The organism is Algoriphagus sp. NBT04N3, assembly GCF_019443765.1.
Classification (GTDB): Bacteria; Bacteroidota; Bacteroidia; order Cytophagales; family Cyclobacteriaceae; genus Algoriphagus; species Algoriphagus ornithinivorans.
This window is the reverse complement of the sequence record NZ_CP048415.1, coordinates 4,045,968-4,103,638: the sequence shown is the minus strand read 5'-3', so window position 1 is coordinate 4,103,638 and position 57,671 is coordinate 4,045,968. Positions and strand designations below refer to the sequence as shown.

At 39.5% G+C, this 57,671-nt stretch carries 48 protein-coding genes and 1 pseudogene (1 of these 49 only partly in view); 27 read left to right on the top strand and 22 right to left on the bottom strand.

Features of this window, described 5'->3' with window-relative positions:
• Positions 1–347 precede the first annotated feature (347 nt).
• The 8 genes from GYM62_RS17865 (at position 348) to GYM62_RS17830 (ending at position 7,622) form a co-directional block, all read left to right on the top strand.
• Positions 348–3,116 (top strand): carboxypeptidase-like regulatory domain-containing protein, encoded by a 2,769-nt coding sequence (locus GYM62_RS17865; protein ID WP_219957407.1) that lies wholly within the window; start codon positions 348–350, stop codon positions 3,114–3,116.
• Between the two features lie 148 nt (positions 3,117–3,264).
• Positions 3,265–3,399 (top strand): hypothetical protein, encoded by a 135-nt coding sequence (locus tag GYM62_RS21190; protein ID WP_370627675.1) that lies wholly within the window; start codon positions 3,265–3,267, stop codon positions 3,397–3,399.
• Positions 3,400–3,503: 104 nt separating this feature from the next.
• A complete protein-coding gene (locus tag GYM62_RS17855; protein ID WP_144607191.1) occupies positions 3,504–3,710 on the top strand; it encodes a hypothetical protein in 207 nt (68 codons plus the stop codon).
• Between the two features lie 63 nt (positions 3,711–3,773).
• The gene (locus GYM62_RS17850; RefSeq protein WP_219957405.1) at positions 3,774–4,919 is read left to right on the top strand and encodes a 6-bladed beta-propeller; all 1,146 of its coding nucleotides are present in this window, start codon (positions 3,774–3,776) and stop codon (positions 4,917–4,919) included.
• 9 nt (positions 4,920–4,928) lie between these two features.
• Positions 4,929–5,024, top strand: a complete 96-nt coding sequence (locus GYM62_RS21185) for a cysteine peptidase family C39 domain-containing protein (RefSeq protein WP_219959485.1) — start codon at positions 4,929–4,931, stop codon at positions 5,022–5,024.
• Between the two features lie 586 nt (positions 5,025–5,610).
• Positions 5,611–6,630: a beta family protein gene (locus tag GYM62_RS17840; protein ID WP_219957404.1), complete on the top strand. Its 1,020-nt coding sequence runs from the start codon at positions 5,611–5,613 to the stop codon at positions 6,628–6,630.
• Positions 6,631–6,697: 67 nt separating this feature from the next.
• Positions 6,698–7,261, top strand: coding sequence for a sce7726 family protein (locus GYM62_RS17835; RefSeq protein ID WP_219957403.1), 564 nt, complete (start codon positions 6,698–6,700; stop codon positions 7,259–7,261).
• Between the two features lie 151 nt (positions 7,262–7,412).
• Positions 7,413–7,622: a hypothetical protein gene (locus GYM62_RS17830; RefSeq protein WP_219957402.1), complete on the top strand. Its 210-nt coding sequence runs from the start codon at positions 7,413–7,415 to the stop codon at positions 7,620–7,622.
• On the opposite strand, the pseudogene GYM62_RS17825 reads toward GYM62_RS17830, so the two are convergent.
• Positions 7,613–8,547, bottom strand: a pseudogene (locus tag GYM62_RS17825) (transposase). The gene GYM62_RS17830 and the pseudogene GYM62_RS17825 sit on opposite strands and share 10 nt — an antisense overlap.
• Positions 8,548–8,604: 57 nt before the next feature.
• Positions 8,605–8,934 (bottom strand): transposase, encoded by a 330-nt coding sequence (locus GYM62_RS17820; protein ID WP_219957401.1) that lies wholly within the window; start codon positions 8,932–8,934, stop codon positions 8,605–8,607.
• Positions 8,935–9,174: 240 nt separating this feature from the next.
• Between GYM62_RS17820 and GYM62_RS17815 the strand changes: the two genes are divergently transcribed.
• Together GYM62_RS17815 and GYM62_RS17810 are read left to right on the top strand one after the other, a co-directional pair.
• The gene (locus GYM62_RS17815; protein WP_219957400.1) at positions 9,175–9,900 is read left to right on the top strand and encodes a hypothetical protein; all 726 of its coding nucleotides are present in this window, start codon (positions 9,175–9,177) and stop codon (positions 9,898–9,900) included.
• Between the two features lie 17 nt (positions 9,901–9,917).
• Positions 9,918–10,520 carry an NADAR family protein gene (locus tag GYM62_RS17810; RefSeq protein ID WP_219957399.1) on the top strand — a complete coding sequence of 201 codons (603 nt, stop codon included), beginning with the start codon at positions 9,918–9,920 and terminating at the stop codon, positions 10,518–10,520.
• Positions 10,521–10,665: 145 nt separating this feature from the next.
• Here GYM62_RS17810 and GYM62_RS17805 read toward each other — a convergent pair whose 3' ends face one another.
• The 4 genes from GYM62_RS17805 to GYM62_RS17790 are packed head-to-tail and all read right to left on the bottom strand — an operon-like array spanning position 10,666 to position 13,011.
• Positions 10,666–11,325 (bottom strand): YecA family protein, encoded by a 660-nt coding sequence (locus tag GYM62_RS17805; protein WP_219957398.1) that lies wholly within the window; start codon positions 11,323–11,325, stop codon positions 10,666–10,668.
• Entirely contained in the window at positions 11,325–12,338 is a 1,014-nt protein-coding gene (locus GYM62_RS17800; RefSeq protein WP_219957397.1) for an adenylate/guanylate cyclase domain-containing protein, read from the bottom strand. Before GYM62_RS17800 ends, GYM62_RS17805 begins: the two co-directional genes overlap by 1 nt.
• Positions 12,339–12,344: 6 nt before the next feature.
• Positions 12,345–12,833, bottom strand: a complete 489-nt coding sequence (locus GYM62_RS17795; protein ID WP_219957396.1) for a Pycsar system effector family protein — start codon at positions 12,831–12,833, stop codon at positions 12,345–12,347.
• Positions 12,834–12,837: 4 nt separating this feature from the next.
• The gene (locus GYM62_RS17790) at positions 12,838–13,011 is read right to left on the bottom strand and encodes a hypothetical protein (RefSeq protein ID WP_219957395.1); all 174 of its coding nucleotides are present in this window, start codon (positions 13,009–13,011) and stop codon (positions 12,838–12,840) included.
• 481 nt (positions 13,012–13,492) lie between these two features.
• Between GYM62_RS17790 and GYM62_RS17785 the strand changes: the two genes are divergently transcribed.
• Complete coding sequence (locus GYM62_RS17785; protein ID WP_219957394.1) at positions 13,493–14,761, top strand: ATP/GTP-binding protein; 1,269 nt, start codon at positions 13,493–13,495, stop codon at positions 14,759–14,761.
• A gap of 177 nt (positions 14,762–14,938) precedes the next feature.
• Here GYM62_RS17785 and GYM62_RS17780 read toward each other — a convergent pair whose 3' ends face one another.
• Positions 14,939–15,505 carry a hypothetical protein gene (locus tag GYM62_RS17780; RefSeq protein ID WP_219957393.1) on the bottom strand — a complete coding sequence of 189 codons (567 nt, stop codon included), beginning with the start codon at positions 15,503–15,505 and terminating at the stop codon, positions 14,939–14,941.
• 347 nt (positions 15,506–15,852) lie between these two features.
• Between GYM62_RS17780 and GYM62_RS17775 the strand changes: the two genes are divergently transcribed.
• From GYM62_RS17775 to GYM62_RS17760, 4 genes are all read left to right on the top strand, one after another.
• A complete protein-coding gene (locus GYM62_RS17775; RefSeq protein WP_219957392.1) occupies positions 15,853–16,065 on the top strand; it encodes a hypothetical protein in 213 nt (70 codons plus the stop codon).
• Between the two features lie 355 nt (positions 16,066–16,420).
• Complete coding sequence (locus tag GYM62_RS17770; protein WP_219957391.1) at positions 16,421–18,106, top strand: thioredoxin family protein; 1,686 nt, start codon at positions 16,421–16,423, stop codon at positions 18,104–18,106.
• Positions 18,103–21,309: a SusC/RagA family TonB-linked outer membrane protein gene (locus tag GYM62_RS17765; RefSeq protein ID WP_219957390.1), complete on the top strand. Its 3,207-nt coding sequence runs from the start codon at positions 18,103–18,105 to the stop codon at positions 21,307–21,309. The genes GYM62_RS17770 and GYM62_RS17765 overlap by 4 nt, the downstream gene beginning before the upstream one ends.
• 142 nt (positions 21,310–21,451) lie before the next feature.
• Positions 21,452–22,804: a RagB/SusD family nutrient uptake outer membrane protein gene (locus GYM62_RS17760; protein WP_219957389.1), complete on the top strand. Its 1,353-nt coding sequence runs from the start codon at positions 21,452–21,454 to the stop codon at positions 22,802–22,804.
• A gap of 35 nt (positions 22,805–22,839) precedes the next feature.
• Here GYM62_RS17760 and GYM62_RS17755 read toward each other — a convergent pair whose 3' ends face one another.
• Positions 22,840–23,091 carry a hypothetical protein gene (locus GYM62_RS17755; protein ID WP_219957388.1) on the bottom strand — a complete coding sequence of 84 codons (252 nt, stop codon included), beginning with the start codon at positions 23,089–23,091 and terminating at the stop codon, positions 22,840–22,842.
• A 3,297-nt stretch (positions 23,092–26,388) separates the two neighbouring features.
• On the bottom strand, positions 26,389–28,989 hold the full coding sequence (locus tag GYM62_RS17750) for a lantibiotic dehydratase (protein WP_219957387.1): 2,601 nt from the start codon (positions 28,987–28,989) through the stop codon (positions 26,389–26,391).
• Positions 28,990–29,546: 557 nt separating this feature from the next.
• Here GYM62_RS17750 and GYM62_RS17745 point away from each other — a divergent pair.
• The 6 genes from GYM62_RS17745 (at position 29,547) to GYM62_RS17720 (ending at position 32,814) form a co-directional block, all read left to right on the top strand.
• The gene (locus GYM62_RS17745) at positions 29,547–30,293 is read left to right on the top strand and encodes a hypothetical protein (protein WP_219957386.1); all 747 of its coding nucleotides are present in this window, start codon (positions 29,547–29,549) and stop codon (positions 30,291–30,293) included.
• A 37-nt stretch (positions 30,294–30,330) separates the two neighbouring features.
• Positions 30,331–30,771: a DUF5675 family protein gene (locus tag GYM62_RS17740; protein ID WP_219957385.1), complete on the top strand. Its 441-nt coding sequence runs from the start codon at positions 30,331–30,333 to the stop codon at positions 30,769–30,771.
• 554 nt (positions 30,772–31,325) lie between these two features.
• Positions 31,326–31,628 carry a hypothetical protein gene (locus tag GYM62_RS17735; protein ID WP_219957384.1) on the top strand — a complete coding sequence of 101 codons (303 nt, stop codon included), beginning with the start codon at positions 31,326–31,328 and terminating at the stop codon, positions 31,626–31,628.
• Positions 31,604–31,831 (top strand): hypothetical protein, encoded by a 228-nt coding sequence (locus GYM62_RS17730; protein ID WP_219957383.1) that lies wholly within the window; start codon positions 31,604–31,606, stop codon positions 31,829–31,831. Before GYM62_RS17735 ends, GYM62_RS17730 begins: the two co-directional genes overlap by 25 nt.
• A 34-nt stretch (positions 31,832–31,865) precedes the next feature.
• On the top strand, positions 31,866–32,117 hold the full coding sequence (locus GYM62_RS17725; RefSeq protein ID WP_219957382.1) for a hypothetical protein: 252 nt from the start codon (positions 31,866–31,868) through the stop codon (positions 32,115–32,117).
• Between the two features lie 199 nt (positions 32,118–32,316).
• Positions 32,317–32,814, top strand: coding sequence for an N-acetylmuramoyl-L-alanine amidase (locus GYM62_RS17720; protein ID WP_219957381.1), 498 nt, complete (start codon positions 32,317–32,319; stop codon positions 32,812–32,814).
• Positions 32,815–32,984: 170 nt separating this feature from the next.
• Here GYM62_RS17720 and GYM62_RS17715 read toward each other — a convergent pair whose 3' ends face one another.
• Positions 32,985–33,617: a M57 family metalloprotease gene (locus GYM62_RS17715; protein ID WP_219957380.1), complete on the bottom strand. Its 633-nt coding sequence runs from the start codon at positions 33,615–33,617 to the stop codon at positions 32,985–32,987.
• Between the two features lie 139 nt (positions 33,618–33,756).
• On the opposite strand from GYM62_RS17715, the gene GYM62_RS17710 reads away from it, so the two are divergent.
• Entirely contained in the window at positions 33,757–34,683 is a 927-nt protein-coding gene (locus tag GYM62_RS17710) for an IS1595 family transposase (RefSeq protein WP_219957379.1), read from the top strand.
• Here GYM62_RS17710 and GYM62_RS17705 read toward each other — a convergent pair whose 3' ends face one another.
• The 8 genes from GYM62_RS17705 to GYM62_RS17670 form a co-directional block, all read right to left on the bottom strand.
• A complete protein-coding gene (locus tag GYM62_RS17705; RefSeq protein WP_219957378.1) occupies positions 34,684–35,307 on the bottom strand; it encodes a hypothetical protein in 624 nt (207 codons plus the stop codon).
• Positions 35,308–36,409: 1,102 nt separating this feature from the next.
• Positions 36,410–37,288, bottom strand: a complete 879-nt coding sequence (locus GYM62_RS17700) for a bifunctional 2-polyprenyl-6-hydroxyphenol methylase/3-demethylubiquinol 3-O-methyltransferase UbiG (protein WP_219957377.1) — start codon at positions 37,286–37,288, stop codon at positions 36,410–36,412.
• Positions 37,285–38,670 carry an O-antigen ligase family protein gene (locus GYM62_RS17695; protein ID WP_219957376.1) on the bottom strand — a complete coding sequence of 462 codons (1,386 nt, stop codon included), beginning with the start codon at positions 38,668–38,670 and terminating at the stop codon, positions 37,285–37,287. The genes GYM62_RS17700 and GYM62_RS17695 overlap by 4 nt, the downstream gene beginning before the upstream one ends.
• A complete protein-coding gene (locus tag GYM62_RS17690; RefSeq protein WP_219957375.1) occupies positions 38,661–39,632 on the bottom strand; it encodes a glycosyltransferase family 2 protein in 972 nt (323 codons plus the stop codon). Before GYM62_RS17690 ends, GYM62_RS17695 begins: the two co-directional genes overlap by 10 nt.
• Complete coding sequence (locus GYM62_RS17685) at positions 39,616–40,905, bottom strand: oligosaccharide flippase family protein (protein WP_219957374.1); 1,290 nt, start codon at positions 40,903–40,905, stop codon at positions 39,616–39,618. Before GYM62_RS17685 ends, GYM62_RS17690 begins: the two co-directional genes overlap by 17 nt.
• Positions 40,906–40,917: 12 nt before the next feature.
• Positions 40,918–41,985: an exopolysaccharide biosynthesis protein gene (locus tag GYM62_RS17680; protein ID WP_219957373.1), complete on the bottom strand. Its 1,068-nt coding sequence runs from the start codon at positions 41,983–41,985 to the stop codon at positions 40,918–40,920.
• A 2-nt stretch (positions 41,986–41,987) separates the two neighbouring features.
• Positions 41,988–44,570 (bottom strand): SLBB domain-containing protein, encoded by a 2,583-nt coding sequence (locus GYM62_RS17675; protein WP_219957372.1) that lies wholly within the window; start codon positions 44,568–44,570, stop codon positions 41,988–41,990.
• A gap of 117 nt (positions 44,571–44,687) precedes the next feature.
• Positions 44,688–45,692, bottom strand: coding sequence for an SPASM domain-containing protein (locus GYM62_RS17670; RefSeq protein ID WP_144605931.1), 1,005 nt, complete (start codon positions 45,690–45,692; stop codon positions 44,688–44,690).
• A 114-nt stretch (positions 45,693–45,806) separates the two neighbouring features.
• Here GYM62_RS17670 and gldB point away from each other — a divergent pair, with 114 nt between their 5' ends.
• Positions 45,807–46,811, top strand: coding sequence for a gliding motility lipoprotein GldB (gene gldB / locus GYM62_RS17665; RefSeq protein ID WP_144605932.1), 1,005 nt, complete (start codon positions 45,807–45,809; stop codon positions 46,809–46,811).
• Here the strand turns inward: gldB and GYM62_RS17660 are convergent.
• From GYM62_RS17660 to nth, 3 genes are read right to left on the bottom strand one after another with little or no spacing between them, the layout of a single operon-like run.
• Positions 46,774–47,997, bottom strand: a complete 1,224-nt coding sequence (locus tag GYM62_RS17660; protein WP_144605933.1) for a glycosyltransferase family 4 protein — start codon at positions 47,995–47,997, stop codon at positions 46,774–46,776. The two genes, gldB and GYM62_RS17660, sit on opposite strands and share 38 nt — an antisense overlap.
• Complete coding sequence (asnB, locus tag GYM62_RS17655; RefSeq protein ID WP_144605934.1) at positions 47,994–49,769, bottom strand: asparagine synthase (glutamine-hydrolyzing); 1,776 nt, start codon at positions 49,767–49,769, stop codon at positions 47,994–47,996. Before asnB ends, GYM62_RS17660 begins: the two co-directional genes overlap by 4 nt.
• The gene (nth, locus tag GYM62_RS17650; RefSeq protein ID WP_219957371.1) at positions 49,770–50,441 is read right to left on the bottom strand and encodes an endonuclease III; all 672 of its coding nucleotides are present in this window, start codon (positions 50,439–50,441) and stop codon (positions 49,770–49,772) included.
• Positions 50,442–50,553: 112 nt separating this feature from the next.
• Between nth and GYM62_RS17645 the strand changes: the two genes are divergently transcribed.
• From GYM62_RS17645 to GYM62_RS17630, 4 genes are all read left to right on the top strand, one after another.
• Positions 50,554–51,666 (top strand): P1 family peptidase, encoded by a 1,113-nt coding sequence (locus tag GYM62_RS17645; protein WP_219957370.1) that lies wholly within the window; start codon positions 50,554–50,556, stop codon positions 51,664–51,666.
• 263 nt (positions 51,667–51,929) lie between these two features.
• Positions 51,930–53,723, top strand: coding sequence for a patatin-like phospholipase family protein (locus tag GYM62_RS17640; RefSeq protein WP_144605937.1), 1,794 nt, complete (start codon positions 51,930–51,932; stop codon positions 53,721–53,723).
• A gap of 56 nt (positions 53,724–53,779) precedes the next feature.
• On the top strand, positions 53,780–55,294 hold the full coding sequence (locus GYM62_RS17635) for an amidase (protein WP_144605938.1): 1,515 nt from the start codon (positions 53,780–53,782) through the stop codon (positions 55,292–55,294).
• Between the two features lie 22 nt (positions 55,295–55,316).
• The gene (locus GYM62_RS17630) at positions 55,317–55,982 is read left to right on the top strand and encodes a heme exporter protein CcmB (protein ID WP_091653335.1); all 666 of its coding nucleotides are present in this window, start codon (positions 55,317–55,319) and stop codon (positions 55,980–55,982) included.
• Positions 55,983–56,306: 324 nt separating this feature from the next.
• On the opposite strand, the gene fumC is transcribed toward GYM62_RS17630, so the two are convergent.
• Positions 56,307–57,671, bottom strand: the 3' portion of a protein-coding gene (fumC, locus tag GYM62_RS17625) for a class II fumarate hydratase (protein WP_219957369.1). 36 nt of this gene lie beyond the right edge of the window; 1,365 of the gene's 1,401 nt are visible here — the last part of the coding sequence; its start codon lies beyond the right edge, outside the window — the gene reads right to left on this strand; it ends in the stop codon at positions 56,307–56,309.

The window sequence follows — 57,671 nt, the reverse complement described above, 5'->3', positions numbered from 1 at the left end:
TTTCCTGTAATTCTGCTATTTATAAAATGGATAATAAAGACAGGGCTTTTAGAAAATATTCATGATTAAATTCAATTCAGAGGTTTCTGGTATCTGGTGAAAACATAAAGTTATTGAGTGTTCTAAAAAATCCAATTACATATTATGTAAAAAAAAGAATTCAAATTGAACAGAAAGCAATAAATCAGTTCTCATGATTATTAGCTATTTCTTTTAGGAAAAAATTGGACAAACAGCTTTAGGCTGTAGAGTGAATTGTGATTAATCAATTGAGGAAACTTTCCTCAACTCTTTCATTCCAAAAAAATAATGAAGCATTTAGACCATTTATCTTACCTGGCCCACCCATGAGAGCTCTCTATTTTATCTTTTTATTTTTTGCCTTTGGAGATATTACTGCTCAAACAGTCAGTGGATTAGTTCTTGAAAAGGATACTGGACTCCCGCTTCCCTTTGCCAATGTTTTTGTAAACAACACCACTCAGGGAATTGCTACCGACGCGGAAGGCAAGTTTAGTATATCCGGTGATTTTCCTTCGCAGATTGAATTGGTCGCCTCATTTGTAGGCTATGTGACCGAAGTCAAAATGATTTCTTTTGAAGGAAAAAGCGAGGTGAAAGTGACTTTTGAGCTATCATTCAACGAATCCAATCTCACTGAGATTGAACTTAAAGCCAAACAGGATAAGTCTTGGGAGAGGAACTTAAAAACCTTTGAAGAAGTGTTTCTGGCCCTTCCCGACGATCCATACAAATCACAGATTGAGATTTTGAATCCATGGGTAATTGACTTTGAAAAAGTCAAGGTTAAAAATGGAAAAAATTACCTGAAGGCCTCAGCCCAAGAACCTATACATATATTAAATGATGCGCTTGGTTACGATATAACCTATTATCTAGAGGATTTTCGAGTTTTGCGAGATGGTTCCAGATTTTATGGTCAGGTGTTTTTTGAAGCTATGGAATCTAATAGTCTGGCGAGAAGTTCCCGCTGGAAAGAGGCTCGACAAGCCAATTACTATGGTTCTTTAAAGCATCTGAATCAATCTATTTTGCTTAATACACCGGACTCAAGTGATTTTGCTTTGTTCAAAACGAAACCAGCCCCGATTGATAGCTATCGAAGCAATGACTTTCTTCAAGAGTTGAATAAAACCATCATTCCAATCCGAAAAGACTCTATTTTACGAAGACCACTTGGTGACGGAACTTTTCGAATTTTCCTTCAAGGAACATTGGAAGTGCATCATTTAAAGAAGGAATGGACCAATGATTATTACACGACAATATATCATCCGATTAGTTGGCTCCAAGCTCCGGAGGGATTTTATGATGTCGATCGAAATGGAGTACTACTAAACCCCACCCAGCTAGTTCTTTCTGGCTACCTTGGGAGAAGGCGAGTTGCCAGAGCTTTACCACTTGATTTTGTCCCAACTACCGATTTTAAAATAGAAGAGCTAATAGCTGATGAGGTAATCATGAGCCGATCTAGCCAACTCAATCGGCTTCGGGAAAAAGTCTGGCTTACATTGAGCAAACCCTATTTCTACCCTGGAGAGACAGCATGGATCGGTGGACAAATGCTTTACCAAGATGCATTCCTGGCCGATTCGCTGAGTCGTGTAGTCCATGTGGATCTTATAACCGAAGACTCCGGAATCATCCAATCGGCCACCTTTCCAATCCAGCAGGGAAAAATCTCAGGAGCCCTAGTTTTGCCCAAGGAAATGAAACCGGGTGATTATGTGATTCGGGCTTATACCCATTGGAATCGAAATTTCCTGATGGATGATCAGTTTTTAGCTCCATTTGTGGTGATGGAGGAGGGTTATATACCTGAGATGGAGAAAGAAGCATTAGAAGTTTTTTCAGATGCGATAGTGGTAAAGGCAGATTACACCCTTAGTGATTCACTGAACTATCGGGTAATGGACTTACAGTTGGATTTTCTGGACGAATTCGAAAATCCTATTGACGGTAAGTTTGTGCTTTCTATTACTGATGCTGATCAAGTAGTAGAAATGAATCAGGGAATTCGACTGGAACAGACCATGGAATGGCTGTATGAAGGCTTGCCTGAAACTTTTCAGAGCAGTCTAAGCCATCCTGTGGAGTATGGAATATCCTTAAAAGGGAAATTTACGCCGGAGAATAAACGGCAGGGACTAATCCAGCCCATCACGATAGTTCGGGGAGATCTGGAAGATTATGGTCAGGTCATGACAGATTCTTTGGGATACTTTTGGGCGACTGGGTTAAGCTTTCAAGACACCGCCCAGATAGCAGTGGCTGCCATGAATGAGAAGCTCAGACCATTTGGATCAGTCGAACTAGAATCACTAGGTAAACCAGAACTTGGAGTTGCTTTGCCTAAAATTACCTACAGGAAAGTAGCTATTTCATCCAAGGATTATTTTTTGGATACCTCTGGAGATTACATCCTTTTGGAAGAGTTTGTCAAAGAGGAAACTCGTGAGAGAGAGACTATGGCTGAGCGAAATTATGGATATGGAGAACCGACCCAAGAAGTTGGTCCAAAAGAATTGGAAAAACTAACAATGGGAGAAATTGCAGGATTACTTCGATTAAATTTAAGCACATTAAAATTTGGAAACTATAATTTTGGTGAAAATGTAGGTGCTCCCCTTTTAATTTTGGACGGATCACCGAGGCCTTTTATGGAAAAAGGAGAATTATTGGATTTTCTAACTAATTCAATAGAGCCGTCTCAACTCCTATCCATCAAAGTATATTCTGACAATATCAGTAAAGCTGTTTTTGGAATGGCTGGATATGCAGGGGTAATTATGATTGAGACCAAGAAGGGTTTTAGAATCAAACCTGAAATCGAAACAAAATTCAATTCCGAAGGCTTCCAGTTTTTTACTGTTCCAGGTTTTACAGCTTTCCCCGAGTTTCCGAAAGCGCCATCTTCAGATCGATATCTTACCAAAAAACCAACTATTTATTGGGATCCGCTTGCGGAAATCACCGATGGAGTATTTAAGGTAAAAATCAAGGTTCCGTATGGCATCGATCGCTTTCGCATCAAAGTAGAGGGCTGGAGCTTGGACGGGGAGCTGATAGACCAAGTAATTCAAATTGAAAAATAGGAATAGAATTGATTCACCGATGACTTTCATTGAGCCTATTCAAAAAAAACCTTTCTTCACTTCAAGAACCCACTCACTTCAACTAACCCGATTCAAAAGACTTCATCGCATTAGCTTATGGTTAATCCCTAAGCACTAGGATAAGCTCATTTCCTTAAAAGAAATCCGGGAAATATTGGAGACGACTCAGGAAGCAAGCAGTCTATTGAAGCTTATTGAGGCAGCGGAGGCGATAGGGTTTAAGACGATTGGGGTCGAATTAAGCTTAGTAAATATTTACTAGAAATTAGTAAAAAAGGTATAGGTATTCAGTTTGTAGCCAAGTAATTTTAAAGAGTTATAGATCGGATGGTCCGTTCTGGAGTAAGTTCACATCAAAAAATTATAATGATGAAAAAATTAAGCTTAGAAATGCTGAGACTTAGCACCAATGAAATTTTGGGAAGAAGTCAGATGAAGATGATTCTAGGAGGCCAATTCTGGAGATGCCATTGCGGTGATGGAAATTGGTTTACATTAATGACAGATAATCCAGATCCAACTTCTGAAACAGGCTGTGCTGAAGGATCGCATTGTATTGCAGCAGAACAATAAAATTTCGGCCCTATTTAAATATTAATGGGGCCGAATATTTTTCAAAGAAAATTGAAATTTTAAATGGAAAACATAATGATTTCTAGGTGTAAAAAAAGCAGTTTAAATTTAGAAATGATTTCAAATTTTTTGCAAAGATATTGCAAAAATATACTTAGTATAATTGTAACTTTCGGCTTATTGATTTTAATTTTTGGGTGTTCAAAAGAAGATTCTAAAAATCAAGTAGAAGTAATAAATATTCCTCAAAGAAACGACAGAGTTAAAGTTCAAGAAATTTCTTCTAAGATAACGTCTATTCAACTTGAGACAAGTAGTGATTCTTATTTAGGTAGAATAGATGAAGTTAAAATTATAAATGATCACTTATTTATTTTGGACGATTTAAAGAAGATTTCGATTTTTGATCTAGATGGTAAGTTTAAATCCAGATTAGCACCAATTGGTGATGGACCTGGTGAATTAGGTGTAATTTATTCAATTTGTGAGGATAGAGATTCTGGTAAAATATATGTATCAACAGGTTATAGATTACTTGAGTTTTCTTCAGAATTCAAGTTTATCAAAGAGACCAAATTTTCTGGTGGTCTTTATTATTTGTTTTTTGATGAAAATCAATTGCATACCATAACGGATGATTTTTTGCGGGAAGTTGACAAGAAATTTCAAACAGAGACTTTCATTTTAAAAATTGATGAAAACCTTGAAATCGTAGATTCAATAAGTTTTAGAAAGGTTGTCTTAGATTCAAAAATTATATCAGGATATAGGTATAAGAATTGGATATCGAGAGATAAAACTGGTTTGTATTTCTATAAGCCAGTACTTACGCCTGACTTGTTAGTCAGAGACACACTTTACGAAAAAATCGGGAATAATTTTTTTCCGATTTTAAAATTTAATTTCAATCATAATGTCTCTATTGATAATAATGGAGTTAAATCATTAAATATCTATAATATTATTAAATCCAATGAGCATATTATTATAGAATTTCAGGATGAACTTAGAAGAGTAGCTTATATTAATTTGAATAATGGCTTGTCTAAAAATATGCCTGGTGGATTCTCTTTCTCAGGTAATGATGATATAGTAATTCGACCGCTGGATTTAGAAAATGAATTATTCTATTTTATCCATTATGATAAGTATAGTGACAGCCAAACTCAGGAAATGAACCCTGTTGTGAATATTGTCAAATTAAAATAGACTACTGTTATTCCCCACTACAAACAACCAGATTCTAAAGATTGTGGCCCCACTTGCTTACGGATAATTGCAAAGCACCATGGGAAGCTTATTTCCTTAAAATAAATCCGTGAAATATTGGAGACTACCCGGGAAGAAAGTGAGATCGTCCCTTCTGCCTATTCGGCGATTGTTCGGCTCAAATTCTTTTTTCCACACCAAGTCCGCGTCAAGTGGAATGGCCAGCAATCAACTACCTGGGTAATTCCCCTTTTGAAAAAGAGTTATTTAACGCCTTTATAGGTTTTCATTGGGAATTTGGGTGAAAAATACCCTGTATAGGGTATGTTTTCTTTTAATTTTTTCCCTTTCTTACAAAAGTATTTTAGTGCTTGAAAACGACTAACCTACTTTTTGCTTTTCATTAACCTGCATTTTGAGACGGATCGATCGTTCCCGATAGTGTATAGAATGAGGAGAAGGGTGAGGTTAAAAACCAACTTTTAGAAAATCCTTTCGGGCTTAAATCCGGAAACCAACAAACATCATTTGACACTGATCTGGATGATAGCATAAAATGATCACCTTTTCCTACCGACTACTGTACGGGAAGGAAACGGAGGAGCGACAAAGCCAACTTTTATAATATTCTTTGGGATTACCCAAAATCCTAAACTATTTACAATTTTGAAATTATGTAAACTTATACACGATGAAAAAATATTTTCCAATACTTCTTTCTAAGCCTGGAGAGCTCACTGCACTTTCAAAATTAACTCCAGCAGTAATAGACGATGTAAGCCCTATTTTACAGATAATAGATGGTACAATAGATAAAATTAAAACTTTTTCTGAAGATTGGGGAAGCGGCGGTGGAAACCAAATTTTTTTAGATGTATCTCTAATTAAATCCTTAAACCCAACTGCAATTTCCCAATTAACATCTCATATAAATACCCAAGGAGTTGAGATTATTCCAATAGTTCAAGAAAATAGTGATCAAAGATATATCCGACTTATAATTCGCTTATTGAATTCAGGAAAGGTGAATAAGATATGTATCAGATTTTCGAATTCTAGTGGAGGATTTATGAATATAGATTCAGCAATCTCATCACTGACCGCAAGTTTGGGTATGAATGCTAATAAGGTTTCTATTTTGTTGGATTTCGGCTTAATTACTCAATCAAATTATGGAATAATCACTTCACTTTCGTTAAATGTAATTAATTCAATTTCAGGTAGGTCGAACTATGAAAATGTGATTGTGGCTGCTGGGTCTTTTCCCGAGAATTTGGGTTCACTTAATCCTGCAGGAAGAGTTTATCGTTTAAATAGATATGAATGGGGTTTATGGACCTCGCTACAATCAAACAAGGGAGTGAAGGGTACTGTTAAATATAGCGACTATGGTACGAAGTATCCCTATTACAGCGAAGCTAATTTTCAGGGGAGCTGTAGTATTAAATATACTCAAGAAGATGATTTTGTGATTTATAGGGGGCAAATATCTAGTAATCATCCAGATGGAAATGGCCAATATTTAACTTTTTCGGGGCAACTTATTGCAAGTTCTGATTATAGTGGTGCCACTTTTTCATGGGGAGATGCCAGAATCGATTTTTATGCTCAGCAGAATATTTCAGATCCAAAAAGGAAGACAGGTAATGCAGGGTCTTGGGTTGAGATTTCGCAAAATCACCACATTACACTACTGACTTCCTTGCTTTGAGTACATATTAATTTTTATGGATAATCATTCTAAACTGTTTACTTTGCAAATATTCAATTAGCCGGAGATGAAAGACCCTTGTATTCGAGAACTTTTAAAAGAGACTGAACTCAAAAGGTATATTTCTGATAATCAGTCTAAAGTTGTTGAAGAACTTAACCTACCTGTTGCCAAAGCGAGAATTGATATAGCTGTAATAAATGGTTCTTTTCATGGCTTTGAAATAAAGAGTGCATCAGACACTCTGAAAAGATTGCCATCTCAGATTGAAGCTTATTCTAAAGTTTTTGACTATTTATCAATCGTTACGGAAGGAAAGTTTAGTACTAAAATATTGAATATTGTCCCAAAATGGATTGGAATCTACTTGTGCAAAGAAGTGGATGGAGTTAGATCAATTGAACAGATTAGGAAATCTGCAAAAAATAAGAATAGAGATGGGGTTTACATTGCAAAACTTTTGTGGAGAGATGAACTGATTGAATGCCTTCAAACGCATAATATCCCATTCCGCAAAAAGGATCGAAATTGGCTATTATGTGAAGCTATGGCAAAAAATTTAGATGTCAATACACTATCTTCAATTGTAAGGTGTAAGATCAAGGAAAGAATAAATTGGAAAGGGGAATGATTTTTTACCTCCGAATCTAATTGGATTTGGATCAAATCCCCTTTTCTAGGCTAGGGAGTAGATAAATGTCTAACACAAATTAGTGAGGCTAATTGGGGTATAAAAAGGAACAGTATCCTAAATACTAGCTTTAAAAATTACCTTCGAATACATGAGATCATTGGCCGAGAAAATTTTCGAAATTATTAAGGATTACCATTGCGATCATGAGGAATGTAAACATCCCATGTCAGTTGAGCATATTTTAAACTGGGCAAATCAGTTTGGAGATAGTGCTGAATTCGTACTGGAAGAATTTTTGCATATTATTCCAGAGACGGATCAGTCTGAATATCTGGGGAGGCTAAAATTTTATCCATAGATATTGGAAAGTCTGAAGAGGAAGAATTCGACATTTGACACACCTCTGAACTGTGCTCTGAACGCTTTGATTTTTGCATTGAATGATTCAGCCGATGCGTTTGTGCTTCTGTTTTCAAAGAAGTTGAGAATGGTTTCGTAGTGATTTTGGATGGTTCTGGATACGGTGTTGAAGGATTTGAATCCTGCCTGCTCCACTTCGTTGTACCATTGAGCTAGTTTGGTGAAGGCTACTCCCTTGATTTTGCTGGTCTGATAGATTCTGGCCAGAGACCTGGACAGTTTATAAGCTTTTTCTAAATCAGGATAGCGATGGAAAAGTATTTCTGCCCGGTGTGCCTGTGAGGGCGTCCAGGAATCCTCTGCCTTAAAAAGCAAATATCTACTCCTTGCCAAAAGCTGTTTTTCAGTATCTCCGTTTTCGAGCTTGTTAGGAATAAATGGCTTGCCACACTCTTTGCTCAGTTCCATTTCTTTGTTTTCCTGCTCGATGGCCTCCCATCTGTGGGCAATTCTCATTTCCTGTACGGCTTCATGAACAAGTTGCTGGACATGGAAGCGGTCGGTAACCAACAGTGCTTTAGGAAAACTCCTGCGGACAATTCGTTCCATGCTGGCAGCCATGTCCAGGGTAACTTCCTTGACTTTCTTTCGTTTGCCCTCAGGTAATTTTCTCAGCACATCAATTACCCGCTCACTGTCAGTCCCCTTAATCATAGCAACCAACGCTCCCTTTTTGCCTTTGGCGGCTTTATTGGTCAGTACGGTATAGAGCTCTCCTGAGAAAGGGATGTTTCATCAATGCTGAGGTGGGTGCCCAGATTTTCCGGAAAGAGAATCCAATCCTTGGCATGGAATTTCTGAGACCAAGTCTGAAAGTCACTGAGATGAAAAACATACTGATGTTCAAGGACCTTTCCATTCACATGGAAGTTTTCAGCAAGACTCTTACAACTTACAGGGGACGAGTCCAGTCGTTCCTTTTAAAAAAGCGCGAATTCCTGTGTCATTCGCGTGCCGTTAGCTACCAAATTCCAGTCCCTGCTTACATTCTTTCCCGTCTCTTCATTCAACCACTTTCTCCGCTTTATTTTCAGGAAACAAGCTTTACCCCTCAGGGGGAAATCCTGTACGGTAACTTCCTCAAAAAAACCTTTGGAAACCAGCTTTACTCCCTGAAGATGTTCAGGATGAATGTTGAGCTCTTCCAAATAAATATGATAAGCATTGTCCTTAAAGGCTGCCGAGGTAACCTTGAAAAATTCCAAAAGCCCCTGAGGCAAAAGTAAACTGAGGTAATCCTTTTCTTCCAATTGTTTTTTTTAACAAAGAAACTCGATTCACTCAAATCCCCCAAGTTTTAGGACTGATCCCCAGAGACCTACATATCCAAAATTAAGGCGGAGGCCTTAATTTTGGATAGTTTAGAGGCCTTTCAGAAGTTTTACAAATATTCCAGCTTACTTGAATTTTTAAAATCAACTTGTTTTTTAGATCTCCAGCCTCTGAATAAAAGCCAAAAGGATCTTTTAGAAATTTTTGACAGGGTTATTATGGAAAAAATCGGTTCGTCTATTGAAGAATTAAAATTGTTTCCAAAAAAACACTTTATCTATGTTGACGATATTTTGGCTACGGGAGGAACTTTGTATCGGGACTTTGTAAAATGGCTTGGAGAATCAGGTAAAAGTAGAAGTAATTTAGATTTACTTTTAGGAGGGTCGATTACCTTAGCATCGAGCTTTTTTTGTATTCACCAACTAGGCAAAGGAAATTTTGAGTGGAGATTGATGAAGAATGTTGATGAATTACTTTTTAAAAAAATCCCCATTTGGTATGATTATTTGATTGAAAACCAGGTGAAGTGGAATAATCAAAAGCTTAATTGTCTTTATCCTGTACAAAATCAACCAAAGTTTGTTTTAGAATACCTGAATTCTCTGCCTATCACAGATCCGGGCAATACTCCTGCATTTCGAAATACCAATCAGCCCTCAAAAGAGGTATTCTTCTCCAACTCCCAAAACAGGTTAAAACTTGAGCAGATTTTCTTAGAAAAAGGAATAGAATTATTGGGGAAAGTGAAATCTTTGTCCCCAGATCCAAGGAAAAGACCGTTAGGTGACACAGTAAAGTCTCACCGAACATTTGGAACGGGCACTTTGTTTTTTACGTGGAGGAATGTCTCCAACACATGTCCCCTGGTATTTTGGTGGGATGTACCCGGTCATGACTGGATTCCGTTATTTTGTGTAAAAAATAGAGGCCTATCTCATTAAAAATTATAAATTATAATATGAAAATTTCAGAAAGAATTTATCAACCGTCTGAAGTGGTGGCATTTAGTAGCACTAAGGGTGAGTTTGGAGGGCTATCTAATATGTCTCCAGGTTTTTCCATTCGGGTAAATGATGTTATAATTCCCACTGCAGAAGCACTTTATCAAGTATGTAGATATCCTTTATTTCCAGAAATCCAACAGGAGATTATTGAGCAACATAGCCCAATGACTGCAAAAATGATCAGTAGGAAATACCTAGCCAAGACAAGGCAAGATTGGGAATCTATTAAGTATGATGTCATGTATTGGGTATTGCAGGTAAAGCTTTCCCAGAATTATGAAAAGTTCTCAAAAGTCCTGATTGATACTGGAAATAGACCCATAGTGGAGGTATCAAAAAAGGATAAGGATTGGGCGGCAATGAGGAATCAAGACAAAACCCTCAGAGGGAAGAATGCATTGGGAAGACTTTTGATGAAACTCAGAGAAGAGTATGTCCTTAATCAAAATCCGATCAGTTGTGTACCCCCTTTGACAATTACTGGCTTTTTATTATATGGATCTGCTATAGAAACGGTGTGCGATCCAGCCCTTGAATTTGAAGACGAATTTGCATAAGTATAGTAAGAGCTAGATAGATATTTCTATCGAGGCAATGAAGTTAAATCAATAGGGGCAAATGCCCCTATTGAGTTTAAAACAGCTCAATAACTAATAATATAAGGATAGATTTTCCCAATTCTTTGTGGTTATTGACTGATTTTTAAATTAGTGAAACCTTCGATCTAATGTTTTTCAAATCCTCTTCGATTTTTTTCCTGCCTATAGATTTAATTGTATTAATTTCATCTAAATGACAATCTTTGATTTTCTTCCCACTTCCACATGGGCATTTGTTATTTCTTCCAATAAATGAATTCGATAATATCCTTTCTAAAAAATTAATAATAATTTCTAGTGAAATTAGTTTAAGATCCTCAATGTAGTACTGGATTATACCATCTAAGTGATGGGAATATTCTTTTCCAGCATACTTTTCTTCAGATAATTTGTATATCTGATTGGCAAAATAGGGATATACTTTTTCGCGAATAAATGAATTTAAATTAATTCCCCTCTTTGCCATTGCTAATAAATTATGCTCAATGTCAACGCAACAAACCCCCTCTTGAGAGATATGCCAGTCGATATCTCTTGGGATTAGTTTGCTGTTTTCAAGAACTATCGGGACACAGTGCGGATAGCATTGTGGTATTCCGATTATTATATGAAAGGTTTCCCAATAGTCTCCTTCTGTATCACAGATATCAAGTTCACCTTTTACTATCCAATGCTTTGATTTAGAATTCCAGAAATATGAAAGTTTAGGAAAGAATTCCTCTACCGCCAGAAAGTCTTTTTCAAATTTGCTTTTTTTTGGCATCAGAAGTTGAAATATGGTTTACTTTTAACTGCTATTGGGGCTAGATTGGAAATGGCCCTATTAGGGATGACAACTGTTTGGTTTTTCAATTGTAAATTCCCAAACATATCAGTAGCAATGAAATCCTGCTTTTTAAGAAACTTCTCCCACGCAAAATCATATTGTGTATAATTAAATCCCTCCTCAGGTATTCGGAAAATGTAACGATCATTTTCATTTCCGGTTCTTGCACAAACTGTTGTGTAATACTCATTGAGATTCGGACTTTCCTTTAGAATATTGTCACCTATTACAATCCCGTTACTAGTTGCTGATCCTTGCATTTTACTGGCAAGGCTTGTATGTAAGCTACAAGTTGTAACCTCACTGATCTCACCTATACCTGCCATTCCCCAGACTACATCTCTGTCGTAACCCAAATCGATACCAATTCTAGTAACGATTTTTTCAATTCCCTTTTCATCAAATAATTTTTTAAGGTCCTCTTTTACGAAGTATGTGAAGACGCTTGAGAATTGCAATGCTTTATTTACTGCTGAAGAGATACTGATGCCCTTACCACCGAAGTAAACGAATAGTCCATCTCCCTGAAGTCGATGTACATATCCGCCGAATATCAAACAAGTATGGATTGCTGCTCTTTGGATTGTATTTGTAATTCCCCAAACAGTTTTTGGCTCGTACTTTTTGAAAAGATTAGTAGATCCTTTAATATCGACGAACATAGAAACAATATAGTGTTCTTCCAGACTTTCAGAATGTTTCAAATGAGAAAAATGAGGATGAAGTCCAAGTACCTGGTCAAAGTTTGGTGAAAGACCAAGTTCGTTGGCAAATTCGGCTAGACTTGGCAAAAGCCTTTTTTCCGGAACTTGCTCATTTAATGCTTTAAAATCAAAGCCTTTTTTTATTCCTCTTTCAGAATAGGAAAGGTCTTCACTTAGTCTGCCTGATCTTGGATCAGATGCGATGGTATTTCTAATAGCATCCAAGTAATCTTTGTAAATTTTCATGGTGGTTTATTTTAAGTTGGTTAATATCAAAATGATAATTGGAATCAAGAGAGTGAATTGGGCGGTCAAAAGCCATCCAGACCATTTTAATTTTTCAAATTTTGATTCGAGTCCAATAGAGAGTTGGTAAACTTGACATCTGAGGTCAATAAGTTCATCTTCATCATTGCAGTCCAAAGATTTTGAATAGAATTGATCGGCAGATAAACTTGAGATTGATCCAAAAAAATATCTCGATTCGCTTTTTTTTCCACTATATGGAATAGATGCAAATACTAGGATAATCATCGTAATTAAGCCGATCCCTACGGCGGAGAGATATAGTAGCGGAAAGACCGAGGTTGGCACTATAAGTTCCATAATCGGCAGGTATCCTGCTATTAGTCCTCCTACCATAAATGTGCTAAGGCCTAAGAAAACAGAGCTCTTATTGTTTACAGTATCATAGAAAGCATCGAATCTATCAATACAATATTTTAGTCGTTCTTTCTCCATTTTGTTATTTCTCCTTTCTCACTCCTTTAAACGGTGTCCCATCCTTTTTCCCATCCATGAATTTCCCGGTTTCCGTGTCTCTTTTAGTCCACTGACCTGTTTTTGGGTTTAGGACTTGGGACCGACTTTTGACTGCCCCTTTTCTTGCGTTATCGCCATATGGTTTGTTTGTTGCCATTTTTTATTGTTTTGGTTTTCTTGTTTTTTGAAGTATATAATCATTCCATAATTCAGAATAAATTTAAATCACATATGAATATGAAACTAACAAGTAACTGTTAGTTCCAAATGAATATTGAATTGTAATAATTAATAAGCCAGGACACATTTTGTGCGAAAAATCACGAATGGCTTGTTTTCCTGAATGAAAGGCAGTACGTTTGAAGTGCAAAAACAATAGTACTTTATGCCTATATCAGATATAGGTCTCCTAATCTAGGAAAGCAAACCAGGTATGATTCTCATCCTGGTTTTTTTACTTTTCCGCTATTTGCTTCATTTTTTTTTTTAGATTTTTGGGTCAGATAAACTTTTCATATTAAATGTATTAATAAAACAGATACCGTTCAAATAAAAGTTCGAAAAAATCGAAAATAAATTATATAATTTTCAATTTTGAGACATAATATGTCTAAAATCCTCGAAAAACTCGAAAATATATGCTTTTGAAATTCACAATTGGAAATTTTAAGTCAATTCATGAAAAGGTTTCAGTTTCTTTTTTGGGTGAATCACTTAAGCAATTCCCTGAAAACTTAGCCGATGGCCCTAATGGAAAAAAAATACTCAAGGCGCTAGCCTTTTATGGACCAAATGCTAGCGGAAAAAGTAACGTTGTAAAAGCATTAGAATTCATGCGGAATTTTGTGTTAGACTCCAATAGATTATATCAGCCTGGTCAATTGATAGATATTGATCCATTTAGATTGTCTACAGTAAGCAAAAATGCTCCAAGTTTTTTCGAAATTGAGTTCTCAGTTAACGGTCAAATTTTTCGATATGGTTTCGAGGTTGATAGAGAGTCTGTGAGAAAAGAATGGCTTTTCTTTGTAATGAAAACGACTGAAGAATTTTATTTTGAAAGGGTAGAGGAAAAAATAGACCTTAATAATAGGTTTAGGGAAGGATGGAATAAAAAAGATTTTTTTAGAAATAACAGTTTGTTTTTGTCCACAGTTGCGCAACTAAATGGCCAGATCTGTAAATGGATTTATGATTGGTTTAGTAATTTAACTATAATATCAGACTCGAATTACCTGGGATTTCAGAATTATACAGCAGATTTATATAGAAATATTAAGATTAAAGGGTATTTAAAAAGGCTATTCAAAACTGCAGGATTTGATATTGATGATTTTGAAGTTTCCGAGATAGATGTTTCGAATCAGCAATTGTCCATTTTAAATGATGAAATCCAACGAATAATTAAATTACAGGTTCACAATCAGTTAAAAGTTTTGACTAAGCATTATGTTTATGATTCTTCTGGTTTGATGGTAGACGCTGTTAGCTTTGATTTAAGAGACGAATCTTCCGGAACGCAGAAATTCTTTGCTATTGCTGGACCGATTGTTAATAGTTTAATGAATGGGGTTCCTTTGGTAATAGATGAATTGGATGCAAGACTGCACCCAATACTTACCTCTTTTCTAGTTAAATTATTCTGTAGTGAAGAAAATTCACATGGAGGACAATTACTATTTGTAAATCACCTTACAAATTTGATGAATCAAGGAATTCTAAGGAGAGATCAAATTGTGTTAGTTTCAAAAGAAAGGAGGTCGGGGACTAGGTTAAAGACACTTCATGAACAAGGAGTTAGAAGCGACGCTTCTTTTGAAAAAGATTACCTAAGTGGCGAATATGGTGCTCTTCCTCAAACTATGATGAATCAACTTAACATATTTTCAAATACTGAGAAAAGCTAAACCAATTTATAAAACAAATGTTAAATGCTTGAAACTATAGTCAATTTAAATTAATTTCTGGACGGAGATTAAATTATTGAATTAATATAAAGGTGAACAGGCAACCTTCCTCTCCTCACTAATAATACCCCTTTACTATAGACTGTTCCGTTTTTCAGGATTGTTCAAGCAAGATTTTTATGTCTCAATATAATGATTTACTTGAAGTTTACTTTCAGTGCCATCCTTTTTGATAAACGGCTTTTTTTGATATGTTAAATATCCGGTTTCAACTAGGTAAAGAAGGCTTTTGGTGGCTCTCTCACTAGAGACTTTTATATGAATTCTGGCAAGCTCTTCTACAACTTGGCTTACTCGTTTCTCAGAATAGAAATATCCATTTTCAACTAATTTTGTGCGAATGTTGAAAGTGAGGCTTTTCTCGTTTTTTAAGTTTAGAAAAAAATTTGCATTGTGACTGTTGGTTACTATGAATTTACTCATATGGTCAACTCCCTCTTTTGTCTTTCGAGGCTTAAAATTTGAATTGTAAACATCAGCCTCAGTAATTCCTAGTTTAGTGGCAATAGACTCGGCTATTGAATCACTAATCGACCTCCTCCCTTTTCTTAAGGAATACATATGATCAGTGGAAATTTCAAGAAATGCTGCCATCCCAATTGGTGTAAGCTTTAAGAATTTAATGAATTCTTCAATTCTTTGGGCCGAAATCTGGTCAAGGATTTTGTTAATATCTTTATCCATGACCGAATGGATTAAATTATTTAGTCTAAAAAATGGTCAAAATATTTTTGATCTTACATTCTTTACTTATATTTAAACACTTAAGAATAAGTGAAGGACTTATCCTTTTACTTGGCATTAATCAAATGAGTCTCGACTGCAATTCCGACAATTTGTATTAGGACGAGACGGTAGGTTAATGCTCAAGGGATTATTATGCGTACTTTCGTATGCACTATAGCTCTTGGGCCCTATCGTAATTCCGTTCCTAAAGGCGTCGGAACCTGCAGTGCGGTAGATTGGCGCCCTTGGCTATGGTGCTCCATTTTTATCGTGATATAGACTCGTTTTACCATTTTTCATTTCTAATGAAAACGAGCATGATTGATTTACTTCCTTTTCTGTTGCAGGCAGTAGTCTGTAGGATCCACGGGCCGGAAGGGTATGCTCAGTTGGTAAGCGGGTCAGTTTGTTCTCTGCCTATTCCGATTCCTTTCGGAGCCTACTATTCAATACCAGAGGAACTAGGTATCGCCACGGGAGATCGCCTTTTCCCTCTAAAACCAAAGAACCCTATCTGAACCTATTTTTTCTCCCTGATTGCGCCCAAAAGGACTTTGTAAACTCCGACGGGCCTATCCACACAAATCGGGGAGTGACGTTACTGTTGACTGTCGACTTTTGACTGTCGACTGTTAGATAAGCCTTCCGCTGCAGAGGATTTTCGCTTATCACATTTAATCAATTTCTAATCAAGACCGACCAGTCCTAAAGACATTTGGGAGTTGGAATGGGAGAGCTATATCCTATAAAGTGTTTGTTGGTTACCATCAACTTGCTGTTTAGGCATTTCAGCTTTCAGGATTCTAATTTCTGATTTTCCCTTCCGTCTCCGTGCTTCCGTCTCCGGTCTTCGGTCTTCCAACTCTTTTGAGCATGAAAAAAATTCTATTCACATGCTTCCTGGGAGGGCTATGCTTTGTCGGAAGTGAATTCACCTGTTGGAGTCAAGTTGCAGACTCACCCTTGGGGATCGGCAATGCCTTTGCTGATTCTCATCATCCAGGGAGGGAGCGGAGTTTTGCTCCCCCTTTTTCAGGGAAAGCCATATTATATGGTGAATTAATTAATCCGGATTCATTGGGCCCCTTGAAGATGCAGATCAGCCCTTTTAAGAAGGTCTTGGGAGATGCCCTGCCGGATTCAGTATTGGAAATCCAGACAACTCATGGGACTTTCTTTGATGGGGTCCTCGATCCACGGGTTCGAAAATTCAGAGTGGTCCTTCCGGAATTTACCGAGTATGCTTATGTCAGCTTGATGCTGGGAGATAGGCCTATTCTGGATGAGTTTCTTGTCTTTCCGGGGGATAGTGCGATGCTGGGCCTAGATCTCCAAAAGTTCACCACGGTTTTTGCAGGTCCGGAAGGGGATTGGATGGAAACCCAATATCTTGTCCAAAGGGCAATAAAGCAGCATCAGTTTGAAACCCCCAGGGTCATCATCGAACGAGATAGAGAGGGATTTCTGGATAAAGATGATTACCGGGAGCAATACCAAGCTGCTTATCAGAATTTTGGAGCTCAATTGGAAATTCAAAATTTTGGGAAAGATGATATCGAAGCAGCATTCCGACAGCTCGCTATTCCCAAGGAGGAAATCCCGGGGATAGATATACTTTTTCAACGAAAGCATTTATTAAGTAACAGCCGCATAAAGCTCCTGGAGCAGGAAATTCTGGGGAGCTTTTATGCCAAGACGCTGAGTCACCTGAGAAGATATGGGTATCAAATCGGAAAAGCCCAGCATAACCAGTTTGTGGTTCAAAGGATTGAATCAGAGATTCCGGGGATTCTAGAAAGTCTGGAACCCTTGTTTAGCGACCAAGAATTTTCGGGGCCTGGTTCCGGTGGTCTACTGCTGGCGATGGAATGGGCTAAAATGAAGGCTGCGCTGAATAATACGGACTTTAGCAGACTGGTACTGAACGAAACAGAGGGACGCCTTCAGGATCAAATGCTCTACGTCTATGCATTGGAAAATGTAAACAGAGTTGAAGATCCGATTGCTTTTTTGGAAGGGATCCAATCACATATCCGAAAGGAAACCTACCGGGGGCATCTGGAAGGAATAGCTTCCCGTCTTGAACCAGGCATCAAGATCAAGATGGCCTCCTTATATACCCTGGAAGACGAAAGCATTTCTATCCGGGATTTAGAAGGAAAGGCCACGCTATTATATTTTTATTTCTCCACCTGCTCCCACAGTGCCAAATTCTTCCATACGGTGCTAAAACCAATAATGGAGTCAGGTTTATCCAATCAAGAGTTCAACCTGGTAGCCATTTCAGTTGACAATAATCCCGAGCTATGGAAGGAACAATTAAGTACCTACTCCAGTCCTGATATTCCCAATTACCGGCTTCCAAGCAAAGAATGGAGAGCGTGGTTGGATTATTACCTTATCTCCGGGTATCCCAGAACCATGCTGTTGGATTCCGATGGGAAACTATTGAGCATCTGGGTTTCAGGTCGTACCGAAGAAAGCTTTAAAGCCAGCCTTCAAGAATTAGTACCCATTTATCCAACTACTCTGTCAACCCCATCTATTCAAGAACCATGAAAAAAATCCTACTACTGATTTTGGGCTTTTTGCTGATAAGCTTGGCCCATTCACAAGAAAATGAGCAATATCTAATCAAAGGGGTGGTCTATGACCAAGCCTCCGGAGAAACCCTGCCCGGGGTAAACATCCTGATCAAAGGCACAACGCTGGGCACCGTTTCCAATGATGAAGGTGTATTTTCCCTCCAGAGTCCGGGAGGAAATCAAACCCTTTTGGTCAGCTTTATCGGCTACCGACACCAGGAATTGAATTTGACTCTTCCAATTTCAAATGATTTAGAAATTTACCTGAAAGAAGATGAGCTTTTATTGGCTTCATTCGAGGTTTTATCTACAGGATTTCAGGAACTTACTCCTGAAAGGTCCACGGGTTCCTTTGCTTACCTGGATAATGAACTGATCAATCGAAGGGTCAGTACAAACCTGATTGACCGGATGGAGGATTTGACCCCGGGATTGGTATTCAACAGGGATAGACCAGATTTGGAAAAGGGAGAAAGCATATCGATTCGGGGAAACAGTTCCCTGTTTACGGACAATAATCCCTTGATCGTGGTGGACAATCTGGCTTATGACGGTCCACTTTCATCGATCAATCCCAATGATGTGGAAAGTATTACCGTTTTAAGAGATGCAGCAGCCGCTTCTATTTGGGGCGCAAAGGCTGGGAATGGTGTCATAGTCATTACGACCAAATCAGGAAAATTTGCATCTCCTATAAAAGTAAATCTGGTCAGTAACCTTACAGTGGGTCAGGCTTTTGATCCTTTTTACGCCCCTCAGATGGGAATTGGAGAATTTGTAGAGGTGGAAAGAAGACTATTTGATCAGGGCTTTTACGATGGAGATTTCAATTCGTTTGATCAACGGGATTTATCTCCCGTAGTGGAGACACTTTTTCAATTTCGAAATGGGGAGCTTTCAGAAAATGAATTGGAGAACCGACTTAATGCTTTCAAAAGCAGAGATCTTCGGACGTATTTGCAGGAGGACTTTTATCGAAGCTCTCTGAACCAACAATATGCTTTGAATGTAAGTGGAGGGTCTCCCAATTATACCTACTTTGCAGGAATTGGATATGACAGAAACCGAGAATCTCAGGTAAGTGCATCTTCGCATCGAATTACAATAAACCTCCGGCAAAATTGGAGAAGTTCCAATGAGAGATGGAAGGTGGGATTGACTACCTATCTGGCCAATTCCCAAAACCAATCCGGCTTTCCCTTTTTGGAAGGGCTAGCACCATATGATCGATTGAAGGATGAGTCAGGAAATCCTTTACCCGTATTCCGAAATTATACAGTCCGATTCATCAAATCCCTCCGGGATACGGAATTGTTAAATTGGGATTACTTTCCCTTAAGGGAAATCAATGAATCCCGTACTTTTCAAAGTTCCAATGAAATACGAATTAATCCATCCCTTTCTTATGAATTCTTGGAGGGACTTAGTTTTCGGGCAGATTACCAATACTGGAGATCTTTGGGAAAAAGGGAACAGCTCAATCCACTCAGTTCCTACTTTTCCAGAAACCTAATTAATCTTTATTCCACACTCTTGCCCTCTGGAGAGGTTTCCAGGGTCATCCCTCTTGGCGGCATCAATGACTTTGATTACCTGGAGGCTTTTAGCCATACCTTGCGAACGCAGCTCAACTATTCCAAAGTCTGGAGGGAAAAACATGAATTAACTGCTTTGGCTGGTTTTGAGCTCAAGGACTTTCAGCGAAGGATTTCTGCTGAAAGGGCCTATGGGGTGGATGAAATTACAGGAATTCCACAGCCTGTGGATTACCTAAATTTCTACACCCAGATTCATACCGGATTTCCGGACCGAATACCATTCAGACAGAACTACGGAGGATTCACAGACCGATTTCTTTCCGGTTTTGCAAACCTTGGCTATACCTTTAATAAAAGATATTTGCTAACAGTCTCTGCCCGCAGAGATGCTTCCAATCTTTATGGGGTCAAAACCAATAACCGGGCAGTTCCACTTTGGTCTGCGGGTTTAGGTTGGATCTTATCTGAAGAAAACTGGATCCAGAATGACTGGATATCCTTTTTGAAGCTCAAACTGAGCTATGGGTTTAATGGGAATACTAACCCCGCAGCGACTGCCTTTACCACAGCCCAATATTTCACCTCAGCTAGCAACAGCTTGGTAGGCAGGCCTTGGCTTTCCATTCTCAGTCCTCCCAATCCCCAATTGCGATGGGAGCGCATCAAAATTGTCAATTTCGGGACGGAATTCGAATTGGCTAGACAACGATTGACCGGTTCCATTGAGGGGTACCAAAAGCAGGGGATTGATCTTTTTGGGGTTTTACCAACCTATCCCTCTTCAGGTCAGTCCAATTTGACCAAAAACTACGCCCGAACCAATACCATTGGGCTCGACATCCTTTTAAATGGAAGAATCATGGAGGGGCCGGTTGAATGGAATGCAAGTTTGATGTATAGCCATTTTAATGAAAAAGTGGTTGATTATAGACAAAATCCAACGGCTTCCCAAGTTGCTGGATATTCCTCAGGGCTTTTTGGTATCAGTCCTGTTCCGGTAGAAGGGTATCCCCTATACAGCATTTTTAGTTTTCCTTTTGCAGGACTGGATCCTGACACAGGAGATCCTTTAGGACTTCTAAATGGAGAACCCAGTTCGGACTATGCTTCTATTTTAAATCAAACTGAACTGGAGGATTTGATTTTTGAGGGTTCTTCCATTCCCACCCACTTTGGAGCCCTTCGAAATTCCTTCTTTTGGAAAGGCTTTGAGTTATCGGCCAATATTTCCTTTAGACTGGGCTATTATTTCAAAAAAGAGTCGGTAGAATACGATCAGTTGAACAGGGGAGAAATTACGCATTCGGATTACGCTTTGAGATGGCAAAATCCAGGAGATGAGCAGATGACTGATATCCCCTCTGATCCTGAAATGAACAATCCAAGAAGGGCCACCTTTGACAGGATCAGCAGTAGGAGAGTGCGGAAAGGAGACCATATTCGATGGCAGGACCTCCGAGTTTCCTACACTTGGGATAAATCCAAATTTTCGCGATTACCGGTACAAAGAGTGCAGCTCTACACCTATCTGGATAATCTGGGGATTCTTTGGAAGGCAGCCAAGGATGTGAAAGATCCTGATTACAGAAACTTTCAGGCTCCCCGAACCTTTTCTATGGGGCTTTCAGTGAATTTCTAAAAATGCTTCAGAGGTAAAAGTTCAGAGGAAAAAATAAAGCATTTCTCATAGGATTTCGCTCCAAGTACTTCTGTTCCGGCGGCTGGTTACCGTCACCTCTGAAGAATTGAATTTGAATAAACGATTAATCAAACAAATGAAAATGAAAAATATTAAATCACTACTAATGGGAATTTTACCGCTCTTCACTTTGGGCGCCTGTGAAAATTTCCTGGATGAAAAACCGGATCAAACACTGGTTATTCCACAGACATTGGATGATTTCCAAGCACTCTTGGATGCAGAGCCTAGATCCATGAATTCAAGCTCGAAAATGGGTTTTTTAGCTTCCGATGAGGCTTTAATCAGTAATAATTTGCTTAACCTGATGACCTTGGAAGAAAGTGGGGCCTATTTCTGGGAAAAGGATATTTACCCCCCTGATAATGCAGGGGTAGACTGGGCCTTTTCTTACCAAAAAATCTTTTATGCCAACAATGTATTGGAAGGGCTTCTGGATTATGCTCCCAAAACTCAGGAAGAGGAGAGAAGAGCGTTGGAACTGAAGGCCTCAGCACGATTTTACAGAGCTATGGGACATTTTTCTTTGGTCCAGCAATTTGCAGAGCCCTATGTACCTAATCAAACTCAACAAAAAGGAATACCAATCCGAAGAGATGCGGATATTAATGCTTCAAGCCCTGTATTCCCTTTAAGAGAGGTCTATGACTTCATTATTGAAGATTTGGAATTTGCCAGAACAGAGTTGCCAGATTTTCCTGAGATCCCTACTCGTCCTTCGAGATGGGCGGTAGAGGCCTTACTTAGTCGAATATTTCTTTCGATTCAAGATTATGAAAAGGCTTTTGAACATTCTGCCAATGCCTTAGCTATCAGGAATTCGCTTTTGGATTTTAATGAATTGGACTTAAGTCTCAGATACAGATTTTCCCGATTCCATAAGGAGGTGATTCATTACAATAAGATGTATTCGGGAAGGTTTACAGTCAATAATCAAATGGTGATCAATCCTGAAGTTTATGAGTTATATGATTCCTTGGACTTACGAAAAACTGTTTATTTCAGTTCAAGTCCCGTGAAGGGAATGTATTCTCTCACGGGAAGGTATACCGGAGATGCTTTTTTGTTTACAGGTCTGGCTACAGATGAAGTTTTATTGGATCACGCCGAAGCCGCAGCCAGATTAGGAAGAGAGGACCAGGCATTAAACGACTTGAACTATTTGCTGGAGCACCGATTTCAATCTGGGGCCTTTACCCCGTTGGTTGGGGTTTCTGGGAAGGAACTGCTTCGAAGAATTATCGAGGAGCGTAGAAAAGAGTTGGTATTTCGGGGAATTCGTTGGTTGGATTTAAGGCGCTACAACCAAGACCCGGATTTGGCCATTACCATAGACCGCAGTTGGAATAACTCTGAAAGTATCTTGCTCCCGAATTCAGAAGGCTATGTATTTCCAATTCCTCCACGTGAGCTAAGATGGAATGATTTACTTTAACAAAGGGAGGGCCTAGGCCCTCCCCGGTAAAGGACTTACTGTCCCAGGAACTCAAATGTTCCCTCTTTCACCATTGGCGCGGTGATGGAAGGGGCAGTTCGAGTACAAACCTCTTCACTTTCGTTACAGAGGTAATCTTGACCTATTTGCAGGTTTTCCACATTAATCCAGTTGCTACCGTCAAGACCGTATTCTGGCTGAGGTTTATCTGGACTTGTGAAAGCCACAGCTGCAAATGCCCCCAGCACCAAAGCCAGTGCTGGAAGCAGTTTTGAAAGTTTATTCATCGTTTTGGACCCTTTTTTAACGAATCAAAAAGGGACAAACCGTTTTGGTTGTTTGCCTACTCTAACAAGGGTTTTCGGCATCTCCCTGGAGGAGGTTCACCGGTATTGGCTTGTCTCTCACCCAAACCATCGAGAGAAATGAACTTCCGTATTTTAACTATATTTATCTCACTTTTTGCAGCCTTACTTGCAGGTTTTCAGGCTGCCGGGCCAGCCTCCACAGCTGGCCCTCTTTTTCCTTTAACCTTTGAGGTTTTCCAAACCTCGAAGGTTTCATGAACAGAACACCCAAGTAAACCGGGTCAATCTATCAGTCTCTGCATCAGGCCCTTGAGTTCTCCCTGCTTAGTCAATCTGATTGTGATTGGAAAAGAAACTTAAAAAAGAAAATTGAAAATCACCTAAGCCATTTGGCGCATTTGAAAAATAGTTGGGCCAAAATGTGCCATTTGGCGCGTTTTTAACAAAAAATTTTAGCTGGAGTAGTAGAAAATCCTCCGAGGATTAGGATCTGCTTTCTTTCACAACAAAAATTTGGATCATCCAAAAGTTCCCATTTATTCCTTTGCTTAATGGTAGGTCAGAACCTGCTCCCCTCCTAGAGGAGGGGCTGGGGGAGGTCGAAACCCACAATGCGGATATTTTTTAGGAATAATGCAATACCAATATTCGTAAGGGCGCGGTGGGAGGTCGTGGCAGCGGGGCGTGGGCTGGCATAAGGGGGGAAGCTTTGCCACGACAAGGCTTTTTGGTTCTTTTTTGCCTAAAAAAGAACAAAGAGAATAATTGATCCAATTTGGATTTCGTCGCCGTCTTGCTGGCATTGAGATTTTGTTTCCAATTGGAGATTAAGGGCCAGCGCTGGGGGGATTTTCGTCCGCATTTATACCCTGGGTTGCACCCAGGGCTAAGAAATTACGCTCCTTTGGAGCTTTTGATCCGAGTTCGATTGATAGTTTATCTTGCTAAAGGCATATCTTAAAAATTATCTTTTAGGTATATTTTGATTATTTCGCCGCAGGCATTTTTCAATGTAGTTCCACAGTATTTCCATATAAATATCGCCGAAGGCATATCTTCTCTTATCTTAAAAAATATCTTATCGATAACCTCGAGTTTAGAAATATTTCGCCGCAGGCGTATTTCTATCTGTTTCCATTTTATTTCTCGAATGTCTTGCTGGCACGGTGATTTCGTTTCTAATTTGAAATTCTGCGCCAGCGCTGGGGAAGGGTGGTTCATTTTGGAATCCAGGGGTTAAAACCCCTGGCTAAAAAATCTCCGCTCCTTCGGAGCTTTTGATCCGAGTTCGATTGATAGTTTATCTCGCCGAAGGCATATCTTAAAAATTATCTTTTAGGTATATTTTGATTATTTCGCCGCAGGCGTATTTCTATTTATTTCTACCGTATTTCTATGTAGTGCCATACCTACGGCATGGTGAAGAGTTTGTGGTCATTTTTTTGCCACCGAGCTGAAATCCCTACGGGATAAATATCTCGCCGAAGGCATATCTTCTCTTATCTTAAAAAATATCTTATCGATAACCTCAAGTTTAGGAATATTTCGCCGCAGGCGTATTTCTTTTATTTCTAATGTATTTCTCTTCCTTTCTTGCTGGCATTGAGATTTCGCTTTCAAACAGGGTAAAAGGGCCAGCGCTGGGGGAGGGTTGCGTTTTTTCGTACCAGGGGTTAAAACCCCTGCCTGTCCTCAGGCGGGGCTATGACATTTTACGCTCCAAAGGAGCTTTGAAATAGGTTTCAGTTCGAAGGAGTTATAAGTCGCATAGCGACGAAATATTTCCAAGCCAGAGATTTCAATCTCTGGAATTCAGATAAGGTGTTGAATTGTTGACGAAGTCCCATAGGGACGGCCGATGTAAATGCTGAATTGAAAGCTCCGTTCCTCCGCCTCCTTACTCGGGCCTGTGCGCCTCTGGCATGGCAATTGAAGAGCTTAAGCCTTTCAGACTTTGAAGAGATTAAATTTCTGATCTCAATGCCTTAAATCTGAGAAGGATCAATTCCCCTTTTAAAGGAGGCAAGGGGGATTTTCTCAGCTTGACTCGCCCTAAAATTAATTTACAAGCCCTTGTCCTGCTCCCCTCCTCCAGGAGGGGCTGGGGGAGGTCGAAACCCAAAATGCGGATATTTTTTAGGAATCACGCAATACCAATATTCGTAAGGGCGCGGTGGGAGGTCGTGGCAGCGGGGCGTGGGCTGGCATAAGGGGGGAAGCTTTGCCACGACAAGGCTTTTTGGTTCTTTTTTGCCTAAAAAAGAACAAAGAGAATAATTGATCCAATTTGGATTTAGTCGTCGTCTTGCTGGCATTGAGATTTTGTTTCCAATTGGAGATTAAGGGCCAGCGCTGGGGGTCGATTTTGTCTTTCGTTCCAGGGGTTGAAACCCACGCCTGCCCGCCGTGGCGGGGCTAAGAAATCTCCGCTCCTTCGGAGCTTTTGATCCGAGTTCGATTGATAGATTATCTCGCCGAAGGCATATCTTAAAAATTATCTTTTAGGTATATTTTGATTATTTCGCCGCAGGCGTATTTCTATTTATTTCTACCGTATTTCTATGTAGTGCCATACCTACGGCATGGTGAAGAGTTTGTGGTCATTTTTTTGCCACCGAGCTGAAATCCCTACGGGATAAATATCTCGCCGAAGGCATATCTTCTCTTATCTTAAAAAATATCTTATCGATAACCTCAAGTTTAGGAATATTTCGCCGCAGGCGTATTTCTTTTATTTCTAATGTATTTCTCTTCCTTTCTTGCTGGCATTGAGATTTCGCTTTCAAACAGGGTAAAAGGGCCAGCGCTGGGGGAGGGTTGCGTTTTTTCGTACCAGGGGTTGAAACCCCTGCCTGTCCTCAGGCGGGGCTATGACATTTTACGCTCCTACGGAGCTTTGAAATAGGTTTCAGTTCGAAGGAGTTATAAGTCGCATAGCGACGAAATATTTCCAAGCCAGAGATTTCAATCTCTGGAATTCAGATAAGGTGTTGAATTGTTGACGAAGTCCCATAGGGACGGCCGATTTAAATGCTGAATTGAAAGCTCCATTCCTCCGCCTCCTTACTCCGGCCTGTGCGCCTCTGGCATGGCAATTGAAGAGCTTAAGCCTTTCAGACTTTGAAGAGATTAAATTTCTGATCTCAATGCCTTAAATCTGAGAAGGATCAATTCCCCCTTAAAAGGGGATAAGGGGGATTTTCTCAGCTTGACTCGCCCTAAAATTAGTTTACAGGTTCTGGTTCACTCCCCTCCTCCAGGACGGGCTGGGGGAGGTCATGATCTTCCCTTTGTCCCTTTGACTCTTTTAAATAATTCCTTTCTGATCAACTTATGCAATTCAATGTATATCCGGAACTCCATAGATTGACGCTCTTCTCCAAAAAACCTATTAGCCATCATATGAATGTGATTTCCTACAATCCTGAACCTCTCTTCCTCTTCTTTCTTTAGATTTAGCAGGTTTAGGAAAAGGGATTCATAGTTTTTCTCCCATCCTAAATCCAGAAAGGAACCCATAAAATCCAAATCCATGGAATATTGGAGTAAATCTTTTTTTTGCTCATAGGGAATAGACTTGACTTTTAATTGAAGAAATCTAAATGCTCCTTCCTTGGAAAATGTCTTTTGAATCAATTTGCTCCATAATTTTAAGCTGATTGCTTGAAAAAAACGATTTCGAAGCTCTTCATCCCGGTAAAATTTAATCGCTTCAATCAACAATTGTGATTCTAAATGGAATAGCTCTTCAGATATTTTATAAGTTTCAGCCCCGTATTTTTTGATTTCGGGATAATATGGTCTCAACTCAATGGAATAAAAGGGATTCCTGACTTTCCCATAACCCAACCAGAATAATTCTTTTTTCTGCTGGGAATTGACTCTTAAAAACCGAATTCTGACCTGAATGCAGCCAGACTCAGGATAGACTAAAAAATACCAAACGATTTTCTGTACTGAAACATATTCGATTAATTCCCTGGAGAAATAATAAACCAAGAAATCCCATAAATCCTCTTCATGAATTTTGATTAAATAATACAAGGACTCTTTATCCTCGGATGAAATAGAATTGATAAAACCCTCCCAGCTCCATTCCTTTTTTTCTCTGCTGAAATTAATGGCAAATTCAGGGTAGATAGTGCGGGCAGATTCCTTTGAAATATAACTGTTGTCTTCCAGCCAAATAGGATCTGAAAGAGTGAGTTTATTCTTTTTTCTCAGCTCTTCCCAAAAAATCTGGAACTCTTCGTTTTTCTCCCAATTGATAAGTAACTCTCTGTCAAAAATTCCAATTTTTATCGGACATGGAATTTGGTTTCTGATGAGCCACTGTTCAAGATCTTTTCTGACTGAAAACCATTCTTCGTAAACTTTCCATTTTCTGCACTGTAAAATCAGATTACCCCATTGAAATTGAGGGCTTTGTGGAATAAAAGACTTGGATTGAAACTCATAGATCCCTAACCTATAGGACTGTCCTTGATTTAGTTCCCAGATCAACTTGATTAAAGGATGGGAGATTTCTCTTCCATTTAATGGGTGGGTGACAACAGGTACAATCCTTTTTCCGGTGCTTAGTTGATAAATCAAGATGTTACCTTCCCTAATTCCCAGTTCTAAATCACAAAGTGAAATTGCCCAGGGGCCAGATTCCTTCATTGGACTAATGTAATGTTGGAATAATGGGGCTGTCTGACAGATTCCTTGGACATTGCCGGATTCCACAATTTTTAGTTCTGCGTAAATAATGTCTTGATTCCGGAAAACAGTGTCTCTTATTTCCTTTTGATAATTCAATATTGGGCCATAGCGATTGAACCTTCCAAAATAGCTGAATGGCTTGTTACAAACTAGGTTTTCAACCAAAAGCCTGCCTCGATTACATTTTCTAATAAGGAAGTTGAGATCGTAAATTGCATCTGAAACAGGTTTGTTTGTTAATCTGCTTTTTAAATCAACAGGATTTTGAAAGTCCAAACCGGAATAATTCAAATATCCTGAAGGGTCCGCACTGTTTAATAAGACTTGATTTAAAAAATTACCGTAAACAAAATCCGGATAATTCAATAAAATGGGTAAGGGTACAAACCTGTCGTCAAAATGCTCCTGAAACCAAAAATGAAATGATTGAATATAGCTGCTTTTTGTCTCAGTAAATAAATTTCCCGCAGTTGCCCAAAAATCTTGAACCCACTGAAAACTATCTTTTCCCAAAGCTATTTTTTCTTTGAAAACAAGATCAATTTTTTGCTTGGGAACTACTCCCATTTCTCTCCTTTGAAAGGTTTTTTGAATGATACCCATTTCCACCAGTTGAGTCCAAAGTTCTTCAATTTCTTGTTCTGGCCATTGGGAGTACCAATCCTTAAATTTTGAGTAGGAGATTTTATTGTCCTGAGAAAGAATTTTCTCTAGCTTCTGGGTAAGAGGATTGGAAGGAATACTCACGAAAGCCCAACGCTCTTCGCGGTTTAAAAAACTTAAATATTGATTTCTTCCAAAATTTTTGAATCCCTCAAGTCCTACATAAAAGTGTTCATGTTTTTCCGTCGAATTGGAAGTGAAATCAATCTTGTTCAAAAGGAGTATTTCGGTTAGATCCAACTCATTTTTTTTATCATCTCCAAATTCACCAACCCCTACACCTGCCCAATATCCAAAAGGAGTAGACCTGAACCTACCTCTCAGCAAATACTTAATGACTTTTCGTTGTTTCCTTTCGGACAACTCAGGAAATGAAACTGACTTAATTTCTTGGTAAAAACTTTCCGAAGAATTTTTGATGGCTTTTACTACCTGAGGCCAATGGGCACTTATTTCTTTTATGGATCTTGGGTCCAAATCAAAAAGCGGAGCTCTGAATAAAAATCTCATTTTTTAAACCCCATTCTAATACAGGGTTTCTCGCTTTTCAAAATATTTCAACAGACATCATTTCAACCAAGACAAACAGCTTATATACCCCTATGGCGCAAGTTCAAAGAGTCAGAATTCCCTTGAGAAAATTCAATTGTGCTCATCCATTTGAATGTTTGAGAAAATCTAGACGGCCTTGAAATCCTTTTAATTATCTCATTTTACCTTTTGACATTACTATTCCACCATGATATCCAATCCTGTATTTTGTTTGATAACTATCCTTCTAACTAGCCTCATTCCCTAATACCCCGACACTCCAATATTAATTGTCCTATTGCCTAACACCTACTCCCAACAGTCTTGCCTCAAAGTAATAGGAAAGCTACAGGAGAGTTACGGCAAAGCTGACTTACAATTCATGCTTGAATTACTGTCAAGTCCACAGAGTATTTTATTTCCTTAAATTCCACTAGATCCACTCCTTATATAGATTCTCTAGAATCCACTTTCAATTTGATTTTCAGATACTTGATCTCAGTTTTGGGCATGTTTCACACTAAAATAAACATGCTATGGCAAGACAATCAAGTTTTCTAAAACTCGAAGGGACCATCGGTGATATAACCTTTTATAAAGGGAGGACCGGTTTTAAAGCCCGGCAAAAAGGCGGTGTTTCTAAGGATCGGATCTTGAAAGATCCCAAGTTCAGACGTACCCGTGAAAATCTCCAGGAATTTTCAAGAGCAGCCAATGCTGCTAAATTCTTAAAAGATGCATTTCGAGGCATTGCTCTCAAATCCAGTGATGGGTCCTTGCACAATAGGCTCTATTCCATTGCTACCAAAGTGATCTATTCAGATACCTTGAGTAACAGGGGGGAAAGAAGATTTGAGTTGGGAAATATCCAGCTGATGAAAGGCTTCCAGTTTTCCAATCAATCAACAATTGAAAATACTCTGTTCAAACAGCCACAAATTTCGGATGAACCTGACTCGGTTACTGTAACTATTCAAGCAATGGTGCCGGCTACCTATCTCCGTTCTGTGGTTAATACAACTCATTACAGAATCTCTCTGATTCGGGCCAGTATCAACTTTGTTGATGGAACCTACTCTGAGGAATCTGTGAATTCAGGTGAAATTCCTATTTCCATGAATGAACAAGAAGAGTTGGCATTAACCCTTCCAAAACCTTCAATTCCTGATACTCATCATTTCTTTGCAATGGCATTGGAATATTTACAGGTATTGGAAAACGGATCAAAATATGATCTCTACGATTTGACCCAGAATCCAGCTACAATTTTGGTAGTATCCTGATTTGTTTCCTTTGACTTGAATGAAAAATTAGAGTCTGATGAAAATCATTCTGGAAAGAGAATATTGGCCAACCAGTACTCATGGTAGTTTATTCGTCAATGATAAACTAATCTGCCATACGCTGGAAAAACCAAGAATCTCAGGAAACCCAAAAGAGTCTTGTCTTCCGGAAGGTTCTTACCTGATTTTGAAGGAAGACCAGATGCCCTTTCTTTCCTTGAAGAAACATCAAAAAGGAGACTTTGTAGGTGTCCTTTGTCCTCAGGGTTTGATTGGGATTGAATTTCCCCAAATAATTCTACCAGTCCATAAGATTAGGTCTGAAGGCACCGGGACATCTTCCACAAAAGCTTTCGGTAATCTAATGAGAGCTTTTGCACAAGTCAATTGGTTTCGGGATAGTCTTCGACTGGAAATAAGAAGCTCACCGGAAAAGGCCCTGAATCTGGCCTGTTGTGAAATTGCTTGGATGGACTGATTACTTGGGTAAAATTGGGAGGAGTTTGCATGCTCCTCCTTTCCATCATCACTTTAATTCCTTCTCACTGAGAAAGAGTAGAAAGCTGATGAGTATGAATACTGTACCCTACAATCTCAAACTGGTCATTTAATGAACATGATGGAATTTTTGCCTTTTAGTCCTATAACTGAATAATTATTTGGTCTTCGGGCAAACACATCAAAGTGAATGAATAGTCACAGAATATTCCATCTAAAGTTCATTCATACTGACTGAAATTGAGATGGTAAGCCTTTGTTTATCATAAATAACTTATTGATGGCTCAAATAATCCATATAGGTAATGATAAAAAGTATCTGATTCTCTTTTGGAATAGACCAGTGGGTCTTTGTTCACCTAGGGAATCCAGTTTCATAGGGTCTTCAAGAGTAAATGTCTCGTTGCGATGAGACTGCTGCTGAAGCGAAGGTATACTCCCCGGGGCAGCCTGGGGAGGCTTTTCCTGGGTCAGCGACAGCTATGCTTTATCAGGGAAGCGCCTAAGAATTGCTTTGGGTCCAAGTTTTCCTGCATGGAGGAGGGAATCTATGAACTGGAACCCATTCACAGTGAAGCAAGCGGCTGGCAAATTCGGGTAGGGGATAAGGGCTTGATTTTATCCAAGGCGGCTGATCAGTTGCCGGGGAATTTCGAACTCTGTCCGGTAAGCTGTTACCGAGCAGATGGCACTCCATTGTTCACCAAACTGGCTTTTCAAAAATTATTGGATGAGCTGGGAGAATATTGGGGAAGAGGAGAGATCCTCCAATTGCAGATAGAATCCAAGGCCATACCCTATTCCTATCAGGCATGTCAGATACCTTCTTACTCCTAACCCTGACTGGGGCGATCATTTCTATCCTCTTATCGGTGATCGCTTATTTTCTCAAGTTTCTGTTTCAGGACTTTAGAAAACTGCAAGAGGATTTTCTGGAAATCAAAGCCAGGCAAGAAAGCCTGAGAGCTGAGATTGACAGAATCTCCGAGGTGTTGCTTTTGCTCAAAAAGCAGCTGATGCGGAAAGCTCGACTTTCTTAAGCACAGATAATTAAACAATACAAATAATAATTACATGGGAATATTTTCAGAAATCAAACAAAGGGCTTTGGCCCCCACACCTCCCTTCTTTAAAAAACTGAAAAGAATCGGGTTGGTAGTAGCTGCTGTAGGTACGGCGGTTTTGACAGCTCCAGGTTCTGTTCCGGCGGCTTTACTGCTATGGGCAGGGCATGCTGTAACGGCAGGAACTATCCTGGTGACCATCACTCAACTGACAGTGGATGAAAATCAGCTGGAAGAAGAGGATGCATCCTTGACTTATTGATCATCAAGCTGGGCGGGTTTCCTGCCCGGCTTTTTTTGAAACAACAGATGAGAGGGTTGAGAAGCGAGATGCGAGATGCGAGAGACGAGATGCGAGAGACTAGAAGCGAGAGGCGAGAGGCGAGAGACGAGAAAGCAGACCATTCAATTACTCAAATACTCAGTTACTCAATTACTCAATCATACAAATACAAAATCACATGATCTCAAAAACCCGATATATCAAACACATTGTAATCCATTGTTCTGCGGGATTTGCAGGCAGAGCGGGAATCGAAAGATTTTGGAAGGAGACACTAAAATGGAAGGTTCCAGGCTATCATTTTTTGGTTGAAGTGGATGGCTTAATTCATCAATTGCTACAATTAGACCAAGTCAGTAATGGAGTCAGGGGGTACAATCAGCACGCCATTCATATTTGTTATGTGGGTGGAGTGCATCCTGACAATATTCATTTGGCTATGGATACACGTACGGTGGAACAACAAGCGGGTATTCTAACCTGTATTTTTCAATCCTTGGAATGGGCCAGGCAGTTTCAGGACATCTCAGCCATCAAGATTTTAGGACACAGGGACTTTTCGCCTGACAAAAACGGCAATGGAATCATAGAACCTTGGGAACGAATCAAAGAATGCCCCTCCTTTGAAGCGATCTTAGAATATCAATGGATTATGAAGAGGGGGAATGAGGTTTAAAGTTGTTTCCGGAGTTACGAGGGCTTCATCTCTCAAAAAACATGTGATTGGTAAAGAGGAAAAGTAATTTTAAAAGTTAGAATCTTTGAGTGAATCCAAAATATTTATAAAAAATCACCTCCTTGATTATAAGGAGGTGATCAAGCATTATGAGCTTTGAAAATTAGAAATTAATTAAACTGATCAACTTTAAGAACATAGAAGGCAATTCCCCCGCCAGTCCATCCGCCAGAAGATACAACACCATCGTTTAAAATTGTTGTAAAATGAAATCCTTTATCAGGATGATAATATTCGTAAACAGGAACTCTATCACTTGCAGGGCCAGAATAAACATAAGCTAATAGGCCTTGGTTTGCATAACTAGGGAATTCATTAGATAAATTTGGGTTAGTAGTCATGTAATCTACATGGGTAATCGTATTTCGGTATTTATAAAGTGGTACAGTATTTGGTTTTGATGAAGTAAATACATAGCCATTAAAACCCCAATAGGCGAAGCCTTGACTTCCAAATCCGTATAAATTCCAGTTAGGCGTCCAATTGAACCCTCCAGTTGCTACTTTTTGATAAGCATAAAATGGTTTTTCACTTAAATCCAATGGATATAATGTTCTTATTGACAACTGATCTAAATAAGGGAAACCAGTCCAACCTTTAGTCAGTTGATGATTCATAATTGAATTAGGATCACTTGTCCATGTTCCTGCTATCAAAATTCCAACCGTGTTGTTTGGGTTTGCTCCTGGTGTATTATAATCAGTATGATGAAATCCAACAGTGTGGCCAATCTCGTGCGCCATTGTTTGAATTTTCCAATCCAAAGAAAGATAATATGACTGTTCGGAATCATGCACGTAGCCAAATATTCTTAGACAGCTAGTGACATTAGTTTCCGTAGTCATGAAGATAAGCGGTACTTGTGGAAAAATACACAAGCCCATGAATATCATAGATTTTATCCATCACTTTCCAAATGAGGAAAGTTGTGAGATCTTTCTGAAAGACTTTCGTCAAAAAGCAGGGATTTACTGCAAAACCTGTAAGGGATTCCCTAAGCACTATTGGTTTTCGGGCAGGAAGTTCTTCGAATGTAGTGTTTGTCGAAGGAGAACTTCTTTAAAAGCCGGAACGGTGATGGAGGCCAGCAACCTGTCGCTTCATACCTGGTTTACTGCGTTTCTGTTGATGTCAGCTACCAAGAAAGGCTTTTCTTGCCTGGAGTTCCAAAGACAGCTTGGACTTAAACGATACCAAACAGCTTTCAGTCTGATGCATAAGATTAGAGTAGTCATGGGCAAACGGGATGGTCTTTATTTGCTCAAGGGGATGGTTGAATACGACGAGGCCTATGTGGAAAAGGCAACCCGTAAAAGGGTTCAGGAACAGCTAAAGCGAGGAAAGGGTAGTCAGAAACAGGCGATTGTTGCAGTAGCTTGCGAATCCACTCCTTTGGAAGATCCTGATTCCGGTAAGAAAGGAAGCCATTGTGGCTTTTTCAAAATGAAAATACTTAAGGATGTGACCAGTGATTCGGTGAAACAGTTTGTGGAAACCACCGTGGATTCGTCCTCGGTTTTATTTACCGACAAAAACACCGCGTATGTCGATCTGGAAAAAATGGTAGAGGAGCACATCAAAGTGAAATCTTCCAAGGATTCAACAAATGGAACACTCAATTGGGTACACACAGCAATAAGTAACCTGAAGAAAAATCTCCTCGGGATATATCACATGGTTTCAGAAAAATATCTGCAAAACTACTTGGATGAATTTGCTTACAAGCTCAACAGAAGATACTTTGGAGAAAAATTATTTGACAGGCTGATTATCGCGGCGGTCTATCCATACGTGCAACATTACGAATAGTCATAAAAGATAATTATAATATGTATTTATATAAATTTGACTTCCTGGATTTCCTAATCCATTAGGCCCTTGCGCAGCTGCTATACCAGATCCGGAGGAAAAAAAACCCGAAATTTCAATATCTGCAACCCCTGTTGTAGGCTCAAAATAAAGACTTGAGTTTCTTATTGAATTCCATTCATTAAATGCTGCTGTGGTTGCTGTTCTCCATTGGCCACCGTCCCCTGAAATTGGCACAGAAGAGGCAAACTTATATTTTATTCTTCTTATAACATTCGGAGTATAACTAACAATATTTTGAAAACGGTACTGTTGATTTTCTGAAGTTAAACCTTTCTTTCCTTCATTATCTCGTTTTTTTTCAGTGAAAATACTAAGATCTTGATTAGTGATTAATAAATCTCCATCGACAAGAAAATCATTATTGAATTTTTCAATTGACTTCCCTTTCAACCCAAAATACTCCATGTAGCTAATTAACCTTGGATCTGGATTTTCAATCTTTTCAATAAAAATCTCATTTTCATTTAAAGCTTTTGGTTCATCAATTTCTGTTTGACAACCAAATAAAATAACAGAGGCCAAAATAGTTACCCCTATAAAATTTTTAAATAAATTTTTCATATAAAATAAGTTTAGGTAAATCAATTTAGAAAAGATTTAATAAAAACAAAAATCATTTTAAGTTTTCCTATTTTTTTTGAGTAGAGAAAGTGAGTTTCACACCTAATCCCCTATATCAAAGTAGATGATAGTCCTTCCGTAAAGTCGAAAGCTTGCAAAGTCTGCTCTCTTGCTCTTGCATTTGATTAATTGTAGCATATGCGGATTTACCAATAGATTAAGGTTTCTTCGAAGGCCAGTTTTAAAACACTTGATTGCTTTCAATTTCTCAATCCTTCGTTTCTTCATCATCTTCCACCTCATCACCTTCTTTTTCTGTCAAAGCCATATTCCCACTGTTGCTGTTGCCATTTATGAAAATTACTGTAATAATTGATCTAGACTTTTATCATCACATTGATGGCTAAAGCCAGTTCTTGTATAGTTCCTTTAATTTCTCCCTATCGAAAATCTTATGTGTTTATTCTTGGCAGAGATCATAAAAATTTCACTTTATAACCGGCGGAGATCTGTATCAGTCAATATGTAGTCGGACGACGGTAAAGCTTAAAAGTTTTTCCCAAAAAGTTAACTGATGATGCTATCTCAGGGTTGTCTCTTTTTCGGTTATTACGTCTGTACACAATTGTTATACTTGCCTATTTAATGAATAGTCTGAAAATGTACAGCCTTCCCGCTATTTGGTTATCATAAATACTGATGGGTTGCTGCTTAGGGAGTGATGTAAGGTGTCATCCTAGCAACCTTCAATAAGAATAAGCAGGCTTTGGGGAAAAATTATTTATAGAAATTGTGAATAACAAAGCTAGGGTCTTCCTATAAAAGACATATTAGATAATGATCGACTTCATTGGTTGGGCACATATCTTTAAAAATCTAAAACTTTATAAGTCATCTCACCAATTGCTGTCCTGATATAAATCTGGACCTTGAATTACTCTATTTCGTAGGCTCTTTTACAAAAACTTCAAAAAATCCAGAAGTTGTTTAAGCAAATAGGGCTTAATAAATTTTAGGTTTTATTAAGATTTTAAAATGTGGAAACACCTTAAAAAGTTACTAAAAACTAAAATGACTATTTTAGTCATTGGAGGAATTCATATTAATTTTTCTCGCAAACAATCCATTGATTGACTTGAAACATATTTTGAACCAGTCTATTTAACTTTTTCTTCAGTGACATTTTATACTTGACCAAATTACTCAGCTTTTCGCCGTAGTTTTGAGTGAAATGTTGAACTACATTAAAACCCTGTTCTTCACAAATTTTTTGAAGCAACTCTTTTGGGAAAAGAAAAGTGTGTTCAACTCCATCTATGATATCAGGTACTTCCAGTTTAAGCAGCTTAATCCAACGATGCATCTTATACAGGTTGCTTGAAAAGTTAGGAGTTCCAATAGCTAAGTGCCCGCCAGGTTTAAGAATTCGCTTCATTTCTTGAATATATGCGATTGGATCCAGGACATGCTCTATAACATGGGAAATATGAATAAAATCGAAAAACGAATCAGGATAATTCGCTTGCCAAATATCTCCTTGAAACGTCTTAACTGGAAAATGCGATTTAACAAACTCTAATGCACCACTATCAAATTCAGTTGCAAATAATTCGCAATTCATTTGATTAGCATAGGCAAGACCAAGCCCTAAACCACAACCTACGTCTAAAAATCTAGTCCCCCCCCCCAACAATTTAAGAAACACTGCTTCTTTCCTGATAGACTCCTCATTTAGAGTAGAAATTCTAATAAAATGTTCAGAAATTAATTGCTTGTAATTAACAGCTTCATAATGTTCCTTTTCATAATAATTATTATAGTAGGATTCTAATTCCTTTTCATCTGCCATAGGATTTGCAAAAACTAAATTACAATTCACACACTTCACCCGAGAAATATGAGGACCTTTTCTTAAAGTATCTATTGCAAACCCTTTTAAAATCTTTGACCCACAAAGTGGACACTCTCTATGTAAAATCATTTATATTTTATTTTAGAATACTCCCTAACACTCAAACCTATCATCCACCAAGTTACCCAAGATATATAAGTGTAAATTTCAACATTTGCAGTGAATAGTGGCAAAAGCAACCCAACCTTAACAATTCCTCCTACAAAAGCAATTCTGGCGTTGTAAGTATTATCTGTAAAATTAAAAACTTTAAGTGCTGTCCTAATCCCGCTAAAAAGTGTAGCGATATACAGAACCATTCCTATCCATCCCAATTGTGCCCCAAAAATAAGAAATTGATTTTCTCCACCCACCCGAAGATCATCTTCCACACTTCCGAAATTCCCACTCATCGCTAAACCTATTCCCATTGGGTTGGCTATCATCGAATCCAAGGCCAAAAGCCATTCAACCACGTGTCCTATGCTGGATGTATTTTCAAAAGTCAGAGTGTCCAGTACAAAGAAGTAAAAGTCTTCTGAGGCGAAAAAGACCACGTAAATTGCAAATGCAACTAGAGCCAAAAATCCAGCTCCAATTAATTTGTAAAGCTTAAATACCAAGGCAATGAAAAAAATCATTACAAAAAAAGCGGCAAAGGCAGCTCTGGAGGCAGAGAACACCAAGCTTCCCAGAGAACAAGCCATGACCAATAAGTAAAGCCAGCTGTATTCTCGTCTGCTGGTCAGAAACCAAATCAGTCCCGCAGCAAACCCCATCAAAACAGAGCTCGCCATTTCCAAAGGATCAGAGAAAAAGCTCGCCAGGCGCTTCATGGCATTGGTGGTTTCAAAAGTCCAAGTCAACCCGTAATTCCCTGTTGGCTCAATGTCGTTGATGTATAAATTAAAAAGGGCATATCCAGTAAATTGCTGTAGATGGGCATTCAATAGAAAATACTCTACTAAATTGACCAAAAAGGCCCCGATAGCCACAAAAAAGATAATTTTGAAAATGCGTCCTATTTCCCAATCCTGAAAAGAGCTGTTTCTTCCCAGAAAATAAATCAAGCCAGGAATCAACATGCTTTTAAAATACAAAGCCTTGTTTAAAAAGGAAGCTTCTCCTATGGGTAACAAAAGGTAAATAAAAGCCAAAGCCAAAAAGGCCAGAAAAAACCAATCTGTGGCAACCAAACGGAAGGGATATGAGCCAATTTTCTTATTGTACAGAAGAAATACGGCTAATGCTATAAGAATAATGAGCTCCTTCAAGATTTGAAAAAATCCTACTACAGCCGAAGATTCTGTAGCTAAATAAACTACGCTAAGACTAGTGATATAAATAGGAAGAAAAGCGGCTAAGAAATAGATAAAATAGCTCCATTTACCTTGAAAAATCATTTTTTCCAAAGTCCAAAGAAAGCCTGCGCTGACAGCCAAAGTGATGAGTAGAAATACTATTAAGGCCATTGGGGTGCTGGGCTAAGTGGTGTTGAAAACCCATCTCTAATGCCTTTGGCCACTGCTCTGAGCTTTCGAAAACGTCCCCTAAGCAGAAAATAGACCATCCATAAAGTGAACCTACCCATATGATAGGCGAAGCCTCCAAGGGTTCTCATATAAGCCTCTAAAGGTTTGAAACCCTTGGAGGATTCATCTTGAGCTAATCCTCTCAAAAGGAAAAATTGATTGCGCACGTGAAAATAGAATACCCGTGCATTGAGGGTTCCTTCTGAGTGTTTCTTTTTAGAAGAAGCCCCCGCTTCGTGGTAAATTTTGGCATCTGGAACGAGACCGATTTCAAAACCTTCCTTTCGGATTCTCAAAGACCATTCTACATCCTCAAAATAAGCGAAATATTGCTCGTTCAATAAGCCTGTTGCTAAAACAGCCTCTCTGGAAATCAACATGCAGCAACCAGTTGCCCAATCTAAATTAGAACTGGTAACTCTATATTTTTTTAAATTTTTTCGGTCTCCCAGCGTTTTTGCCCGACCCAGTCCTTCAATCCATTTTCCGCCTGCAGACCATATTTTTTCTCTATCATCCAAAAAACAGATCATGGGTTGCACGACTCCCAATGAAGCTTTTTGCTGCATTTCAAGCACCATTTTTCCCAAAAAATCAGGCTCTACCAGCGTGTCATTATTGAGTAATAATAAATGGGAAAAACCCATTTCCAATGCCTTTCTGATTCCAACATTGTTGCCTCCTGAAAAGCCCAGGTTTTCCTCATTTTCAATTAGTAAAATATCTGGAAATTCATTTTTCAGGACTAGTCCTTCAGGCTTTTGGGAATCATTGTCTACCAGAATAATTTTAAAGTCCAGGAAGTCTAATTTCAGTAATGAATCCAGACAATTCCGGGTAAAATCTAACCCATTCCAATTGACTAGGATAATAGCAACCGATGGATCAGGAGTAAAAACCATGTACGAGATTTTTTTCGTGGCGGTATAACAAAACCAGACAAATCAAAAACACGATGATTTCGGTGGAAATAATCCCGAAACATAAACCTATTCCTCCAAAGTAATAGGTTAAAATAGCGGATACAATAATCATATACACGCACATCATCCAGCTAGCCTTGAAGAGTAATTCTTTCAAGTCTGCAACCAACAGCAGCGTTACATTTCCCACATTTAAGCAGGCTAAAAAGGGAACCGCCGCCAATATTTTCAGATACATTACTGACTCTTGCAAATCACTTCGTGACAGAACCTGAATGATCCAAGGCGCAGCAAAATGGGTTCCTGCGGATATAAATATTCCAGCCAGTAAAACTCGGAGATATACGTTTTTGAGGAACTTGTAAAATCGGACAGGGTCGGCTTGATATAGTTTGGAAGCATTGGGAAAAATAGCCTGAATAATCAAGGCAGGGAATAATCGTAGGACCATTACAACACGCTCGGCCAAACTATACATCCCCAAGGTTTCTGCCACAGAGAAAAAGCTCAAAATGATTAAACCACCATTTGTTGAAATAAAACTTGTTGCGCTACTTAAAAAAAGTAGAAAATTCTGAATATAACTTTTTAAAATTTCAGACCATTCTGGTTTAATAATTTTAATTCCTAAAACTCTATTTATATAAAAAATTAAAAGGATGTTGATAATCAATCCAAAAAGGCCTAACATAAAATTGACCCAATGGCTTTGCTCTGGACTGTGGATAAACAAAACGATTCCCATTAAAAATAGGAGCTTTGAAAATATGTTGGCAATAGAGACCAACTTCATCTTTTCCATTCCCTGAAAAAACCAAAGGGGCAGCGTGGCTTCGGAAAATAAAAGCAAAGAGGAGAAAACCAGAATGAGTTGATATTCCTGAAAAAGGTTGAACCCAAATGCTCCTACAAGAATCAGAATTGTAGCAATGGCTGCCAAAATGATTTTGCCTGAAAAAATGTTGGAGACAAGGTGCGACAAGGTTGCCTTATCTTGCTGATTAATCGCCACTTCTCTCGGAGCACTTAAGTTAAAACCATATACTACCAAAACATTCATTATCACAATTACAGAAAGCGCCAAATTAACCAGTCCAAATTGGTCTACCCCTATGCTTTGAATCAGCAAGGGCATGGAAATAATGGAAATCAGCACATTGGAAGACTGAATAATGCCCAAGAAGAGAAAGTTCTGAATGGACTTATTGCGAATGAAATTGCTGAGCGGAAGTAATGTGAGTTTTTCAAACATGGCAGCTTTATTTTAGCTCTCCTGCACATGTTTTTGGTACAGTCTGTTGAAATACAAGCCAAAAAGCACCAGCAAACCTATAATAACTGCACCCAAAACAATCCCTTTCACCAAGAGGATTTCAGTTCTTTTCAATGGATACCTTGGGGAGTCGATAATCTGTATCAGCGGGGAATTGTTTCTGTGATTAACCCGGGCTATTTCCAGATTTTTCACGATCTCTTGATAAACAGCTCCCGAGGCCTGTACATCAATCTGTCTTTTGCGGCTTTCTATGGTAGCAGTGGAAAGTAAAGGGTTGGCATTGGGAACTCTATCCTGCGCACTGGCATATGCTCCTATGCTCTCATCCAAAATTGCCCGAACAGAGTCAGCCTGAGATTGGAGAATAGCCAAATTCTCCCCTGTCTTTTTTGTCTTGGTTTCGTAATAGAAAGTATTGACTTTATTGACCAAGGTCTCATTGAAAACCTTAGCAAAAGCCTCATCCTTGGAAGAAATACTAACCTGTATGATGCTTAGCTTTCGATCAGGCTTGGAAACAGCCAGCTGCTTTTCTCTGATCAATTTGGCAACTTCTTTTACCACGGAGTCCTGTGCTACGCTAAACTCCTCTCTTGAGATTGAAAAGTCCATAGAGGGAATATCTACTTTTGAAGACCATTTTTCATCCAGCTCTTCAAAAGTAACAAAGCGATCAATCAATAGCTCTTCCTCAGAAAATGGGCTTAGCAAAGTTTCTCCCAGCATCCTATCAGACTTGTACAACTCCATGATATTGTCCCCCTGGAATAGACCGCTCGTGCTTCCCAAAGAACCTAAATTAACACCAACGAGAGAAGCGAGTCCGGACATTTGACTCAAGCTGCCTGTATCTCCTTCTTCCAATACAAAGGAGGTTTCAGCATGAAATACGGGTTTCTTAAAAATTGAAACCAAAGCACCTAAGACCACACCTATTAGTCCGGCAAGCAATAATGTCTTCCATTGGGATAAAAAATACCGAAACCAATCTCTCAGGTTCTGAATGACTTCTTTCAAAGTGAACTGGTTATCAGAAAAATGCTTGTTTTCAGCCATAATTAATTCCAGTTGATTTGGGAAAGTACCAGAGCCAAAGTAGCCAAACCGGTAGTGACTCCAACTACATCACCCAATCGTAAAGGTATTTTCGGTCCCTTGGTCGGAACAATCACTTCTGCCCCCGGCTCCACAGATGGATAACTCCTTATTCCCAAAAATCCTTTGGTTCTTTTCACGGCACCATTCGCATAGACCACATAGGTTTGTTTTCTATTGGCTCTCCTTTCAAATCCCCCAGCTCCGTTGATATAATGCTTCAAGCTTCTTCCGTTTTCATGTCGCAGTGTAGTAGGGTAAACTACATCTCCACGCATTCTCACTGTTTGCAGAAGTTTTGGTACAGATAGTACATCGCCTTCCTCCAAAATCAAATCATCTTCGGATCCCGGGTTTTTTAAGATGGTTTCCAAATCTATCGCCACAGCTTCTGTTTCTCTTATTTTCACATTAAAACCGGGAGTTTCAGCTGCAATTTGGTCTAAGGACTCTCTCTTCGTATTGGCAACGGTTGATTGGTCAGCACTGTCCCCTTTTGGAAGATTGGAAAAAAGCCTTTGAACCAACTCTTCCTGTGCTTCTGAATTGTTCGGGTCGCGCATGAGTTGCATGCGAAGTTCTTCCAAATTTCTTTGCCTTCGAATTTGCTCCGACTCGGTATTGAAAAACTCTGTTCTTCTGATCAGTGTTGCTCCCTTTGAATAGGCAAATTGATTGAGTCCACCTGCTCTTCGAACTAAGTCAGAAATCCGCTCTCCGGAACTCTGAATTGCGAAAATACCGGGAGAGTTTACTTGCCCCTCTACAGCCACTAACCTTTGCATGGTAAAACTAGCCTTCTTACGAACAATGACTTGGTCATAGGGGCTAAGCGTTTGGGAATCAGCTCTATAAGATAAATCTGGATTGACCTGAACAGGTATGATATCTGATAAAGTTCCTAAATCAGTATCCTCTAATCTCCTTGCAATTTCGATATCATTAGGATTGGCGGACTCCTGAAAGCCTCCTGCCAAAATCAATAATTCCTCCACGGTCATGTCAGAAGAGAAAGGATAAACCCCTGGCCTTTTTACCTCACCCAAAACTTGAACATACTGTTCATTTCTGATATCGTAAATACTGGATATGCGGACTACATCCTCCCTTTTTAAAGGAATATCAGCAATAGAGCCCGCCAAAACAGCTTTTAGATTCACCTGAATCATTTCAGTGCTAAGGTCAGGCCTGGTTCTTAAAATGCTGGCTTGCTCGGTGTAGGCATCGCCTCTCAGTCCCTCCGCATTTTTGATCAGTTGGGTTAAGGTCAGCCCATCAGACAGGGCAAAAGTTCCTTCCCTATACACCGCACCTTTGATTTGCACGCGATTAGAATACCTGTCCAGGATTTTTCCTACAGTAATCTCATCTCCCCCTTTGAGAATAAACATCCCAAATTGGTTCTTGTAAACATCAGACACAGAGCGCTGATTTTCTGTGATTCTCGATATAGCTACTCTATCTTCAAATGCCAAATCAGTGAATCCCCCTGCATAGTTTAAAAGATCTTGGAATGTGTCACCTACCTTTATTTCAAAAGTCAATGGTCTTTTTACTTCTCCTTTGATGCTTACTCTGGAAATAAAGGGAGTGACCAAAATCACATCCTGATCACGTAGCTGCAAGTCTAAATTGGCGGTACCATTAATCAATAAGTCATAAACATCGACCATCGCGATCTGCTTATTGTTTCTGACCACTTTAATTTGGCGCATGGTGCCATTATCATTAGGACCTCCAGCTGCATAAAGCGCATTGAATACCGTTGAAAAAGCACTGAGTGTGAAAGTTCCTGGCAACCTAACTTCTCCTAAAATGTGAACTTTAATGGTCTTTACATTTCCCAAGGTCACTTGTAAAAAGGTTTTTGGATTCGGACCATTCAAGCTGGGGTAAAATCTACCCACTCTGTTTCTAATAATTCCAGTAGCTTCTTCAATGGATTTTCCAGATACTGAAATTGGACCAATATTATCCAGAATTACAAATCCATCAGGATTGACTGTGGCTTCATAATATTGCTCTGACTGTCCATAAATATCTACAAAAATGACATCTCCGGGACCGAGCACATAATTCTGAGGGGTGGCTTGGTTCAGGCTTGGCTCAAAGCTTAGCCTCCTGTTTTTCTGATAAAAAAGATTGCTCCCGAACAATTGACTATTTCCTGATTCTACTTCAGGCTGTACTTCATAGATGCCTTGAGTAATTTCATTCAGATCAATTTGTCTTCTAGGCTCCCTTTTGCTGGCATTTGTACTCCGACTCGCAGTTCCGCTTAGGTCTAAGTCCTCAAGTCTTTTTCGTAGTTTTTCGATTTCGGCTCCAGACATTCCCCGCATTTGAGCCATTTGAAGAAATTGAGTCGTACTGAGTCCAGCCTCATTGGCTCTTTTGACAAGCTCTTGTAATTGTTCATCACTAAGTTCATCAACCTTGATACTTGAAATATCCGTGTTTTGCTGAGCAATAAGCGGCTCAGGGTTACTGAGAAGAATGCCTGCCAAAAGGCAGAAAAAGTACCAGAATCTTTTTAATTGAATCATGCGAAAATGCTGTCCCGGGTGAATTTCAAACAAATATGCAATTTAAAAATCCGTGAATTTCTGTTTTTAACCAAAAATAGTTCCAAAAAGCTACCAAAAACAAAGAGATAAGAAGTCTTATTCGGTGCAGTTTTTACAAATCTCAATTTGAGTTCGGTCATTTAGCAACTGTTTTCTAAAAGATTGGTAGTTAGCTGATTTCCAGATTTCCTTGATCGCCTGAGATTGAAAATCGCCCATCACATGGGTCGCGTCTTTATCAAAGCAACAAGGAACTACCTTTCCATCCCAAGTTACTACCGCTCCCTGCCACATTCTCCAGCATTTGTTTTCCACTTTCTTTTTCAATTTCCAGCGACCGTTCCCTGCAGGGATATACCTGGAGTAGCCCAAATCAGATGGAATCAATTCGGAGCCATTTTCAAAATCATAGATTTGTGTGCTTTTTAGCTGGAGCTCATCGACTTCCAGAGCTTTCGCCCACTTTTTTAATTCAGGAATCTGATGTTCATTTTGTCCGGTCACCAAAAACTGAAGTACAATTCGTGGAAAAAGCTTCCCTTGCCTTTTTCTCTCAGAGATTAAATTGTCTAATCCTTCCTGTACTTTTTTTAAGTTTCCTCCAATTCTGTATTGTTGATAGACTTCCTGAGTGATTCCATCCATGGAGACTATCAGTTGCTTCAGGCCACTGGCTAAAATCTGCTTTACTCTTTCCTTATCCAGATAATGCGCATTAGTGGAAGTGGAGGTGAAAACTCCCTCTTTATTTGCAAAACTGACCATTTCTAAAAAGCGTGGATTTAGAAATGGCTCTCCCTGAAAGTAGAGATGTAGCCAGGTCAAATGTTTTTTGGATTGTAGAATTACTTTTTCAAAAAGCCCATTTTCGAGCATTCCTGTAGGTCGGCTGAAAGACCTTAAGCCCGAAGGACATTCCGGGCAACGTAAGTTACAGCTAGTAGTAGGTTCAATACTTAATGTAGTCGGCTGACCCCAGATAATGGGTTTTTTCAGGATTCGGCTCAGTTGAAAAGAAAGGCCCAACATAGCAATATTGCTCACCTTTCTGAAGGAAAGCTGTTTGGAAAATGCAAAAGCGGTTAGGAGCTGATTTTTCACTTCAGAAAGAAAAGCAATCCTTAAGGAAAGGCCAAGTATGCATACTCAAAAGGGAAGGAATTCGTTTCCATTCATTATCATTGCAAGGATATTTTCGAATCAAAAGTGAATCACATGAAGGCTTCAAGGTTAATTCTTATTAGCAGTTTAATTCTATTGATATTTTCCTGCGGCAAAAAAGAAGAAACATGTCAGCTTGATGAAGATATTCTAGATCAAGAGCTGGAGCTTACTATTACCCGGCTGGAGCAGGAATTTTTTTCAGCAAAAACCCAAGAGGATTTCTCCTTCTTGTTGGAAAAACATCCAGAGTTTACCCAAATTTATTTACAGGCGGACTTATATCCCTCTTTGGATACATTGGCTTCCGAACTTTTAGCTATACATCAGGACTCAGCCATGCAGGTGCTGAATGACTCCGTGCAACAGGTTTTCACAGATTTTTCTGATGTGGAAAAGCAGCTGGAAAATGCATTTAAATACATCAAACACTACTTCCCAGAATTTAAAATACCCAAGGTTTACACATTTGTTTCGGGCTTTAACTCAGACTTGGTGGTGACTGAGGACATCATTGTCATTGGTTTGGATTATTACCTTCCTCCCAGCCACACATTTCAGCCAGAACTTGCACGCTATATGGCAGAACGATATGACAGGCCTTATATCGTACCGATGATTGTCACAGCAATTTCCTCCAGATTTAATCAAACAAACCCTCAGGATAAGACGCTTTTGGCAGAGATGATTTATTATGGAAAAGCTTACCATTTTACTAAAGCAATTTTGCCATGCACTTCTGACCAGTTTATCATTGGGTATACTCCTGAGCAGATTTCTGAGTCCTTTGCCAATGAGGAATTTATCTGGGCTCACTTTGTGGAAAATGAGCTGCTTTATGAAACCAACCCATTTGAAATCAGAAAATATATGGGAGAGGCTCCATTCACAGATGCCATCAGCACCAAAGCTCCGGGAAGATTAGGAAGATGGTTGGGATGGAATATTGTGGACGATTATGTATTCAACCAGGACGTGAGCCTATACCAATTGATGGGTAATCCGGATGCGGAGCAAATTTTCAGGCAGTCAGGATATAGACCTCGTCCCCCTGCTTAGGAGGGTTTTTTCCTGGATCTAATAGATGAGCAAGCCTCTCTACAGCATGCTCTTTGGTGAAATAGTTTTCTGCCAGAAGACGGCTATTTTCCTGGTAACTTTTCAGGGTTTGGGGGTGTTGTTCGAGTATTTCCAGTTGCTCAAAACATCTAGCCATTTTCCCTGGCAAGCAAGAAATCCCGAGCTGATGCTTTTTGACCAATTGATATACCCAGCCTTTGTGATTGACAATTATACCCTTGCCAGCTCCTAAGGCATCAAAGAACTTATTGGGACTATTTGTCTTTAATACAGGTAAGTGAGCAAATGAAATCCAGGCCAAGTCGGCTATTCCCAATAATTCGTTGACTTGTTCTTTTGAACCAAAGGGAAAGAAATGGACTTGTTTTAAACTCAATTTTTCAACGCTCTTTTCCAACGTTTGCTTTTCGCTACCATCTCCCATGATTAAAAATTGCCAGGTCTTACCCTGTTGCTGAGCGATTTTAGCCAAATCCACCAATTCGTCAACCGCATTAACTTTTCCCAAGGCTCCCGCATAGGCTATAGTCAAAGATGGATTTAATCCATGCTTCTGAAGTAGGTCTTGGTTTTTCTCCTGAGGAAAAAATTGCTTTAAGTCTGCGAAATTTGGTATGATCTGAACGTCAAACTGTGGATTGATTTGTCTGATGTAGGCAGCGATTCCGGGTGAAAGGGCTACTATTTTTAATGCATTTCGATAAATTTTGGCTTCAAGCCGAAAAAGGTACTTTTTAAGTAATCTATTTTGGATAGCCCCAACCTGAACAGGTGCTTCCGGCCAGAGATCACGAACTTCAAAAATATAGGGGATTGCTAATTTCTTCTTTGCCCAAAGCCCAATCCAACCCGTGGTCAAAGGAGTGGAAGTAATATAAAGTAAGTCTGGACGATTTAGCTTTGGAATTAGCTTTTTACATTGCTTTACAAAAATCCAGAATGCCTTGATCCTCTGAAAAAAGCCAAACTTTTGATCATAGGAAACCGGTAAATAATGGACCTTGATTCCTTCTATCCATTTTTGATCATAGTGCTGCTGATTCCCACCAGTAATAAGTTCAACTTCAAATCCTTTTTCTACCAAGCCCTTTGCCAAATGAAATGACCTAACTGCACCACCTTCTTCGGGCGTTCTGAAATACTGGTGGATGTAAAGGATTTTCATAGCTTTTGAATTTTCAGCCATTCAGCTAGTAAAAATAAGTTGTACAAAGTCAAAAAATGACTTTTGACATGGTTCTCTGGCTTTTCCAAAAGTTCATTGGTAACCTTTGGAAGTATATCCTGATAATCTTTTTTAAAAGTCGCTAGTTCCTGAAAGATCCTTTCCCGGAATTCTCCCTTCTCTGAAAACCATTCCAATAAAGGTAATCCAAATCCGGTTTTTTTACGATTGCCCACCCAACTTAATCCTCGATCCTTGAGAATTTGCCTCAACCATTTTTTCCCCAATAAAAGCTCATCAGATTTAATTTCTTTCCAAAATTGAATAACCCCTTCATCCAAGTAAGGCGACCTTCCCTCGATTCCATGCGCCATTAAGGCACTATCCTGAATTTTTAAGACATCCTGAACCAGATAAACTCTTCGATCGAAATCCAACATTTGCTTGTAAGATGATAATCGCTCATCAAAAATTCTTTCATGATCTGAAAAGAGGTCTTCTTGAAGACTTTCCAGTGCGGAAAAATTCATGAACGTTCTCTTAGGGTTTTCCTCTATACCTGTCAGAAACTTTTCCCAATTTCGGTTCAAAGGTAGTTTGAGAAGAAGTGGCTTTAGACGCAGGAGCCAATCCTTTCTTCTCCAATAGAAATCAAAAGCCTGATGCCGCTGATATCCTCCCCAGAGTTCGTCCGCACCTGCTCCGGACGCCAGTACTTTGACGTGTTTTTTAGCCTCCTTACCAATTAGCCAAGTTAAAAAGCTGGCCGAATCCCCAATAGGTAAATCCAAAGTCCTGAGATATTCCTCCCAGTTTTCCCAAAATATGGTTTGATCTACCTGGATCAAATGATTTTCCGAAGGAAGAGTTTTTCCAAGTTTTTTGACCGCCTCAGCATCTCCATATTTGTTAGAATACGCAGCTTCATGAGCGATGGTGAAAGTATGCAAAGGAACTCCTGTTTCCTGATACCAAAGCGAATAAAGCGAGGTGCTATCTATTCCTCCACTGAGTAGCATCCCCACAGGCACATCAGCATGAAATTGCTTTAAAACGGCGTCTAATAGCAGTTCTTGAAGACGATTTTTCGAGACTTCTTGTTGTGCTGATGGAAGAGAGGGAATATTATCCCAGCGAAAAGCGGAATGCTGTCGAATTAAACTGAATCTGGAGGGTTTCCATTCTTTGACACCCTTGAAAAATGTCTTTCCCTGAAGGGGAGTTCTCATGTAATAATAATATTCCAACTGACTTTTATCCAGCTTGCTCTTCGCGAGTTTGCCTACTCCTCTGCTTTCTGAGGAAATGATTAAGCGATCTTGATTTTGATGATAATAGAGCGGTTTTTCACCATTTTTATCTCTTGCCACCAAGACTGTTTGGTTGCTTAAATCCACAAAAATCAAGGCAAACATGCCCTGTAATTTTTCAAGACCTTTTGCACCAAAAATTCTCAGCCAATGAGTCAAAACTTCAGTGTCTGAATGGGTAACAAACTCTACTCCCATTTTTTGAAGTAAATTTCTCAGATCCTGATAGTTGTAGATTTCTCCATTCCAGATAAGCATCGACCTCCCATCTGGTGCCCAAAAAGGTTGATCAGCATCAGGTCCGGGATGTAAAATTTTGAGTCGATTAACACCAAGCCAAAGCCCCGGCCAAGGGCTAAAAGAGGCTTCCTGATCGGGACCTCTGTGCCTACTTTCGTTTAGAAGTCCCTGAATCGATTCTTCTTTGGCTCCTTTACCCCAAATCAGATGAATGCCACACATTTATTTTTTCTTTGGTTCGGCGGTTAATTTTCCTTGGTTTTTTTCAAAATACCTGCAAAAATGAGTGATGCTACACTCTTCGCATTTGGGTCTTCTGGCCAAACAGGTATATCTGCCATGTAGAATCAACCAATGATGAGCCTTGTGAACATGTTCTTTCGGAATATGGCGGATCAAATGTTTTTCTACCTCTAGAGGTGTTTTTGCAGTTTGAGGAACCAGGCCGAGTCTTCTTGATACGCGAAACACGTGCGTATCTACGGCCATGTTGGGTTGATTCCAAACTACTGAGGTAATCACATTTGCGGTTTTCCTTCCCACTCCTGGAAGCTTGGTGAGTTCTGCTACAGTTTCAGGCACTTTTCCGCCAAATTCTTCCATTAGCATTTTACCCAAACCCAACAGGTGCTTGGTTTTATTATTGGGATAAGAAACGGATTTGATATAAGGGAAAAGCTCATCAAAATGGGATGCAGCCAAATGAGCGGGAGTAGGAAAATCCCGAAATAAGGCCGGAGTGACCATATTGATACGCTTGTCAGTACATTGAGCGGATAGTACTACTGCCACCAAAAGCTGAAATGGATCCTCGTATTGAAGCTCCGTTTCTGCTACGGGCATGTTTTCCGAAAAGTAATTGATAAAGGCTTCGTATCGCTCTTTTTTTAGCATGGAAATCTAAACTTGTATGGAGGGCTTAAGATAGGTAATATTGGAAGAACTTCTCCAGCGCAACTGGATTGGAAAACTAAATTACATTTTCCTTTTAATATTCTTCAAAGGCATGAAAAGTCTACTTATCCCGGCCCTATTTTGTTTATTTATCAATATGGAAATTTCTGCCCAAAGCCGCCCTAGAGAATTAGGCATTCAGTTTGGATTGCTCCCAACTGGACCCTTGAATGCAATTACGGATGTAAAAGGAGTGAAAGTAGGGCATCTTACTAAAATAGAAGGAACGTCTATTCGAACCGGAATTACGGCAATACTAGCTCACGATGGAAATCTCTTTCAGGAAAAGGTGCCCGCAGCGATTTTTGTTGGAAATGGATTCGGAAAGCTAGCAGGAGTGACTCAAGTGCAGGAACTGGGAAACCTAGAAAGCCCAATAATTTTAACCAATACACTCAGCGTGGCTGCTGGTATTGAAGGAGTGGTGCGCTATTCTTTAGGTCAGCCGGGAAATGAAAATGTTCAATCTGTCAATGCAGTGGTAGGTGAAACCAATGACGGTTTTCTGAATGATATCCGGGGAATGCATATCAGTCACGATGAGGTAATACAAACAATTCAGGCTGCAAAAGTAGGGCAAGTTGCGGAAGGAAATGTTGGAGCCGGAACTGGAACGGTTTGCTTTGGCTGGAAAGGAGGAATCGGAACATCTTCCAGAAAATTACCAGAAAGCTTGGGTGGATACACGGTCGGAGTATTGGTTCAAACAAACTTTGGAGGAAACCTACAAATAGCAGGAGTTCCGGTAGGCGAAAAATTGGGAAAATACCCATTTAAAGATGCCTTGGAAAAAGCAGATGGAAGCTGCATGATTGTAGTGGCAACGGATGCACCCGTCTTAGAAAGAAATTTGGAAAGAATGGCTCAGCGTGCCATGATGGGCCTGGCAAAAACTGGAGGAATTGCTTCCAATGGCTCGGGTGATTATGTGATTGCCTTTTCCACAAATGAAGGTCTTAGAATCCCTTATACCTCTGATAAAAAACTGAAGTCAGAATTTTTAGCGAATGAGGAAATGAGTCCACTTTTTATGGCCGTAATTGACGCTACAGAGGAAGCAATAATCAATTCACTTTTTGCTGCAGAAACGATGATGGGCAAAGAGGGCAGAACTGTGGAAGCCTTGCCAAAGGAAAAAGTTTTGGAGATTATTAACTCTAATTGAAAAAAGGGTTGGCTTAAAGATGACTTTTTTTGATTAGAATTTTCATCAAAGGAATTTCTACGCCAGAGCTCAATTTACCTTTCAACTACAAATTTCTAAAATTATTTCGGCTCTCATTTTTTTATCAGATAATTTTATCGAGATTAGTTGAGATAACTGATTTTGAGAGTGATAAGTCAACATTTGAAGTTTATTTTTCGGGGTTTCGATCAATTTTTCCCAGAAGATAGGCTGATGAATAATTCAAAACCCAAATAACTCCGATGAAAGATTTTAATACGCATTATCATCATCTTTTTCATAAGCTTTTTGGAGGGATGAGCGATGAAATGCTGGATCAAATTTTTAAAATAGGTACTAAAAAAGAACTGAATACCGGTGAATATCTTTTCCATCAGGGTGCCAAAGAAAACATCCTTTACATAGTACTTTCTGGTAGGCTAAGAGCGATTAAAGAAGATATCAGTGGAACCTTAATTTTGGGAGATATTGGAGAAGGAGAGCCGGTTGGAGAGTTTGCCTTATTTACCGGTGAGCCTAGAATGGCCTCAGTATTAGCGATTAGAAAATCAGTGGTTTTGGAATTTAATCAGGAAGAATACCTGACTTTGGTAGCCAAAAACCCATCCTTAGCGAATTCCTTGACAGGCTTTGTAATCAACAGACTTAGAAGAAACACATTTCAAAAAAACCAGTCAACTCCACCTAAAAACATTGCTCTTATCAACCTCCAGGCTGATCATGATTTAAGTCCTTGGACAGCAGATATGGAAACCTTTTTTAGGGAAAATCAAATTCCGGTTCAGGTGTTTGATTATGATTCTCAGGCAGAGCATGCTGATCAGACATTCTTCGATTCACTGGAGCAGTATGAGGGAATCAACATTTTGGTCTGTAGTGAAACCCACCCTGAATGGTCTCACCAATGCATGGTCTATGCGGACTTGGTAATTTTGGCCACTGATTTCAAGGCAGATCCTCAAATCTATCCTATAGAAAAGGAGCTAGAACTCTATTCACAAAGTATCCTCAATAAAAAGATATATCTATTGATGTTGCATCCTCAAGATGCACCAATGCCAGAATCTACTTCCAATTGGCTAGAAAATAGGGATATCAATCTGCATATCCATGTGAGACAAGGGAATGGAAGAGATATCCGCAGGTTCTGTAGAATTATTACCAATACCGCTGTAGGCTTGGTCTTGGGCGGAGGAGGAGCCAAGGGTTATGCCCACCTTGGGGTAGTTAAGGCATTGCAGGAAAGAGGGATAGAAATAGACTTCCTGGGTGGTACTAGTGCAGGCGCGATATACGGTATTACCATGAGCTATGCTGATTTTGATTTTGATAAAATTGAAGAAATCACTCAGGTGGCTGTAAAATCCAAACTGACTTCCAATGATATGGCTTTGCCTATGATTTCCTTTTTAAGTGGAAAAAAAATCCAGCGCTTCGCCAAAACTCTTTTCAAAAATTATGACATGGAGGACATATGGATTAATTCCTACTGTGTGTCTACCAATTTTTCCAGAGCTACAACCAAAATCCACGAAAGAGGACTTCTCTGGAAGCAAATCATGGCCAGTATCGCGATTCCGGGAGTTTTTCCTCCTGTCGTTATTGATCAATATTTACATGTGGACGGGGCGGTAATGGATAATTTGCCGATAGAGCCCATGTATAAATATCCGGTATCCAAAATTATTGCCGTTTCCTTGTCAGGCTTGCCAGACCGCAAGGTGGATTATGAGGATTCACCGAATGGTTGGGCCGTTTTCATGGACAGGTTTAGAAAAAAGAAACGCTTTAAAATTCCCGGTATAGGTTCATTGATTATCAATTCACTTACGCTGAATTCCTTGCAAAAACAGGAAGTAACCAAGTCCAAAGTTTCCCATTATTTCGAATTGAATCTGAAAGGAATTGGCTTTATGGATGATAGAAAGTGGAAGCAAATTCTCCAAAAAGGATATGATCAGACCAATGAGTATTTGGAAAGTTTGCCGAAGGAAGAGCGGTTTTGGGATAAAAACAAAGAAGAGGAATTCGTATAAGGGAACTTTGAAATAAGAGAATAAATAAATCTCAAAATAAAATTCTAAATTCCCTGATGAAGCATTTCATCTGTATCATTGGAGTTTTAGGTCTTTTCTTTTCATGTAATACAAAGAAAGACATCTCTTTAGAGGAGCTCACGATTTCTCAAATCCATGAGGCCTATAAAAACGGAGACTATACAGCGGAGGATCTGGTCAGAGCCTATATCTATCGCATAGAGGAAAACGATTCTGCGATCAATTCCATTTCTGAGATCAATCCCGTGGCAATTGGAAGAGCAAGAGCCTTGGACGCAGAATTTGCAGCGACAGGAAATTTGCGCCCCTTGCACGGAATTCCAGTAATTGTCAAGGACAACATCAACACCATTGGTCTGCCAACTAGCGCTGGTACCTTGGCCTTGAAGGACTTTTATCCTGAAACGGATGCTTTTATCATTCAAAAACTGGAAGAGGCGGGAGCTATCGTATTGGCTAAATCCAATATGGCAGAGTGGGCTTTTAGCCCTATGCATTCTGAAAGTTCCACTAAAGGCATCACTAGAAATCCCTACAATTTAGATCATGTACCTGCAGGATCAAGTGGTGGAACAGGTGCTGCTGTTGCTGCAAATTTTGGAACTTTGGGGATTGGTACGGATACAGGAAATTCCATCAGGGGTCCTTCTTCTCATAATGCTTTGGTAGGTTTTCGAACTAGCTTAGGGTTAATTAGCAGGGAAGGCATTGTTCCGCTTTATTTAAGAAATGATGTCGTAGGCCCCATGTGTCGCACAGTTGAAGACGCCACTCGCATGCTGGATATCATGGCTGGAAAAGATCCCAAAGACCCGATTACCAATTTTTCCGAAGGGAAAATTCCTGAATCCTATATGGACTTTTTAGACAAGAATGGCCTTCAAGGAGCTAGAATTGGTGTTTTTAGGACCTTGAGTGAAAATAAAGTACATCCTGAAATTTCAGACCTTTTCAATCAAGCATTGAAAGATATGGCTGGCTTGGGAGCTGTAATTGTAGATTCGGTGGAGGTAGAAAATTTTCAAGAGCTTAGACAAAATCAGTGGTGCGCAGATTTTCGAAAAGATCTGGAGGAATTTTTAGCTGAATATGTCAAACGCGATACTTTGTCAAGATTGGAGGATGTAGTAAGAATAGGCACCAAGTCTGATTTTGCAAGGACCAGAATAGAAATGTTTATCACCAATTTAGGCAGAGGGCAAAATTCAGAGGTCCCTTGCGGAGATGCTTTCACGGACGTGAAAAGGGTAGCTTTTCGGGAAGCAATTGAAAAAACCATGGACTCTTTGAATCTTGATGTCTTGGTTTATCCGAGCTGGAACCAACCTGCTGCCACCATCGCTAATTTTCAGGAAGAATATAAGGGTGACAACTCTCAAATCATTGCACCGCATACTGGGCAGCCTGCCTTTACTGTACCTATGGGTTTTTTGTCGGGGAATTTGCCGGCAGGAATTCAGTTTTTGGGAAGGGTATTTGATGAAAAAACCTTAGTAAAGCTAACCTATGCTTATGAGCAAGGAACCAAACACAGAAAGGCGCCGAATTAAGTTCTATTCCTATCTTTGAGGCATGTTGAAGGAAATCGGCATTTTGATTCAAAAAGAAATCACCTTAGAGTGGAGGCAAAAATATGCCCTCAACGGAATACTGCTATATGTGATTTCAGCTGTTTTTATTACCTACTTAAGTGTAGGAGCTAAGATGGGTAACCTTTCGGTACCTACCTGGAATGCATTGTATTGGATTATTATTCTTTTTTCTGCAGTCAATGCAGTGGCGAAAAGTTTTGTACAAGAGCATCAGGGAAGGCAATTATACTACTACATGATTGCATCGCCTGAAGCGATCATCCTTTCAAAAATTATTTATAACACCGGCCTAACCCTGATTTTGGCCTTGCTGGGTTATGGGGTTTTCTCGGTGATTCTGGGTAACCCTGTGCAGGATCAGGGTTTGTTCTTATTGAATTTAGTCTTGGGAGCCATGGGCTTTTCCGCAAGTTTGACAATGGTCTCTGGTATAGCTTCCAAAGCCGGAAATAATGCCACTCTGATGGCAATTTTGAGTTTCCCGGTGATCATCCCCATATTGCTAATGGCTATCAGAATTTCCAAAAATGCCTTGGATGGATTGGATTGGTCCGTGAGCGTAGATAAGCTTTTGAGCCTTTTTGCAATTAATGCCATTGTGGCGGCAGCAGGCTATATTTTGTTTCCTTATTTGTGGAAAAGTTAAGAAAGTCAAAAGGCTAAAGTGAGAAGGCTGAAAGGGCTCACGCTTAATTAATGGCTTCCTTTCTTATTGAAATTGGCTTGATTTAAAAAATAATCTGATTATCCGCAATCATGCCAGTTGCCTTATTTTCCTTGCTTGACTGGTTGGAAGACCGATGACCGAAGACCGAAGCTTCCGGATTCTGATCCTTTCAGCCGACAATAAGCCATTTTTTTGTCAATACTGGTAAAAAAGCGGATATCCAAAAAATAAAAAAGCCTCCCCATCGCAGGAGAGGCTTTATAATCTTAGATTTTTTCAGAATTCAAACTTCTAAATTCATACTTATTTCAGGCTTCCTATCATATCCTCAGGCTTCACCCACTCGTCAAACTGTTCGGAAGTAAGAAGTCCCAAAGCAATGGCTGCTTCACGTAAGCTAGTACCCTCTTTATGCGCTTTTTTAGCAATAGCTGCTGCATTTTCATAGCCGATATGTGTATTCAATGCGGTTACCAGCATCAGAGAGTTTTCCAAATGACGCTGAATCATTGGCGTATTTGGTTCGATTCCCACAGCACAGTTGTCATTGAAGGAAACACAGGCATCACCGATCAATCTTGCAGACTGAAGGAAGTTGGCGGCGATCATTGGCTTGAATACGTTTAGCTCGAAGTGTCCATTGGAACCTCCAATTGATATGGCTACGTCATTTCCCATCACTTGAGCGGCCACCATGGTCATGGCTTCCACTTGAGTTGGGTTGACTTTTCCTGGCATAATGGAAGATCCTGGCTCGTTTTCAGGGATTAGAATCTCACCGATTCCTGATCTTGGGCCTGAAGATAGCATTCGGATATCATTAGCAATTTTCATTAGGGAAACGGCCAATTGTTTTAGGGCTCCGTGAGCCTCTACCATTCCGTCATGGGCGGCTAATGCTTCAAATTTATTTGGTGCCGTCACAAAAGGCTGACCCGCGAATTCAGCAATTTTCTTTGCTACTAATTCTGAATACCCTTTTGGAGTGTTGAGGCCTGTTCCAACAGCTGTACCGCCTAATGCCAATTCAGATAAATGGCTTAAGGTATTTTTCAAAGCTCTCAAGCCATGATCCAATTGAGCCACATATCCGCTAAACTCCTGTCCCAATGTCAATGGAGTTGCGTCCATAAAGTGAGTTCTACCTATTTTCACCACATCTTTGAAGGCTTTTGCTTTTGCGTCTAAGGTATCTCTCAATTTTTGCACACCAGGAATAGTGGTTTCGACCACCATTTTATATGCAGCGATGTGCATAGCTGTTGGATAGGTGTCATTAGAAGACTGGGACTTGTTGACGTCGTCGTTAGGGTGGATTTTTTTCTTTTCATCTTCCAAAGAACCCCCCATGAGCACGTGTGCTCTATAGGCGATGACCTCATTGGAGTTCATATTGGACTGAGTACCGGAACCAGTCTGCCAAACCACCAATGGAAACTGATCATCCAGTTTACCGGCAAGAATTTCATCACAAACCTTAGAAATCACATCGGCTTTTTCTTGGGAAAGCACGCTGAGTTCCGCATTGGTCTGAGCAGCTGCTTTTTTCAAAATGGCAAATGCCTGAATAATTTCAATTGGCATCCGGTTTTTTTCACCGCCGATTTTGAAATTATTAATGGAACGTTGGGTTTGTGCACCCCAGTATTTGTCCGCAGGCACCTCTAC

Excerpts from the sequence above, each read along its gene's own strand:
- GYM62_RS17865 (WP_219957407.1), top strand. The coding sequence starts at position 348 with ATGAGAGCTCTCTATTTTATCTTTTTATTTTTTGCCTTTGGAGATATT.
- GYM62_RS17855 (WP_144607191.1), top strand. The coding sequence starts at position 3,504 with ATGATGAAAAAATTAAGCTTAGAAATGCTGAGACTTAGCACCAATGAA.
- GYM62_RS17850 (WP_219957405.1), top strand. The coding sequence starts at position 3,774 with ATGGAAAACATAATGATTTCTAGGTGTAAAAAAAGCAGTTTAAATTTA.
- GYM62_RS17840 (WP_219957404.1), top strand. The coding sequence starts at position 5,611 with ATGAAAAAATATTTTCCAATACTTCTTTCTAAGCCTGGAGAGCTCACT.
- GYM62_RS17835 (WP_219957403.1), top strand. The coding sequence starts at position 6,698 with ATGAAAGACCCTTGTATTCGAGAACTTTTAAAAGAGACTGAACTCAAA.
- GYM62_RS17830 (WP_219957402.1), top strand. The coding sequence starts at position 7,413 with ATGAGATCATTGGCCGAGAAAATTTTCGAAATTATTAAGGATTACCAT.
- GYM62_RS17815 (WP_219957400.1), top strand. The coding sequence starts at position 9,175 with ATGGAAAAAATCGGTTCGTCTATTGAAGAATTAAAATTGTTTCCAAAA.
- GYM62_RS17810 (WP_219957399.1), top strand. The coding sequence starts at position 9,918 with ATGAAAATTTCAGAAAGAATTTATCAACCGTCTGAAGTGGTGGCATTT.
- GYM62_RS17805 (WP_219957398.1), bottom strand. The coding sequence starts at position 11,325 with ATGCCAAAAAAAAGCAAATTTGAAAAAGACTTTCTGGCGGTAGAGGAA.
- GYM62_RS17800 (WP_219957397.1), bottom strand. The coding sequence starts at position 12,338 with ATGAAAATTTACAAAGATTACTTGGATGCTATTAGAAATACCATCGCA.
- GYM62_RS17795 (WP_219957396.1), bottom strand. The coding sequence starts at position 12,833 with ATGGAGAAAGAACGACTAAAATATTGTATTGATAGATTCGATGCTTTC.
- GYM62_RS17790 (WP_219957395.1), bottom strand. The coding sequence starts at position 13,011 with ATGGCAACAAACAAACCATATGGCGATAACGCAAGAAAAGGGGCAGTC.
- GYM62_RS17785 (WP_219957394.1), top strand. The coding sequence starts at position 13,493 with ATGCTTTTGAAATTCACAATTGGAAATTTTAAGTCAATTCATGAAAAG.
- GYM62_RS17780 (WP_219957393.1), bottom strand. The coding sequence starts at position 15,505 with ATGGATAAAGATATTAACAAAATCCTTGACCAGATTTCGGCCCAAAGA.
- GYM62_RS17775 (WP_219957392.1), top strand. The coding sequence starts at position 15,853 with ATGAAAACGAGCATGATTGATTTACTTCCTTTTCTGTTGCAGGCAGTA.
- GYM62_RS17770 (WP_219957391.1), top strand. The coding sequence starts at position 16,421 with ATGAAAAAAATTCTATTCACATGCTTCCTGGGAGGGCTATGCTTTGTC.
- GYM62_RS17765 (WP_219957390.1), top strand. The coding sequence starts at position 18,103 with ATGAAAAAAATCCTACTACTGATTTTGGGCTTTTTGCTGATAAGCTTG.
- GYM62_RS17760 (WP_219957389.1), top strand. The coding sequence starts at position 21,452 with ATGAAAAATATTAAATCACTACTAATGGGAATTTTACCGCTCTTCACT.
- GYM62_RS17755 (WP_219957388.1), bottom strand. The coding sequence starts at position 23,091 with ATGAATAAACTTTCAAAACTGCTTCCAGCACTGGCTTTGGTGCTGGGG.
- GYM62_RS17750 (WP_219957387.1), bottom strand. The coding sequence starts at position 28,989 with ATGAGATTTTTATTCAGAGCTCCGCTTTTTGATTTGGACCCAAGATCC.
- GYM62_RS17745 (WP_219957386.1), top strand. The coding sequence starts at position 29,547 with ATGGCAAGACAATCAAGTTTTCTAAAACTCGAAGGGACCATCGGTGAT.
- GYM62_RS17740 (WP_219957385.1), top strand. The coding sequence starts at position 30,331 with ATGAAAATCATTCTGGAAAGAGAATATTGGCCAACCAGTACTCATGGT.
- GYM62_RS17735 (WP_219957384.1), top strand. The coding sequence starts at position 31,326 with ATGGAGGAGGGAATCTATGAACTGGAACCCATTCACAGTGAAGCAAGC.
- GYM62_RS17730 (WP_219957383.1), top strand. The coding sequence starts at position 31,604 with ATGTCAGATACCTTCTTACTCCTAACCCTGACTGGGGCGATCATTTCT.
- GYM62_RS17725 (WP_219957382.1), top strand. The coding sequence starts at position 31,866 with ATGGGAATATTTTCAGAAATCAAACAAAGGGCTTTGGCCCCCACACCT.
- GYM62_RS17720 (WP_219957381.1), top strand. The coding sequence starts at position 32,317 with ATGATCTCAAAAACCCGATATATCAAACACATTGTAATCCATTGTTCT.
- GYM62_RS17715 (WP_219957380.1), bottom strand. The coding sequence starts at position 33,617 with ATGGCGCACGAGATTGGCCACACTGTTGGATTTCATCATACTGATTAT.
- GYM62_RS17710 (WP_219957379.1), top strand. The coding sequence starts at position 33,757 with ATGAATATCATAGATTTTATCCATCACTTTCCAAATGAGGAAAGTTGT.
- GYM62_RS17705 (WP_219957378.1), bottom strand. The coding sequence starts at position 35,307 with ATGAAAAATTTATTTAAAAATTTTATAGGGGTAACTATTTTGGCCTCT.
- GYM62_RS17700 (WP_219957377.1), bottom strand. The coding sequence starts at position 37,288 with ATGATTTTACATAGAGAGTGTCCACTTTGTGGGTCAAAGATTTTAAAA.
- GYM62_RS17695 (WP_219957376.1), bottom strand. The coding sequence starts at position 38,670 with ATGGCCTTAATAGTATTTCTACTCATCACTTTGGCTGTCAGCGCAGGC.
- GYM62_RS17690 (WP_219957375.1), bottom strand. The coding sequence starts at position 39,632 with ATGGTTTTTACTCCTGATCCATCGGTTGCTATTATCCTAGTCAATTGG.
- GYM62_RS17685 (WP_219957374.1), bottom strand. The coding sequence starts at position 40,905 with ATGTTTGAAAAACTCACATTACTTCCGCTCAGCAATTTCATTCGCAAT.
- GYM62_RS17680 (WP_219957373.1), bottom strand. The coding sequence starts at position 41,985 with ATGGCTGAAAACAAGCATTTTTCTGATAACCAGTTCACTTTGAAAGAA.
- GYM62_RS17675 (WP_219957372.1), bottom strand. The coding sequence starts at position 44,570 with ATGATTCAATTAAAAAGATTCTGGTACTTTTTCTGCCTTTTGGCAGGC.
- gldB (WP_144605932.1), top strand. The coding sequence starts at position 45,807 with ATGAAGGCTTCAAGGTTAATTCTTATTAGCAGTTTAATTCTATTGATA.
- GYM62_RS17660 (WP_144605933.1), bottom strand. The coding sequence starts at position 47,997 with ATGAAAATCCTTTACATCCACCAGTATTTCAGAACGCCCGAAGAAGGT.
- asnB (WP_144605934.1), bottom strand. The coding sequence starts at position 49,769 with ATGTGTGGCATTCATCTGATTTGGGGTAAAGGAGCCAAAGAAGAATCG.
- nth (WP_219957371.1), bottom strand. The coding sequence starts at position 50,441 with ATGCTAAAAAAAGAGCGATACGAAGCCTTTATCAATTACTTTTCGGAA.
- GYM62_RS17645 (WP_219957370.1), top strand. The coding sequence starts at position 50,554 with ATGAAAAGTCTACTTATCCCGGCCCTATTTTGTTTATTTATCAATATG.
- GYM62_RS17640 (WP_144605937.1), top strand. The coding sequence starts at position 51,930 with ATGAAAGATTTTAATACGCATTATCATCATCTTTTTCATAAGCTTTTT.
- GYM62_RS17635 (WP_144605938.1), top strand. The coding sequence starts at position 53,780 with ATGAAGCATTTCATCTGTATCATTGGAGTTTTAGGTCTTTTCTTTTCA.
- GYM62_RS17630 (WP_091653335.1), top strand. The coding sequence starts at position 55,317 with ATGTTGAAGGAAATCGGCATTTTGATTCAAAAAGAAATCACCTTAGAG.